Origin of the sequence: Pseudomonas syringae (assembly GCF_000737245.1) — a bacterium.
GTDB lineage: Bacteria > Pseudomonadota > Gammaproteobacteria > Pseudomonadales > Pseudomonadaceae > Aquipseudomonas > Aquipseudomonas syringae_J.
In genome coordinates, this window is record NZ_JPQU01000100.1 from 115344 (window position 1) to 173014 (window position 57671).

General features: G+C 58.7%; 50 protein-coding genes and 2 pseudogenes (2 of these 52 cut by a window edge). 21 read left to right on the forward strand and 31 right to left on the reverse strand.

Annotation, left to right across the window (positions count from 1 at the left end; translation table 11 throughout):
* The 3 genes from IV01_RS01115 to feaR all read right to left on the reverse strand — a co-directional run.
* A protein-coding gene (locus IV01_RS01115; protein WP_080290424.1) for a hypothetical protein crosses the window boundary here: on the reverse strand, positions 1 to 1080 show its 5' portion. The gene continues 252 nt to the left of window position 1, outside the view; the window shows 1080 of its 1332 coding nt (coding positions 1–1080); it begins with the start codon at positions 1078 to 1080; its stop codon lies off the left edge, out of view.
* An 84-nt stretch (positions 1081 to 1164) separates the two neighbouring features.
* Positions 1165 to 1629 (reverse strand): nuclear transport factor 2 family protein, encoded by a 465-nt coding sequence (locus IV01_RS01110; RefSeq protein ID WP_154232290.1) that lies wholly within the window; start codon positions 1627 to 1629, stop codon positions 1165 to 1167.
* Between the two features lie 357 nt (positions 1630 to 1986).
* Complete coding sequence (gene feaR, locus IV01_RS01105; protein ID WP_032631742.1) at positions 1987 to 2886, reverse strand: transcriptional regulator FeaR; 900 nt, start codon at positions 2884 to 2886, stop codon at positions 1987 to 1989.
* Positions 2887 to 3099: 213 nt separating this feature from the next.
* Here feaR and IV01_RS01100 point away from each other — a divergent pair, with 213 nt between their 5' ends.
* From IV01_RS01100 to IV01_RS01090, 4 genes and pseudogenes are all read left to right on the forward strand, one after another.
* Positions 3100 to 3759, forward strand: coding sequence for an NIPSNAP family protein (locus IV01_RS01100; protein ID WP_050508048.1), 660 nt, complete (start codon positions 3100 to 3102; stop codon positions 3757 to 3759).
* Between the two features lie 1378 nt (positions 3760 to 5137).
* Positions 5138 to 5248 (forward strand): annotated as a pseudogene (locus tag IV01_RS27620) (hypothetical protein); the annotation flags it as partial.
* Between the two features lie 201 nt (positions 5249 to 5449).
* Positions 5450 to 6154: a methyl-accepting chemotaxis protein gene (locus IV01_RS27625; RefSeq protein ID WP_418903573.1), complete on the forward strand. Its 705-nt coding sequence runs from the start codon at positions 5450 to 5452 to the stop codon at positions 6152 to 6154.
* 270 nt (positions 6155 to 6424) lie between these two features.
* Positions 6425 to 6985, forward strand: a complete 561-nt coding sequence (locus tag IV01_RS01090) for a hypothetical protein (RefSeq protein WP_032631744.1) — start codon at positions 6425 to 6427, stop codon at positions 6983 to 6985.
* Positions 6986 to 7075: 90 nt separating this feature from the next.
* On the opposite strand, the gene IV01_RS0125650 is transcribed toward IV01_RS01090, so the two are convergent.
* Positions 7076 to 8287, reverse strand: a complete 1212-nt coding sequence (locus IV01_RS0125650; RefSeq protein WP_050508050.1) for an MFS transporter — start codon at positions 8285 to 8287, stop codon at positions 7076 to 7078.
* Positions 8288 to 8339: 52 nt separating this feature from the next.
* A complete protein-coding gene (locus tag IV01_RS01085) occupies positions 8340 to 9647 on the reverse strand; it encodes an NAD(P)/FAD-dependent oxidoreductase (protein ID WP_032631747.1) in 1308 nt (435 codons plus the stop codon).
* Positions 9648 to 9999: 352 nt separating this feature from the next.
* Between IV01_RS01085 and IV01_RS01080 the strand changes: the two genes are divergently transcribed.
* Genes IV01_RS01080 through IV01_RS01070 form a run of 3 tightly spaced genes read left to right on the forward strand, consistent with a single transcriptional unit; the run spans position 10000 to position 12915 of the window.
* The gene (locus tag IV01_RS01080; RefSeq protein WP_032631748.1) at positions 10000 to 11139 is read left to right on the forward strand and encodes a tyramine oxidase subunit B; all 1140 of its coding nucleotides are present in this window, start codon (positions 10000 to 10002) and stop codon (positions 11137 to 11139) included.
* Between the two features lie 29 nt (positions 11140 to 11168).
* Positions 11169 to 11591 carry a Rid family hydrolase gene (locus tag IV01_RS01075; RefSeq protein WP_032631749.1) on the forward strand — a complete coding sequence of 141 codons (423 nt, stop codon included), beginning with the start codon at positions 11169 to 11171 and terminating at the stop codon, positions 11589 to 11591.
* Positions 11592 to 11619: 28 nt separating this feature from the next.
* Positions 11620 to 12915 carry an NAD(P)/FAD-dependent oxidoreductase gene (locus IV01_RS01070; RefSeq protein WP_032631751.1) on the forward strand — a complete coding sequence of 432 codons (1296 nt, stop codon included), beginning with the start codon at positions 11620 to 11622 and terminating at the stop codon, positions 12913 to 12915.
* Here IV01_RS01070 and IV01_RS01065 read toward each other — a convergent pair.
* From IV01_RS01065 to IV01_RS01015, 11 genes are all read right to left on the reverse strand, one after another.
* A complete protein-coding gene (locus IV01_RS01065; protein WP_032631754.1) occupies positions 12891 to 13853 on the reverse strand; it encodes a helix-turn-helix domain-containing protein in 963 nt (320 codons plus the stop codon). The genes IV01_RS01070 and IV01_RS01065 overlap by 25 nt on opposite strands.
* Before the next feature lie 150 nt (positions 13854 to 14003).
* A complete protein-coding gene (locus tag IV01_RS01060; protein ID WP_032631756.1) occupies positions 14004 to 15254 on the reverse strand; it encodes an OprD family outer membrane porin in 1251 nt (416 codons plus the stop codon).
* A gap of 189 nt (positions 15255 to 15443) precedes the next feature.
* Entirely contained in the window at positions 15444 to 15932 is a 489-nt protein-coding gene (locus tag IV01_RS01055) for a flavin reductase (protein WP_032631759.1), read from the reverse strand.
* 18 nt (positions 15933 to 15950) lie between these two features.
* A complete protein-coding gene (locus tag IV01_RS01050; protein ID WP_032631760.1) occupies positions 15951 to 16910 on the reverse strand; it encodes a PDR/VanB family oxidoreductase in 960 nt (319 codons plus the stop codon).
* A 99-nt stretch (positions 16911 to 17009) separates the two neighbouring features.
* Positions 17010 to 17750: an SDR family NAD(P)-dependent oxidoreductase gene (locus IV01_RS01045; protein WP_032631761.1), complete on the reverse strand. Its 741-nt coding sequence runs from the start codon at positions 17748 to 17750 to the stop codon at positions 17010 to 17012.
* Between the two features lie 10 nt (positions 17751 to 17760).
* Positions 17761 to 18237 (reverse strand): aromatic-ring-hydroxylating dioxygenase subunit beta, encoded by a 477-nt coding sequence (locus tag IV01_RS01040; RefSeq protein WP_032631762.1) that lies wholly within the window; start codon positions 18235 to 18237, stop codon positions 17761 to 17763.
* On the reverse strand, positions 18238 to 19521 hold the full coding sequence (locus IV01_RS01035; RefSeq protein ID WP_032631763.1) for an aromatic ring-hydroxylating oxygenase subunit alpha: 1284 nt from the start codon (positions 19519 to 19521) through the stop codon (positions 18238 to 18240).
* A 48-nt stretch (positions 19522 to 19569) separates the two neighbouring features.
* Positions 19570 to 20106 carry a nuclear transport factor 2 family protein gene (locus tag IV01_RS01030; RefSeq protein WP_032631764.1) on the reverse strand — a complete coding sequence of 179 codons (537 nt, stop codon included), beginning with the start codon at positions 20104 to 20106 and terminating at the stop codon, positions 19570 to 19572.
* A 21-nt stretch (positions 20107 to 20127) separates the two neighbouring features.
* A complete protein-coding gene (locus IV01_RS01025) occupies positions 20128 to 20487 on the reverse strand; it encodes a hypothetical protein (protein WP_032631766.1) in 360 nt (119 codons plus the stop codon).
* A 30-nt stretch (positions 20488 to 20517) separates the two neighbouring features.
* Positions 20518 to 21690 (reverse strand): acyl-CoA dehydrogenase family protein, encoded by a 1173-nt coding sequence (locus IV01_RS01020; RefSeq protein ID WP_032631856.1) that lies wholly within the window; start codon positions 21688 to 21690, stop codon positions 20518 to 20520.
* Between the two features lie 25 nt (positions 21691 to 21715).
* A complete protein-coding gene (locus tag IV01_RS01015) occupies positions 21716 to 22828 on the reverse strand; it encodes an amidase (protein ID WP_032631857.1) in 1113 nt (370 codons plus the stop codon).
* A gap of 802 nt (positions 22829 to 23630) precedes the next feature.
* Here IV01_RS01015 and IV01_RS01010 point away from each other — a divergent pair.
* The 9 genes and pseudogenes from IV01_RS01010 to IV01_RS00975 all read left to right on the forward strand — a co-directional run bounded on the left by IV01_RS01010 (position 23631) and on the right by IV01_RS00975 (position 32568).
* Entirely contained in the window at positions 23631 to 24779 is a 1149-nt protein-coding gene (locus IV01_RS01010) for an ABC transporter substrate-binding protein (RefSeq protein ID WP_032631768.1), read from the forward strand.
* Positions 24780 to 24866: 87 nt separating this feature from the next.
* The gene (locus IV01_RS01005; protein WP_032631770.1) at positions 24867 to 25904 is read left to right on the forward strand and encodes a branched-chain amino acid ABC transporter permease; all 1038 of its coding nucleotides are present in this window, start codon (positions 24867 to 24869) and stop codon (positions 25902 to 25904) included.
* The gene (locus IV01_RS01000; RefSeq protein ID WP_050508053.1) at positions 25901 to 27703 is read left to right on the forward strand and encodes an ABC transporter permease subunit; all 1803 of its coding nucleotides are present in this window, start codon (positions 25901 to 25903) and stop codon (positions 27701 to 27703) included. Before IV01_RS01005 ends, IV01_RS01000 begins: the two co-directional genes overlap by 4 nt.
* A complete protein-coding gene (locus IV01_RS00995; RefSeq protein ID WP_032631773.1) occupies positions 27703 to 28494 on the forward strand; it encodes an ABC transporter ATP-binding protein in 792 nt (263 codons plus the stop codon). The genes IV01_RS01000 and IV01_RS00995 overlap by 1 nt, the downstream gene beginning before the upstream one ends.
* Positions 28495 to 28555: 61 nt before the next feature.
* Positions 28556 to 29542 carry a ketopantoate reductase family protein gene (locus IV01_RS00990; protein ID WP_032631774.1) on the forward strand — a complete coding sequence of 329 codons (987 nt, stop codon included), beginning with the start codon at positions 28556 to 28558 and terminating at the stop codon, positions 29540 to 29542.
* A 24-nt stretch (positions 29543 to 29566) separates the two neighbouring features.
* Positions 29567 to 30328: a class II aldolase/adducin family protein gene (locus tag IV01_RS00985; RefSeq protein ID WP_032631776.1), complete on the forward strand. Its 762-nt coding sequence runs from the start codon at positions 29567 to 29569 to the stop codon at positions 30326 to 30328.
* Positions 30329 to 30361: 33 nt separating this feature from the next.
* Positions 30362 to 30712 (forward strand): annotated as a pseudogene (locus tag IV01_RS27630) (PAS domain-containing protein); the annotation flags it as partial.
* 24 nt (positions 30713 to 30736) lie between these two features.
* Positions 30737 to 31912 carry a methyl-accepting chemotaxis protein gene (locus IV01_RS00980; RefSeq protein WP_418903574.1) on the forward strand — a complete coding sequence of 392 codons (1176 nt, stop codon included), beginning with the start codon at positions 30737 to 30739 and terminating at the stop codon, positions 31910 to 31912.
* A 179-nt stretch (positions 31913 to 32091) separates the two neighbouring features.
* Positions 32092 to 32568, forward strand: coding sequence for a MarR family winged helix-turn-helix transcriptional regulator (locus tag IV01_RS00975; RefSeq protein WP_032631777.1), 477 nt, complete (start codon positions 32092 to 32094; stop codon positions 32566 to 32568).
* 294 nt (positions 32569 to 32862) lie between these two features.
* Here the strand turns inward: IV01_RS00975 and IV01_RS00970 are convergent, their stop codons facing one another.
* The 3 genes from IV01_RS00970 to IV01_RS00960 form a co-directional block, all read right to left on the reverse strand.
* The gene (locus tag IV01_RS00970) at positions 32863 to 33846 is read right to left on the reverse strand and encodes a 3-hydroxybutyryl-CoA dehydrogenase (protein WP_032631778.1); all 984 of its coding nucleotides are present in this window, start codon (positions 33844 to 33846) and stop codon (positions 32863 to 32865) included.
* Complete coding sequence (locus IV01_RS00965) at positions 33843 to 34949, reverse strand: NAD/NADP-dependent octopine/nopaline dehydrogenase family protein (protein ID WP_032631779.1); 1107 nt, start codon at positions 34947 to 34949, stop codon at positions 33843 to 33845. Before IV01_RS00965 ends, IV01_RS00970 begins: the two co-directional genes overlap by 4 nt.
* Before the next feature lie 95 nt (positions 34950 to 35044).
* Positions 35045 to 36013, reverse strand: coding sequence for an AraC family transcriptional regulator (locus IV01_RS00960; RefSeq protein ID WP_032631780.1), 969 nt, complete (start codon positions 36011 to 36013; stop codon positions 35045 to 35047).
* A 186-nt stretch (positions 36014 to 36199) separates the two neighbouring features.
* Between IV01_RS00960 and IV01_RS00955 the strand changes: the two genes are divergently transcribed.
* Positions 36200 to 37543 (forward strand): spinster family MFS transporter, encoded by a 1344-nt coding sequence (locus IV01_RS00955; RefSeq protein ID WP_032631781.1) that lies wholly within the window; start codon positions 36200 to 36202, stop codon positions 37541 to 37543.
* A 250-nt stretch (positions 37544 to 37793) separates the two neighbouring features.
* Here IV01_RS00955 and IV01_RS00950 read toward each other — a convergent pair whose 3' ends face one another.
* Both IV01_RS00950 and IV01_RS00945 read right to left on the reverse strand, forming a co-directional pair.
* Positions 37794 to 38303, reverse strand: a complete 510-nt coding sequence (locus IV01_RS00950) for a cupin domain-containing protein (RefSeq protein ID WP_154232291.1) — start codon at positions 38301 to 38303, stop codon at positions 37794 to 37796.
* 100 nt (positions 38304 to 38403) lie between these two features.
* On the reverse strand, positions 38404 to 39735 hold the full coding sequence (locus IV01_RS00945; RefSeq protein WP_032631782.1) for a PLP-dependent aminotransferase family protein: 1332 nt from the start codon (positions 39733 to 39735) through the stop codon (positions 38404 to 38406).
* Between the two features lie 92 nt (positions 39736 to 39827).
* On the opposite strand from IV01_RS00945, the gene IV01_RS00940 reads away from it, so the two are divergent.
* Positions 39828 to 40715 carry a DMT family transporter gene (locus IV01_RS00940; RefSeq protein ID WP_418903568.1) on the forward strand — a complete coding sequence of 296 codons (888 nt, stop codon included), beginning with the start codon at positions 39828 to 39830 and terminating at the stop codon, positions 40713 to 40715.
* A 116-nt stretch (positions 40716 to 40831) separates the two neighbouring features.
* Here IV01_RS00940 and IV01_RS00935 read toward each other — a convergent pair whose 3' ends face one another.
* From IV01_RS00935 to IV01_RS00905, 7 genes are all read right to left on the reverse strand, one after another.
* Positions 40832 to 41638: an IclR family transcriptional regulator gene (locus IV01_RS00935; protein WP_032631784.1), complete on the reverse strand. Its 807-nt coding sequence runs from the start codon at positions 41636 to 41638 to the stop codon at positions 40832 to 40834.
* A 145-nt stretch (positions 41639 to 41783) separates the two neighbouring features.
* Positions 41784 to 43325, reverse strand: coding sequence for an AMP-binding protein (locus IV01_RS00930; protein WP_032631786.1), 1542 nt, complete (start codon positions 43323 to 43325; stop codon positions 41784 to 41786).
* A gap of 2 nt (positions 43326 to 43327) precedes the next feature.
* Positions 43328 to 45031: an ABC transporter permease subunit gene (locus tag IV01_RS00925; protein WP_050508055.1), complete on the reverse strand. Its 1704-nt coding sequence runs from the start codon at positions 45029 to 45031 to the stop codon at positions 43328 to 43330.
* Positions 45028 to 46095 carry an ABC transporter ATP-binding protein gene (locus IV01_RS00920; protein ID WP_032631788.1) on the reverse strand — a complete coding sequence of 356 codons (1068 nt, stop codon included), beginning with the start codon at positions 46093 to 46095 and terminating at the stop codon, positions 45028 to 45030. Before IV01_RS00920 ends, IV01_RS00925 begins: the two co-directional genes overlap by 4 nt.
* A gap of 10 nt (positions 46096 to 46105) precedes the next feature.
* Complete coding sequence (locus IV01_RS00915) at positions 46106 to 47170, reverse strand: ABC transporter substrate-binding protein (RefSeq protein WP_032631789.1); 1065 nt, start codon at positions 47168 to 47170, stop codon at positions 46106 to 46108.
* 157 nt (positions 47171 to 47327) lie between these two features.
* Complete coding sequence (locus IV01_RS00910; protein ID WP_032631790.1) at positions 47328 to 48089, reverse strand: enoyl-CoA hydratase/isomerase family protein; 762 nt, start codon at positions 48087 to 48089, stop codon at positions 47328 to 47330.
* A 1366-nt stretch (positions 48090 to 49455) separates the two neighbouring features.
* A complete protein-coding gene (locus IV01_RS00905) occupies positions 49456 to 49785 on the reverse strand; it encodes a DUF2790 domain-containing protein (protein WP_032631792.1) in 330 nt (109 codons plus the stop codon).
* A 244-nt stretch (positions 49786 to 50029) separates the two neighbouring features.
* Here IV01_RS00905 and IV01_RS00900 point away from each other — a divergent pair, with 244 nt between their 5' ends.
* Positions 50030 to 50245: a hypothetical protein gene (locus IV01_RS00900; RefSeq protein ID WP_032631794.1), complete on the forward strand. Its 216-nt coding sequence runs from the start codon at positions 50030 to 50032 to the stop codon at positions 50243 to 50245.
* Positions 50246 to 50429: 184 nt separating this feature from the next.
* Here IV01_RS00900 and IV01_RS00895 read toward each other — a convergent pair whose 3' ends face one another.
* The 3 genes from IV01_RS00895 to IV01_RS00885 all read right to left on the reverse strand — a co-directional run bounded on the left by IV01_RS00895 (position 50430) and on the right by IV01_RS00885 (position 56183).
* A complete protein-coding gene (locus IV01_RS00895; protein WP_032631796.1) occupies positions 50430 to 53570 on the reverse strand; it encodes a CusA/CzcA family heavy metal efflux RND transporter in 3141 nt (1046 codons plus the stop codon).
* Between the two features lie 24 nt (positions 53571 to 53594).
* A complete protein-coding gene (locus tag IV01_RS00890; protein ID WP_032631798.1) occupies positions 53595 to 54908 on the reverse strand; it encodes an efflux RND transporter periplasmic adaptor subunit in 1314 nt (437 codons plus the stop codon).
* A 63-nt stretch (positions 54909 to 54971) separates the two neighbouring features.
* Positions 54972 to 56183 carry a TolC family protein gene (locus tag IV01_RS00885; RefSeq protein WP_418903569.1) on the reverse strand — a complete coding sequence of 404 codons (1212 nt, stop codon included), beginning with the start codon at positions 56181 to 56183 and terminating at the stop codon, positions 54972 to 54974.
* A 492-nt stretch (positions 56184 to 56675) separates the two neighbouring features.
* Here IV01_RS00885 and IV01_RS00880 point away from each other — a divergent pair, with 492 nt between their 5' ends.
* On the forward strand, positions 56676 to 57350 hold the full coding sequence (locus IV01_RS00880) for a heavy metal response regulator transcription factor (RefSeq protein WP_032631800.1): 675 nt from the start codon (positions 56676 to 56678) through the stop codon (positions 57348 to 57350).
* Positions 57347 to 57671 carry the 5' portion of a heavy metal sensor histidine kinase gene (locus tag IV01_RS0125655; protein WP_050508059.1) on the forward strand. It continues 1112 nt past the right edge of the window, so the window shows 325 of its 1437 coding nt (coding positions 1–325); the start codon lies at positions 57347 to 57349; its stop codon lies off the right edge, out of view. Before IV01_RS00880 ends, IV01_RS0125655 begins: the two co-directional genes overlap by 4 nt.

Sequence of the window (57671 nt, forward strand, 5' to 3'; positions counted from 1 at the left end):
GCGCCAGTAAACCTGGTTGATCGACGTATTGGTGCCAAAAGGCCCCGCGTAGTTGGCGCCCACTTCTCCTTGGAACCAGGTGCCGTAACCACGACTGAACCCGTACAGCAGCGAATCCCAATGAGCGCCGTACTGGCTGTAGCGATAACCCAGTGTTTGATTCCAGGGCAGGTCGGCGAAGGTCCAGGCGGCTTCAACATATCCCGCCTGCGCATCGCCACGACGGGTGTTCTGCCAGGCCAGCTCCGAGGACAGGAACAGCTGCTTGATACCGGCATTGCCGGTGGCGCGGATGCTGTAGACGTCCATCCCATCGCGATCACCCTGGGGGTCCATGGCAAATTTTTTGTCAACGCCCAGGCCATGTAAGTAGGTCGCTCCCAGGGTGCCGATTTCGTTGGTGTATTCCAGTGTGGAGAATGCCATCTCGACCTTGGCCTGGATCGGGTTGTCTGACTTGAACCAGCCGAGCGAACCATGCAGCCCCTGATCGCCGCCGAGCTTGACCCATAGCGTCTGGTCAAATGCGCGACGCGGCGTGATGTAGTAACCGCCACCGCGGTTGTATGCGTTATTGCCCAGCCCACGGCCGGCACTGATGCCGTCGCCTGCGACGATGAAACCATCACCGAGCAATATGGCCTGGCGGCCGGCAGAGATATCGATACCGTCATGGCCCAGAGCCGGGAACAGGTCATTCGAGCGCCACCCGGCAAAGGCCTCTTCCCATTTGTCGGTGCGCTCGCTGCCATTGGTAAACCCTGCAGCGTCGCCATCGCCCCAGGTTCCGGAGGCCACCCGGTTGAGCGTACCGTAAACGGTGCCCAAGCTCTCACGGGTGAGACTGCCACTCAGGCCATACTTGATATAGCCCTCCTGCCAACTGGAATGCCCCGGATCGCGGTTGCCCCACACCTGATAGTTCTTTTGGCTATGGAACGCTCCGACAGCCGACTGCACGTCGAACGACAGCTTGCCATCTGGCTCATCGATCAATTGCAGCGCGGACGCTGCGCAGCACCAGAACCCTCCCAATATGCATGCCGAGCGGCCCAGCGTGGTCCCCAGATAATTTTTCATGGCAAACGTCTCCCTTGGCGGTGCCGTATGGACGGCCCACGTATTGTTTTGTTATTGGCAGATCAATGAAGTGTAAGCAGGGGCTCAGTCGGGAATGGAACCCGAAGCGAACATGTCAGCGACGATGAACCACTCACCTCGCTCTTTCTTCCAGACGAACAGACTTTTCATCTTGAACGGCGCTTCGTTCCCGGTTGGTGTCACATTCCAGGTCACCCAGGTGTATGCGGCGTCGGCGCCCATTTGCTGGATTCGGTCGAGATGGATCACCGTATTTTTGGCACCCTCCATCAGATGGCTGATGAGCCCCGTCAGCTCAGCCTTGCCCCTGTACAACTCGTCTACGCCCTCTCCGGTAATTTCGGTCTGCTCGGTGTAAACCTCGTCAACTACCGCCTTGGCGTCTTTCTTCGGCCAAAGGCTGGCAATGCGCTGGAGCTTGCTGTCGATTTGCTGACGGTCATCGTCGGCGAGGACCTGGGTGCAAATGCTACCTAGACCGACTGCGACGAGCAGTGCGAAGACGGGGAGTTTTTTTATCATCATCATGGCGCCTGTTCTTGGTGAGTAAAACGTCAAACCTTAAACAATCTCCACCGACCGTCGGCTATCTGATATTCACGTGCTCAGCGATTGAATACAGCCGCGCTGACCTGGCCTGCACCTTATTAGCTGCGGTGTGCCGCAGGTTGCCGATGCGTTGGGCCGGTGGGTTTGCTTGAGATTATTCTGACCGAAAGAGCCGCCGCTGGATTGGCCGCGCTTGACAGCTTTTTGCATCTGCTTGCCATTGGCCAGCGCTATGACAAATCGTCCCGATGCAAAAACCTATGGAAGGAGATTAATGAGGAGGGCCGCATAGCGGCCCTCTGATTCCCTTTGATGACGATACCGACTTACGCGGTTCTATTGGACGTGCGTGCGATAACTGCGTGGCGCCACACCCAACTGCTTCTTGAACGTCTTGGAAAAATGCGCTGAATCGGAGAAGCCCCACCGCGTACCGATCTCGGTGATCGAACGATGACTGTACGCAGGGTTGCGCAGATCCTGGGAGGCCTTGATCAGCCGCTCGCGCAGAATGTAGCGACATACGCTATCGCCATCGGCCTCGAACAGCCGATACAACTGGCGGCTGGAAATACCCAGCTCCTCGGCCAAAGCGACAGGTGTCAGACGCGGTGAGTCCAGGCGCTGCTGAATCAGCGACTGAACTTCATACAGGTGCAGGCCAGGCGAGCTTTCTCGCGCTGGGTACTGCATGACCGAGCCGAGCAGTGCCACCAGCGCGGCCTGCAGCCCATCACCGTCTTCGGGACGAGCCCAATGACCGAGCTCCCCCTCGGCCACTTGACGCACCATATTGCCGAGCAGTTGCCCACAGGCACCGGTGAGAGAGAGCTTGCCAAAGCGGCTGGGTTCGAATGTGCTCAGGCTTTCGCGGGGCAGGTGGATGGATACGTGAGAGAAAAGTCCGCGAGGGATCATCTTCATCGCCTGGGCCGAATCGAGCAAAGCCACGTCTCCCTCGCGCAGATCAATGACCCGGTCGCCCAGTTCGATAACCATCTCCCCGTGGTGCTGTAACACAAGGAAACAGTGTGGATCAGTGTCACGTCCTGCCTCTCGCCCTGACCGGGCAATGGCATTGGCGTTGCTACGAATATGGGCGACCGGCGTTTTGCCTAGCAGCGAAGAGCGCAGCTCCCCGATGAAAAGGCTCTGGCAATGCTCATAGCGGGTTTCGAAGCGCCCGCAAACGGCGTGTACATTCTCGTTCCAGACAGACATAGCATGACCATTCATGAATCATCTCCATCGATACACGCGCTTATTTAGTGCACTATTCACGTGATTTTGGGTAACAAAATAGCGGTTATAAGATGCGCCTGCATATAGCGCGCCATCTCGCACGGCTTCTTCGCGAGCACGCGCTGATCACGGCTTGATCGTTTTTTTTGCCCGGGCTTCGTCGTATGAACCAGATCAGTCTTTACTCTTCAAACCAGAGGTATAGCCATGCCCCCTCACCGCCCCACTCTGGCCGAGCCAGGTTCGGATCTCTTTGAACTCATTCGCTTCACTCTGCGGGTGCGCACACCCGCGCAGGCGCTACCGCGTTTACAGGCGGCCCTGCACGATGCCCTCGAGGGCGTTGAACTGATGGGCTGCTGGCTCAGTGAAATCGGTCCGCAAAACACTGTTGCTGTGCTGCGCCGCTTCAGCTGCGCAGAGGTTCAGGCTGCCGAGCGTCAGCGTGTTCTGTTAGCCAGCGATGCCTTCGGGATTGGAGAATTCATCCTTGAGCAGCAGATGGACGACTACCGCCTGTTCCCCTTCCTGAGGCCACTGGAGCCGGGCGCCTACGGCCCTTTCTACGAGCTGCGTGAATACGACTTGGTGACATCAGGCCTCGCGCCTACTCTGGAAGGCTGGCGCAAGGCGGTCACGGCGCGAACAGACTCGACCTATTCGCCCGTGTACGCGGCCTTCTATGCGACCAGCGGGCGGGTACCGCGCTACCTGCATATCTGGCCCTACGCCAGCCTCGAACAGCGACTGGATGTACGCACCCGCGCCGTGCGTGATCATGTGTGGCCTCCAGAGAACTCTGGTCCGCAATTGCAGAAAATGAGTTCAGTCGCCTATTTGCCAGTACCTTTCTCGCCGCTCAGCTAACGTGCCCGTCGATGCGGCTGCGTTCGGGACCGGCGCAGCGGTCGTCAATCATTTCCGCAGGGGCATCGGCACTTTGCTATGCCCCGTCTCCACCCCGCTCGCTCGTAGCGGTGAACCCTGCAACTTCATGTTTCGCCCCGTCTTTTGCGCCCACAGGGTGCCCGCTCTGCAAGGGTTGGCGGACAAATTTGTCCAAGCGTGCCGAAGCTTTGTACGCGGGTGCCAAACCAGCCCAGGTGATGGGGTTTGGGACCTGACACAGGTAGCCTGAGCCAACCGAAAATAGTCTTTGGGAAGGACAACAGAGGGAACTATGGCAATGAGCATTCAGAATAAGATCACGCTGCTGGCCAGCGCATGCCTGGTGGCCGTCGTCGCACTACTCGCAGGGCTATCTCTGGAACAGCGACGCAGCGATTCGCACACAAGCGTCAACACTTCTACTGATTTGCTGCGCAAAGCGGCACAGGACAATCTGCAGGCAGAAGGCCGAGCTCAGGCATTGCAGGTTCAAGAACGCTTCGGCCAAGGCTATGAATTCGTCCGGGGCATGGCACGACAGATTCTGCAACTGCGCGCCCAGGCTGCCTCCGATCCAGTCGCGGCCCGGGATCTACGTGCAGCCATTGCCAAAGTGCTACGCGACGCGATAAGCGAGCGGAGCGAACTGCTAGGCCTGTTCGTCGCATTCGAGCCCAATGCCCTGGACGGGCGTGATGCCGAGTTCGTTGGCCAGCTGGCGCAAGGCAGCAACGATAGTGGCCGCTATACCCTGTACTGGGTGCAACCCAAGGCCGGCCAGCTTCAGGCACTACCCGCCGACGAGGCGTTACTGGCCAATGAAACTCCTGGTCCAACTGGCTTGCCTTTCAACGCCTTCTTTACCTGCTCGCGGCAAAGCGCCAACCCTTGTGTGCTGGAACCCTATCTGGATGATTCCAGCGGCACCCCGCACCTCGTCACCAGCGTAACGGTTCCGTTGATCGTTGATGGGCGTGTGTTGGGTGTACTGGGGATTGATATCGGCCTGGATGCGTTGCAGGACAATGCCAAAGCAGCCAGTGCCTCGCTCTATGACGGACAGGGTGCGCTATCGATCATCAGTGCAACCGGCGTAGTGGCCGCTGACAGCGACGATCCGCAACGGTTGGGCAAACTGGCCACTGAACAAGCGCCTGCAGACGGCTCGCAGCTCAGTGTGCAAGTACCGATCCAGCCGATCGCGGATGCCCGACCATGGAGCATCCAGGTCACGGTGCCCAGGCAAACCCTTGATGCTCCAGTGCTGCGCATGCAGGAAGTAATACAGGTGCAGTTGGTCAAGAGCCTCACCGTAGAAGTGGCTCTCGGCCTGCTTCTGGCACTTGTGGGCATCTTCATGATCCGCTGGGCCGCTCGCAGTGTGACCCGACCTATCCTGCACGTAGCGCAACGGCTCGATGACATCGCCGATGGCGATGGCGACCTGACGGGTCGCCTGGCCTATCCGCGACGGGATGAGCTGGGGCGCCTAAGCGGCGCCTTCGACCGCTTTCTCGACCGTCTGCAACCGGTCATTGCGCAAGTGCAGCAGGCTGTTCACGACACCCACGACACCGCCGACCAGTCGCAGCAAATCGCCAGGCGGATCAGCCAGGGCATGCAGCAACAGGTGGGTGAGATTGAGCAGATGGCCACCGCAGTGCACGAAATGTCCGCCACCGCGCACAACGCAGCGCACAGTGCCGCCCAAGCCGCCGACGCGGCGCGCAATGCGGAAAGGGCCAGCAGCAAAGGCGTGCAGACCATTGAGCAGTCCGCCCAAAACATCCGCGAACTAGCCAGCGGCATGAACGATGCGATGCGTCGGCTGCAGGGCCTGTCGGCCAGCAGCGAGCAGATCGGCTCGGTACTGGATGTCATCCTGGCCATTGCCCGACAGACCAACCTGCTGGCGCTCAATGCGGCGATTGAGGCCGCACGCGCCGGAGATGCTGGCCGCGGCTTTGCGGTAGTGGCCGATGAAGTTCGCGGGCTGGCTCAGCGTACTCAGGCCTCAGTCGAGGAAATCGGCGCGGTCATCAACAATTTGCGCGAAGGCACCCGCGACGTGACCACTGCAATGCAGCAGAGCAACAGCCAGGCGCACCGCAGTGTCGAGCAAACTCAGCAGACGCTCACAGTGCTGGAAGAAATACGGAATGCGGTCGGTATCATCACCGACATGAACGTGCAAATCGCCTGTGCCGCCGAGGAGCAAAGCAGTGTCTCTGAAGAGATCCATCGCAATGTCGAAGCGGTGCGCAGTGTTGTGAACTCATTGTCGGACGAGGCTATACAGTCGACTGCCATCAGCCAGCAACTTAATAGCCTTGCTGTTCGCCAACAGGAGCTGATCCAGCGATTCAAAGCATGAAGCCTGCGGCGATGAACGTCAGCCAGCATTGCCACTCAGACCAGAAAAACCGCGTCAGACCTACTCCGCCACCATCCCCCTCCTGAGAATCCTCCTGCTAACCCACCCATCGGGTGGGTTAAGCAGAGCCAACACATTCTTCACCAGTCGAGCGACTCCAGACGCTGCCCGGCAGGCATATACCGGAAGATGGCAGGCATATACAAAGCCCGGCCCGATGCTTGGGGTTCAATCCAGATGGCAACTCAGCCATCACCGCAAGAGTGCTCCATGTTAAAGATCATCCTGCTTTCTCTTTCCCTGACAAGCATGCCGACTCTGGCCAATGACAATATGAATACGAACACGGATCCCGAACCTTTCAAAGAGACTTTGCAAAAAGAGCTGACCAATCGCGCTACCGCCCGCTACGCCATCGCTGCTATCACCGAACAAAGTCTCGCCCCTGCCCCGAGACTGTTCTGGGACAGCTACGCCAGGCTTGAAATACTGAATCAGGATCGCTATGCCGCAGTCGCAGCCGAGCTGCAACTCGAACCCGGCACGCTATCGGCGTGGCTCAAAGGGCGTTCGGCAGCCATTTATTTTCGCTTCGCCCCGCAACGCATGATCAACACCATGGCTCAAGCGACCCGGACCTACTATCAGCAGCTTGTGACCGCGTCAGACAAAGTCGTCGCACGCCACGCCGTGTTTTATCAATACGTGCTGGATCAGGAAAAAGCTCAGGTCGAGGCCTTCAGCCTGGCCGCGGCAGGCAACTATGGAGACGCTAGTAAACACCTCGACGCTTTCATTCAGGCTCATCAGCCGCAGCCGCAGCCGCAGTGAATGAAAAAAGGCTCGCGGGGACATCCCGGCGAGCCTTTTTCGCGCCTGCACTACATTCACCTATGCGCCACGTTTACGCTTGCCAGACGCTCAAAGCTTCGGCATTACAACCGGCGCGTCGCCAGTGCTGCGCGCACTCACCTGTTGTGACTTTAATACTGCGACACCATAGATAGCGAGAACACTGGCCGAGCATGCACCGGAGAACAGCAGTACCGCCATGTAGCCATAGGTTTCGATCAGTAGCCCTCCGATCGCCGGGCCCACTGCCGCACCAATCGACAGACTCAGTGCGCCCAGAGCGACCAGCTTGCCCGAAAGATCGAACTCAGCCGTCACACCGAAGGTGTAAGCCAGCACGAAGCTGATCGAGAACAGGAAACACATTGCCCCCGCCACATAAGTGGTCAGCGAGGAGAATTGCGCGAGCAGTACAAGACCTGCGACTTCGGCACCGAGGATCAGTGCTACAGGCAGAAAGCGTCCGGCCTTGAGGCCAACAGAGGAGGCAATGAAGCCGCCTGCGGCATTTATGATGAAGCCCACCGCCAGCACAGTGCCGATAGTGTCCGAAGACAAGCCGGTTTTTTTGCCGATTAGCTCAAGGAACGCCCATACCGACATGATTCCGGTCAGAAAAACCGTACTGGCGATCAAACTCAACCAGACAATGGCCCGGCTTTTACGGCAGATGACCGGTGCGGCGCGGCCGAGCGCCTCCACGTGGCGTTGACTGCTGCGAGGCACCCAAGGCAGCGGCACCACGCCCATCAGGATCATGGCGATAACCAGCGTGATCAGCATCCCTTCAAAGCCCCAGACTGGTGCTACCGCAACCGGCAAGGCGATGAGCAGCAAAGCACCAGGCACGGTCTCCATACCCAGCTTGAAGCCAAACGCCCGTTCTGGCTGTGAACTGTCGCCGAAGATGGTCATGGCAAGAGCATATAAAGCCCCCGTGCCGGCCCCGGCCAAGGCCATCAGCGTCAACAGCGTTTCAAAGGAGGGTGTACGCAGCATGTAGGCTACAGCGGCGGCCACCAATACAGACGCCAGGGTAGAGATCACGCGCCAGCTTACTCGGTGAATCCATAGCAGCGACGCCAGACTGGAGACGCCAAAACCGACATTCATGGCCATCGCCAGACTGCCCAATTGCTGCTCGCCGAAACCGAACTGTTCGGCAAGGGCGCCGAACAGCACCGGAAGAACATTAAGCAAGAGCGCCCCGGCGGCCGATACCAGCCCCGCACAGACGTATACGGAAGTCCTGTCAATCGGATTCGATATTGTAGTTTTCATGAAGTGATCCTGGATTGAATAAACGGAGTTACAACATTGCGATCGGCGCTTTTCAGCGGCGACCGACCCGGTAAGCGTTAAGCTGTCGGGTTACCTTTCCAAGGGTGCAGACCAGGGCCCGGAAGCGCTCCTTGCCAGGAATTCGTCGACGCGGGATTGAGCTCATGGCTTGCCAGGCCGGTGAGCCCCCAGTCATGCCGTCGACAATGACCTTGGCAATCACCTGGCTCGGGGTCACCCCAAAACCTGAATAACCCTGGACATAAAACACATTCTCATGCCCTTCCAGCGTCCCGACCTGCGGAAACAGGTTGAGAGAACAGTCCATCGGGCCGCCCCATGCCAGGTCGATGCGGGTATCGGCGAGGTAGGGAAACAACCTCATCATTTTGTTATGGTTCCAAGACTTGAGATCGCGAGGAACATACTCCAGCAACATGCCTGCGGTACCGTACATAAGCCGGTTGTCCGGCGTGATGCGGTAGTAATCGATGATGGGGGTAATGTCGCTGAATGCACCACGAATCGGGCTAATCCGCTGGATCAGTTCGTCAGAAAGCGGTTCAGTGACTGTGTTGAATGCGTAGACATTGACGATAGTACTGTCGAGCGAGCGGTCCAGTTTGTTGAGGAAGGCTCCGCAACTCAGCAGGATTTTGTCAGCCTTGACCGTGCCCTTGGCGGTACGCACCGTGATTTTCGGACCGTAATGGATTTCCAGAGCCGGTGACTGCTCGAAAATCCTGCCGCCATAAAGCTCTGTGAAGGCCTTGGCCTGCCCCAGCAGCAGATTGAGTGAATGGACTTGGCCATTGCCCATGTGCTTGAGGCCGCAGGTATAGATCTCGGCACCCACAATAGTCTGCACCTCCGCGCCTTCCAGGTAAGTGATCTCCTGATCCGGATTCAGGCTCTGGAAGTCCTTCTCCCAGCTCTGCAAAAGTTTGCCTTGACGCTTATTGAAGCCCATGTAGCCATAGCCATGACGGAAGTCCGCCTGGATGTCGTAACGGGCGATGCGTTGCTGGATCAGGCTGGCGCCCAGATCGCTGATCTCGAAGATTGCCTTCAAACCTTCAGGGCCGACATCCTTCTCAATGGTTTCCAGATCATGGCCTATGCCCGCCATCACATGACCGCCATTGCGGCCTGACCCGCCAAAGCCCAGGTAATTGGCTTCAAGCACCACCACGTCTGTGATACCGCGTTCGGCAAGTTCCAGAGCGGTATTGATACCCGAGAAACCTCCCCCAATGATCACGACCTGAGCTTCAATATCACCCTCCAGATCACCGTAGTGCAGATCGTACTTCCGGGTCATCGTGTAGTACGAGGAAGGGTTTTCTAACGACACAGACATGTGGACCCACCTCTATAACCGGGCGACCTGCCCTGGAAATTTGTAGCCGGCTCGCTACCTAAATTTTGTTCGATGCTAACTGCCTTGCGACCGCCACAGTGTGCATCGCACCCAGGTAACCGGCATGTACTCCAATGCCTGACTTTTGGTCATGGTTGCCAATCCTGCAGGTATTCATCCGCGCAAAGATACAACCGGAACGCCCCACCAAATCTCACCGGCACAGCAGCGTAACAGTCTTGTCATTACTGACTGATTTGGGATAGCCATCCGGCTGGCGGCACTCCTAACATCTACACCGTCTGCAGCGACCCAAGCTGCTGCAATGCTTTCCATCACTTCGAGAAAAGCCATGACTAAAACGACAAGAATCGACTTTCTCTACTTGTCCGAGCAGGACATGATTCGAGCCGGCGTGACCGACATGCTGGCCTGCGTGAACACTATGGAGGAGATGTTCGGCCTGCTCTACCAAGGCGATTACCGCATGGCGGGGCCCAACAGTGATTCTCATGGGGCGATGATCACATTCCCCCAGGACTCGCCCTTCCCGAACATGCCCAAGCCAACCGCCGACCGGCGGATGATGGCCATGCCCGCCTACCTAGGTGGCAGCTTCTGCACGGCTGGGGTCAAGTGGTACGGCTCAAATATTGCCAATCGCGACAAAGGCCTGCCCCGTTCGATCCTCATGTTCACCCTCAACGACCCCGACACAGGAGCCCCATTGGCCCACATGTCGGCCAATTTGCTGTCAGCCTACCGGACCGGCGCGATTCCAGGGGTCGGTGCCCGCCATCTGGCGCGGCGCGATTCACGAGTTATCGGGGTGCTTGGTCCGGGTGTTATGGCCAAAACCACAGTGGCTGCGTTCATGGCCGTCTGTGAGCAGGTCGATACTCTCAAGCTTAAAGGCCGCGGGCAGAAGAGCCAGGAAGACTTTATAGGCTGGGTGCGAGCTACCTATCCGCAGATTACCCACATCGAAGTAGTGGACAGTATCGAGGCCGTAGTGCGCGGATCAGACCTGGTGACCTTTTGCACCTCTGGAGCCACCGGAGATCCATCCAGCTACCCGATGGTGGAGCGCGAATGGGTCAAGCCGGGTGCCTTCCTCGCCATGCCCGCCGGTTGCAACATTGACGCCGGGATGGAGCAGGCCGACGTTCGCAAGGTGGTCGACAACACCGGGCTCTACGAAGCCTGGTACGAAGAACTCCCCAAGCCCGCGCATAACCATGTGCCCGTGATTGGCGTGCGCTTTATGGACATGATTGCCGAGGGCTCACTGCTGCCCGAGCAGCTTGAGGACATCGGCAAGATCGTTGCGGGCGACGCACCTGGCCGGCTGAATGCTGAAGAGATCATCATCATGTCGGTGGGCGGAATGCCGGTCGAGGATGTGGCATGGGGCACAGTGGTCTACCGCCAGGCGCTCGAACGCGGCGTCGGGGTTCGACTCAACCTGTGGGAAAGCCCGGCGCTGAGCTGATTCATCCACCCAATCACGAGGGCAACACAATGGTACAGATCACGAAACTCAAGACCGGGTCAAAGTACGAAAACCTGGGCAGCTACTCACGTCTGGTGGCCGTCGATAACTGGATTTACGTCTCCAATACAGCCGGTCGTGACCCATCGACCGGGGAGATCCCGCAGAACCTCGAAGCACAGACCCATCAGGTATTCAGCAATATCGAGGTCGCACTGGCAGCGGTGGATGCGACGCTGGCCGACGTGGTCTGCTCAAGGGTGTTCATCCAGAACCCTGCCGATGTTGCCCGAGTGATGACACTTGTCGGCGAAAAGTTTCGCGGCATCGACCCTGCGAGCACGGTTACCTGCCCCCCGCTGGGTTCGACCGTCTACCAAGTCGAGATTGAGGTGACCGCCTACCGCGGGGCCTCTGCCGCTGCCACCCGCCTGATTGACCTGCAGCGCTAGCGCTAACCGTCCTCGAGGAGAATCGAACATGTCGCCCATCATCACGCCGGTGCACTGTGCAAGCGCACCGCCGTCCTCCACTACGGTCGTTATAATCGGCGCCGGAATCGTGGGCCTGAGCGCTGCGTTGGCACTCGCCGAACGCAACGTACCCGTGGTGGTCCTGGAAAAAGGTCGAGTCGCGGGTGAGCAGTCTTCACGCAATCTGGGTTGGGTGCGCAAGACCAGCCGCCACTTCGAGGATCTGCCGCTGGCACTTGCAGCGGATGGCTTGTGGGCCAGACTGCCAGGCAGAGTAGGCTGCGACGTGGGTTATCGCCAGGCAGGCATCATGTTCGTTGCCCGTGACGCTGCGCAGATGGCCATGCATGAGCGCTGGCTGGAGTCGGTACAGTCGCTGTCATTGGGCTCACGTTTACTGACGCCCGGTGAAATCAACCAGCTCGTACCAGGCGGAAGAGAGCCTTGGGCGGGTGGAATATTGACTCAAAGCGATGGCCGCGCCGAGCCGACCCTGGCAACCAGCGCCATCGCCAGGGCCGCCATGGCCCGGGGTGTGGTGATTGTCGAGAACTGCGCAGTGCGCAGCGTGACGACAGCGGGCGGGTGCGTCGATGGCGTCGTGACCGAACACGGCGAGGTTCGCTGCGAACAGGTATTGCTGGCGGGCGGGCTGTGGTCGCGACGCCTGCTGGGCAACCTGGGCGTCAGGTTGCCAACCTTGCCACTCAACTGCTCGGTTCTGCGCACGGCCCCCATGGAAGGCCCGACGGAAATTGCCGTGGGCGGTCCTGACTTTTCCTTCCGCAAGCATATCGACGGCGGCTTCATCATCACCCAGCGCGGAGCGCTAGACGCCCCGTTGACCCTAGACCATGCCCTGCTGGCGCAGCGATATTTGCCACAGTTCCGAGCTCAGCGAAAATTGCTGCGCGTCTCGTTCGGCCAGCCCTTTTTCAAGGACCTTTCTCTGGCTCGACGCTGGTCAGACAGTGCGGTCAGCCCTTTCGAACGAGTTCGCACTCAGGATCCGGCAGCGAACCCTGCACTGAACCATGAAGCACTGACCAACCTCAGGGCCGCGTGGCCAGCGTTTGCGCAGGCTCGTATCGAGCAGGCCTGGGCTGGCACCATCGATGTGACGCCAGACTCACTGCCGGTGATCGGCCCGGTCCGGCAGCTTCCAGGCCTGACCCTGGCGAGTGGTTTCTCCGGCCACGGCTTCGGCACTGCTCCGGCAGCCGGACAGCTGGCGGCAGACTTGATCGACGGCTCGTCCCCGCTCGTAAACCCGGCGCCCTATCGCCTCGAACGGTTTTCCTGAACCGAAGGGCCAACACGACCAGTGACCGAGGGTGCCTCTCCGAACAGGGCACGATAGGCACCGGCGAAGTGCCCGAGGTGGGTGAAGCCCGTATCGTTGGCCACCCGGGCGACGGTAAACTGCTCCGCGCGGGTGCATTGCAGTCGTTGGCGCGCGGCATTGAGGCGCATCGCGCGCAGGTACTCGACCGGGCGAAGGCCGGTCACACCAAGAAAGCTGCGCTGCAAAGTGCTGCGACTGACATCCAGCTCATCGCAGATCTGCAACACCGATAGCGGCTCGTCCAGCCGGGCCAGTGCCATTTGATGGGTCTGCCTGACGATATAGGCACTGACCGCGATGTTTCCGGAACGCCCCGCTCCCGCCTGGCATACCTGCTCCAGCAGCACCAGTACATGCTCCAGCAACAGGTCTTCAAGCTGCGCTTCTGTCAGCGTCTCACCTCTTAGCACGTTATCAACCAGCGCCTGCAACTGGATGCGTATCGCATCGAGAAACTGCGGACTGACATTCAACCGATTCACTCTGTTCAGCCTGCGCAGCTCGGGCGCGCTGAATTCACGCTCGGCCAACTGTTCGATACGCTCGGCATCGACACTGACAGCCAGCAGGTCCATGCCCTGGGTAGCATGCACAAAGAACTCCTGACCACTGTGAAGAAGTGTTACACCCGCGCCTTCCACGTTACTGCCTTGAAACACACCCGCCCGGCCCAGGCCTGTCGGGATTGCCAGGCAGAACCTTCGGGCAGGGGCAACGCCGTGCTGAACCACTCGTTTGTCCAGGCACTCACGAAAGATCTGGAAACGCTCCGCGGTCAAGTGCGTCAGCTCCGTATGGGCACTACCGGCGCTCATCTGATCATAGGTCTGTTGCCAGCCGAGGATAGCGTTGGCATGAGCGTTGACGTCGTTGAAGCGCTGCCGTTGCGCGTGCATGGGGGGACCCACTTGACGTTAGGTTGCAGGGAGTGATGTTCAAGGCAAGGAGTAGGCCAGGCAAGGCGATACACGGATGACAATCAGCCAGACGGCAGGGCTGCCGCCTGGTTCGGACCTTTCTCTGGGGGAGATCGGCCCTTCGCTGACCTACCAGAAATTCCAGGTATAGGTCGTCGCAAAACGGTACTCGTCATAATCCGAGCCGAACTTCTGTTTGGTCTGGATATTGCGCAGGTCGAAACCCAGGCCTTTGAGGGGACCGCTTTGCAACACATAGCTGACGTTGATGTTGCGCTCCGCTTCTTCGTTGTCGGTCAGCCCGGCACCGCGATTCCAGTCGGTGCCTTTGGTGTAGCGAGTAAAGAGTTTCAGACCCGGAACCCCAAGCGCCGCAAAGTCATAGCCATAGCGCGCCGACCAGGAACGCTCACCCGGGCGGACAAATGCCAAGGATGACCAATGCACCAGATAGGGCTGCGGTATGTAGCCGTTCAGGGTCGGGAATACGCTGTCACCCAACATGCGCTGATAGCTGACCCCGAACATGTGGCCGCCTTTAAGCAAGGTGAATAACGTACCCCATGAGCGGTTATCGATTGTGCCGTTCAGTGCATCGCCATCTTCGTTGTTATTGAAGTAGCGCAGGTCAGTTTTAAACTTATAGCCGTCGCCCAGATCCGCCATGTGCGACAGACCAAAATAATGCTGTTTATAAATGTCGTGAACCACAGCATAGAAGTAACTGGCTTGCAGACTTTTCGTGACCTGATAGGTGCCGCCGCCGAAATCCATGCCGTCACTGTCGAGGTTATCCGTCGAACCCCACTTGTATAACTTCTCGTGGTTTGACGATTCACGGGTCACGTTGGACCAGTAACGCCCGCCGGTGAGCGTCAGCCCGTCAAGCTCTTTGGATTCGACCACTGCACCCTGATAGATAGTGTCCAGTTGGCGACTGGTGTCATCGAATGCAATTGGAAGTTGTGGACGGTGATCACCGATCTTCAATTCTGTTTTCGAATACTTCATTTTGAACGTGGCGCCTGCACGGCTGTAATCCTTCGCCGTTTGCTGGTCGCTGACGCTGTACGGCAATGAACCGTCGTTGCCGGATGAGTCCAGGCGCAGGGCGTATTGCGCGTTCATGTCCAGCCCGAAAGCCAGCGGCGTGTCGGTATAACCCGAGGTGAATTGCAGGTCAAAGCCTTGTGACCAGCTGTGCACTTCGGAAACCGGTGCGGCATCCTGAGTGAAGTTTCGATTCAAATAGAAGTTACGTGCATCGAGTTTCAAATGGCTGTCATCAATTACCGCAGCCTGCCCCAACATCGGAACTGACATAACCCCCATCACGCTGAAGCATTTGATCCCACGACTTAACATCTTTTCCTGAAACATCTGACATCCCCATTTGTAATGTGTGCTGAGCGCACTGATTATCGGAGCAGAACAAACGAAAAAATGAACACTGGCAGTCAACGACTGTGCTTTCTATGTTGAAAACATCAATCACAACGCACGCAACTTCGCCATCACGCAAAATGCACAGCAAGGGAAGTTATCGATTATATAAAGTCTGGCGCTTGATCAGGACGCGTTACTCAAGCGGTGATAGGCACGATTGAAATACACCAGACCTTCTTGTGAGGCGCCCATGCACAGATCAAGAATTTCACAGTAGAAAATCGTGTGGGAGCCCACTTCATGAGCCTGGGCAATCCGGCAATCGAAACTGACCAGTGCCTGGTCCAGCATCGGCGCACCGCTTTCCATGGTATGCCATTGAGCGCTTGCAAAACGTTGTTCGGGGCCCATGTCTCGATTGGCAAACACCCCGGATATATCCTGATGCTCTGCAGTCAGCACGTTGACGCTGAGCACGCCATTGGTCTTGAAATGCACATTGGCCTGCGATGAACGATTCATGCACACCAACAACGTCGGCGGCGAATCAGTGACGCTGCACACCGCCGAAGCCGTAAACCCGAAACGGCCTGCAGGGCCATCCGTGGTAATGATCGAAACAGCGCCTCCGAGCAGCGCCATTGCGTTACGAAATCCAGTCAGATCGACCATGGTATTGCCTCCGTTGGATTAGATATCCAAGACCAGCTTTTTCGATTTTGAACGCGAGCAACACACCAGAATCTGGTCGTTCGCAGCCTTTTCTTCGTCAGTGAGATATACGTCGCGGTGATCGGGCTCGCCCTCCAGCACGTCGCACAGGCACGTGCCGCACACGCCTTGCTCACAGGAGATTTCGATCTTGATCCCGACTGCTGACAAAGCGTCGACAATGCTCTGACCTTCAGCGACCTGTACGGTCTTGCCGCTACGCTCGGCAACCACTTCGAAGCCTGCGCCCGATACGTCGACTTCCACCTGGAAGTACTCGCGGTGCACATGACCATCGGCATAACCAGCCTTCAGGGCCTCGCTGATCACCCAGTCCATGAAGCCTGCCGGGCCACATACATACACATGCACCCCCGCTGCCGGAGTGCCGAGAACGGCGGGCAGATCCAGTTTCTGCGCGGCGTCTTCATCATCGAAATGGGTGAAGACGTGACGGGCAAAATCGGCGTTTTCAAGCTCGTCGAGGAACGCACTGCGGCTACGGGAGCGGCCGCAATAGTGCAGTTCAAAATCGCTTTCCAGCGACTCCAGCGCATAGGCCATGGCGATCATTGGCGTGATGCCGATCCCGCCGCCGATCAGGATTGAACGGGTGGCATCGGCTGCCAGCGGAAACAGATTGCGCGGTGCGCTGATTTCTATTTCCTGACCTTCCAGCAGCAGGTCGTGCACGGCCACCGAACCGCCTCGCGATGCCGGATCCTTGAGCACTCCCAAGCGATAGACGCCCGCATTGGCCGGGTTGCCGCACAGTGAGTACTGGCGCACGAGACCGGCTTTGACGTGGATATCCACGTGAGCTCCGGCTTCGAAGGCCGGCAATGGATTACCGGACGGGTCGCTCAGATCGAGGACCACCACACCGTCGCCCTGCTCTTCACGCTTGCGCACTACGACTTTCAACATTTGATCACTCATATCCGAGCATCCCGCTTTTTGTTTCATTGTTTCGTTGAGACCGGACCACCTTGGCGGGCCGGGTTTACAAGGCAAATGCACTTAGCGCATGAAGAGCCTTCAGCGCATAAACAGCCCGCCATTTACATCCCAGGTCGCGCCAGTAGTGAAATACGCGTCCTCACCCGCCAGTTGCACCACCAGTTTTCCAAGAAAACCGGCATCACCCAGACGCTTGACCGGGATGCCCTCGATGAGCTTTTCCAGACGCTCTGGCGGCACGGCAGCGCGCACGGCCGGGGATTCAATCGGCCCCGGCGCAATGGCGTTGACGGTCACGCCGTTGGCCGCCAGCTCTTTGGCGAAGATCTTCGTCAGGGTCACGATGGCGCCTTTGGACGCCGCGTAATGCGCACCCGTGGCGGTGCCGCCGTTCTGCCCGGCCAGGGAGGCCATGTTGATGATCCGCCCGTAACCCTGGCTCGCCAGATAGGCACCGAACACCTGGCAACCGACAAAGGTGCCACGCTGATTGACGCTGACCACTTGATCGAACTCTTCCGGGCTGATCTCCATTACCGGGGTGGTCATGGTCATGGCGGCGTTATTGACCACCACGTGCAAGACGCCCCAGCGCTGGATGACTGCAGCCAGTGCGGCCTGGAAATCAGCCTTGCTTGAGACGTCCAGCTTCAGCGCCATGACGCGTTCGCCCGTCGGATCCAGTGCTGCTGCAGCGGCCTGGGCCTGCTCAAGCAGGCGATCAGTGATCACCACCGAATAACCGGCCTTGAACAGTTCTGCGGCGATGCTGCTGCCCAACCCCTGTCCTGCGCCGGTCACCAATGCTATGTGGGTCATGATGAAAACCTCAGAGGATGTAGCCCAGACAAGCCAGGGTGTCGTCAGAGTTGATCAGGCGGACTAGCTTGCGCTGGATCCGCAAACGGTCGCCGACACGCTCCAATTCGTAGACGATATCCGCGCTGTAGTGCTTGAAAGAGTCCTTGCGGAACTCGCGCACGTTCTGCGCGCAACGTACCGTTACGTGCTCATCGCTTTCGAACAACACGCGAAAGCGTGACAAGGTGCGCACAGTACGCGGCTGCGGGCTGGTGGAAATCGACTCACCGCCGGTCAGACGCTGGATTCGCAACTGACGCATGTGATGATCGTCATAGGCGTAGTTCAGGGTGTTCTCGTAGTCTTCTTCGTTAGGGTCGATCGGGATGATGTACGTACCCTTCTCGCTCCAAAGACTTAACCAGGTGTCGAACTCGCCGTGGTCGAGCATGTCGCCTTCGGCCCAGATAAAAGCCGTGACTTGATTCAGTAATTGCAGATTCATTTAGTTGCTCTCCGCCGACATCATCTTTTTCCACTGCTGGTAGGCCGCGCGCATGCCGGTCTCGGCACTCACGTCGCTGACTAGGCCGTCTTCGGTCGGCTTCTCGCCCGGCAGGCCACGGTTGAGCATGATCCACAGGTCTTCGCCAGCACTGGCGCCTTTCTGCACGCGCTCCCAGGCTTCGGAATCGTCCGGGGTCCCAAAGCCCATCGGGCCCTGGAAGTGTTCGTGCAGGCGCAGGCGGTAGCGGTTGGCTACGGCCGGGCCGCCGTCCATGGTGATCACCGAGTGGTGGATCTCGGTCTCGGTCACCGAGATCGGTTGCAGCACCCGGAAAAACGCCATGGAGCAAGCGACATTGGGGAACAGGTTGAGGTTGAAACCCGAACCACCTACGGCGCGCACGATACGGCGCACCTGCTGTTCTTCGATGCCCTCATCACGCAACTCGGCGGCCAAGCCTTCAAAACGCTCAGGGATTGGCCTGTCGAGGTCGGCTTCCAGGTCCACCAGATCGGGGATCATCACCATCACGCTGTGGCCATTGCCCAGGTCTTCGACGTAGCCAGGGCCTTCGACGAAATCGAACAGCTTGAGGGTTTCTTCATCCACCGAGGACAGGAACGACTTGTGCACCAGCGGGAAGTGGTAGGCGTCAGTGGTGTTTTCCAGCTGGATTTTCCAGTTACCCGGAAAACGGAAACGGTGTTCGCCCGGGACCTTGATCGGGTAACCGGCGCCCTGCTTCATGAACAGGTCCATCCATTTCTTGGCCGGGCCAAGGAAGTCCACCAGCGGCTCGATGTCGTCCTTGAAGGTAGCGAACAACATGCCCGCATACTCTTCAACACGCAGGCTCACCAGAGGCAGCTCGCCCTTGTCCAGGCAGTCGCCGTAGCTTTCCGGGCTTGGCACACCGCGCAATGAACCATCCAGCGCGTAACTCCAGCCGTGATACGGGCAGACAAAGCTGTTGGTCTTGCCTTTCTTGTGTTCGCAGACCGTGGCACCGCGATGGCGGCAGCGGTTTAGGTGCACATGAACCTGTTTTTTGCGGTCACGCACCACAATCACTGGCTGCTTGCCGATAAAGGTACTTTTGTAGCTGCCCGAATCTGGAATTTCACTGGTGTGGGCGACCCACACCCAGGTGCTGTAGAAAATCTTTTCCAGTTCGACGTCAAACAGCTTGGCGTCGGTGTACAGCGAGGTGTGCACGCGGTCGTGCTTGATCAGGTCAGCGGGGCTGACCTCCAGGTTCACGGCGTTGATCAGATTAGTCACGGTGGCTCCTCGTCGGCATTGCTCGCCGACTCTCAGAAAATGTTGCTGTCACTGGCCAGATTTATCAGGCACCGGCAGGTATGCGTTGCTGTTCCAGGTGTCTACCGGCCGACTGAACAGGTTCTCGGTGACAAAGTGCGCCATGCTCCACACGCCTGTTTCAGGGTCTTGCTGAAACTCGACGCTCAGCCTTGCGCTGTTCAAATGCGAAGCACCGCTGGCAAAGGTCGAGGTCTGCAACATCACCCAACTGCCGCTGGCACGAGCGCCTTCAACACGGATCAGCTCGCTGGTCAGGAAGTGCACGTTGAGGGCAAAGTGCGCTGGCTCGACCATGTACGTTGCGAACATCGCCTTGATCGAATCCCGGCCCCGATAGCCACCGAATGCGTTCTGGTACTTGGCACCTTTGCCTTCCCAGATCGCGTCTTCGCTGAACAACCCGGCCAGCTCATCCAGCGGCGAATCGACGCCCAGGTCGTCACACAGCACCATGTAGCGATTCATGCAGGCGCGAACGGCGTTTTCGCTTTCCAGCTGCGCAAGGCGCTGTTCAAGCTGTTCGAGGCGAAGTTCGTGGTTCATGGCGATGAGCTCTCTAGACGATCAGCGCTGAATGATCAGTTCGCGGCCGGTACGGGCCTCGACCTTGGCGTACTTCCAGAGCTTGTAAGTGCCCTCGCCCACCGGGGTGCTGCGGAACAGGTTGCACGCGGCATTGACGGTTTCGATGTCCGGCACATCAGCCAGCAGGTAGGTGGTCCACGGGTAGCCGGTGGACGGACCGACCATGCTCTGATCGTCGTCCATGTTGCCGAATACCTTCACACCTGGCAGGTCGTGAATGCCGTTCCACATGGCGCTGAACGCCGCCCAGACTTCCAGCTGTTCTTCACGCGGTGCGTCGAAGAAGTTCTGGTTGATGCCCATGCAGAACAGCACGCGCAATGGTTTTTTGTCAGTCATGTGAGTTACCCAATCAGTAGAAAAAATGAATTACAGATAGCCGGGGAGCGGCTTGTTGCCGAAGAAAATCGCCCCGGCGTTCTGGTAGGTCATATCGCCCATGAAGGCATGCTGAGTGATGACCTGGGTGTCGTTGACGAAGCGCGACAATGGGCTGGTGCGATATACACCGCTCATGCCCGAAAGCATCTGCGCGCTGCGCGCCACTTCGGCGGCAACGCGGGTCGCGTGGGTAGAGGACAGACGCAGCATGTTGGTTTGCTCCACCGACACCGGATCACCTGCCAGCACGCTGGCCCAGGCGGCATCGATGGCTTCGTAGAACCAGGCGCGGGCCGCACGCAACGCCGCTTCGGCCTTGGCCATTTCCACTTGTGCCAACGGCCGATCAGCCAGAGCTGGGGCGCCGGTCACGGAAATACGCCCACTGGCCATGCCGCTCAGCTCGTCCAGTGCCGCCCGGGCAACGCCCAACCCGACCACCGAAAGCACCTGGGTGGCGAACGACAGCGATGGGTAGCGGAAGAACGGCTCGTCAAGGTTCGAAGCGCCACCACGGACGAAGGTCCACTCCTCGGGCACCACCACGTCCTTGACCACCACGTCATGGCTGCCAGTACCAATCAAGCCGACCACGTTCCAGGTTTCTTCGATTTGTACCTTGTCACGGGGCATCACAGCCAGACGTGGCAAGCCTACCGATTCACCATTTTTCGGGCTGATGCCGACGCCGATCAGCTCAGCGCCCATACAACCGCTGGAAAACTTCCAACGGCCATTAACATTCAGCCCCCCCTCGACGAAAGTGGCAGGCTGTGGCGGAAAGATGCCCCCGGCAAACACCACATCAGGGGACTTGGCGTACACCTTTTTAATGGTTTCAAGCGGCAGCGCGCAGAGGTAAACCGGGCTCATGCCGAAGCTTGCCACCCAGCCTGCCGAGCCATCGGCACGGGCGATTTCTTCCACCATCTGGCAGAATTCGGCAGGCGAACGCTCATCGCCGCCGAAACGTTTCGGGACCAGCGCGCGATACACACCCAGGCTTTTGAAGCGTTCGATGACATCCGCAGAGATAAATTTCTGCTGGTCGAATTCTTCGCTGCGAGCACGTACACGGATCTCGTCCAGCAAGCTATGAAAAGCAGGATTCTCGGTGATCGGCGCCGAGGGCCGATAAGCCAGTTCGCTTAGTGAAGACACGGTTTTCTCCAATTCAGGCATGACATTAATCTTCCAGTTGACGAACCAGTTGGCGGGCGACTGCGCAGAGCAGTTCGTCCGCACCCTTGGCGGCAATCAGTTGCAGGCCCACCGGTAGCCCAGACTCGCCCATCAACGGGATCGTCAGTGCCGGGTGGCCGGAAAGGTTGAAGGGACGAACGAAAGCGGTCATGCCGATCACGGCGCGGGTATCAGTTGCGTCAACCAACAACAGCGGATAGTCCGGCATGGTCGGCATCGCCAGGATCGGTGTACGGGCCAGGGCTTGATCGACCTCAGCGGTGAACGACAGACGAATTGCTTCTGCGCTCGTCAGTGTTTGCGGGCTGGTGAACTGCGCAGCCATCAGTCGCGAAGCGATGTCTTCACCGACCTTGCCGGACGCCAATAGATGCCCGCATGCAGACCAGGTTTCCGCATTGATCACATCCAGCCCTGCTTCGTAGGCGGCCTGCATACCGGGTAATGGTTGCTCGCTGAGCGCAAAACCGCCGGCCTGCAATGCCGCGTCGACTGCGGCCTGAATCTCCGGCCGGGCCAGCACCGGCACCACGCCAATGGTGATGTCGTCGGTGCCGGGTAGTTCGCCGAAGCCCGGATCAATGGCAGCCATGCCTTTGATCAGCAGATCAATGCTGTCGGCGAACGGCCCGACGCAATCGAGGCTGCTGTGCTCGGGCATTACCCCTTTACGACTGATACGGCCGAAGCTGGGCTTGAGGCCAAATACGCCGCAACAGGCTGCCGGGATGCGCACCGAACCACCGGTGTCGGTGCCAATGGAAAAGTCCGCAAGGCCGGCCGCAACCGCAGCGGCTGAACCACTCGACGAGCCACCAGGAATGCGCGATGGAAACCGCGGATTGATCGCAGTGCCGGTCCAGTTGTTAATCCCGGTGGTGCCAAACGCCAGCTCATGCAGGCTGGTTTTACCGATGATCCGGCAGCCGCTGCTTAACAGGTGCTCAACAACTTCAGCGTGCTGCTCCGCAGCGGGCGCATCGGCCAAGGCACGGCTGGAAGCACAGGTCGGGAAGCCTGCGATATCGATGGTGTCTTTAACCATCACCGACAAGCCTGAAGCTCCCAACTCTAATTCCTGGACGACAATCGTCATGCCCATCACCTGTCTATTCAATTCAATCGAAACACGCTTCGGATTCGCAGGCCGAACAGCAAAGCCCTGCCAAACGCTTAAATCTAAAATCGTAATATTTACGTGAATTGTCAATTGAATTTTGCGAAATAAATAAGTGTGTATTTACGGTGCGCTTTTAAGCCATCGCGCACCGTTGACGTGCATTTTGGTAACAGCCAACAAATTGATTTGCCAGTCATGAAAAGCAAATAAATTCTTTGTATATCAGATAGATAGCCAGTTTATCCGGGGATTTATCACTGTAACCGGCTGACGCGGCAGCAGATCAACCCAGGCAATGACGCGATAAAATCCGGCCTCTGAAAATAAAAAAATCACATGAAATCTACTGTAATTACCGGTCATTTTTTGCGATTTTTTATCGTGTGTTCCCCCCCTGAAAACCTCTGTTTTTCATCGATAGGTTTCTTTCTACAAGCCCCATGCCCACGCAGTTCGCACAGCGTCAGGGTCCCTACGGAACCCGGTGCTGGGCGCGGAAAAATCCCAGGCAAAAATCGGTTATCAGCGGCCCGTCACCACCGGGCACGAAGCGTGTCCCGAAGCGGGGCGTTACTTTTTCTGGCATGCAACCTGCTATCGCTTGATCTGCCCATCGACCAGGGTTCGCTCAAGTCGAGCAGCGCCGCCAAGTCTCGCCCCAAGAGTCTGGCGCTGAGGGATTTCAACAAGAGCGCTCGCGACCGCACCCCGTGGTGATGGAGACGACCTTTTAAAAAATCGCGCCCTTGCTTCGCCTTGCAACGCTACGGAGAGAGTTATGTTCTTCAAGAAAACCGTGTCCACGTTACTGTTGAGTGCAGCCTTCGCATCCTTTGCTCAGGCAGATGTAAAAGTGGGAGTCATCACCTCCTCCACAGGCCCTATCGCATTGGTAGGCCTACCGCAGAAGAACAGCGTGCCGTTGCTCCCAGCTCAAGCGGGCGATCAGAAGATCACTTACATTTCCCTGGATGACGCAAGCGATCCAACCGCGACCGTCAAGGCGCTGAAGAAACTGATTGATGAGGACAACGTCGACGCGATCATCGGGCCGAGCGGCTCACCGAACGCCATGGGTGTGCTGCAATTCGTCGCTGAAGCTGGCGTTCCATTGCTGGCACCGGTGGGCACCGCTGCAGTGGTGCTACCGATGACCGAGCAGAAGAAATGGGTGTTCAAGACCACGCAGAACGATGATCTGATCGCCAAGGCGCTGTTCGAGAACATGAGCAAAAAAGGCATCAAAACCCTGGGCTTTATCGGTACGGCCGACCCATATGGCGAAAACTGGGCCAAGGTAGTGACCGGCCTGGCTGCGGAGAACAACATCAAGATCGTCGGCAGCGAACGCTTCCAGCGCCAGGACACCTCGGTAACCGGGCAGAGCCTGAAGATTCTTTCTGCGCGGCCGGATGCCGTGCTTATCGCCGCACCGGGCAGCTCGTCGGTGATGCCGCAAACCACCCTGTTCGACCAGGGCTATCGCGGCCAGATGTACCAGACACACGGGGCAGCCCTGCAAGACTTCCTGAAACTGGGTGGCAAGAAAGTCGAGGGCACGATCCTTGCCGCCAGCATGATGCTGGTCCTGGACGAAATGCCGGACAGCCCATCCAAAACCATCGCCAGCGACTACATCGCCAAGTACGAAAAGCTCAACGGCAGCAAGCCAGCGACTTTCGGCGCCAACACCTATGACGCCGGGCTGCTGCTCGAACGCGCCATTCCTGTCGCCAGCAAAATCGCTGCGCCCGGCACCCCGGCCTTCCGCAGCGCCCTGCGCGATGCATTGGAAAACACTCACGAGCTGGCCGCCACTCAGGGCGTGTACAACATGACCGCCACTGACCACAGCGGCTTTGACGAACGTGGCCGGGTCATGATTCAGGTCAAGAACGGTAACTGGACACTGCTCAAGGACAAATGACCGATACCTGATGCCGGGCCATCGGAGCGTTCGAATGGCCTGCATCAGCCATCGGCAGGTCATCACCTCGTTGAAAGAGTCATCATTATGAATTTCCAGATAGCTATGCTGCTGGGCCAGGATGGCATCACCAATGGCGCTATCTATGCGCTGCTGGCGCTGTCGATCCTGCTGGTCTTTACCGTGACGCGGATTCTGCTGATCCCCCAGGGCGAGTTCGTTACCTATGGCGCGCTGACCATGGCCACTTTGCAGGAAGGCCACCCGACCGCACTGGTCTGGCTGCTGCTGGGGCTGACCATCATTGATTGCGCCCTGGATCTATACGCTGCGGCGCGTTCCAGTCGCGGCTTCCTGTTCCCCAAACGTATCCTCGCCAAGCTCGGCTATGCCCTGCTGATGGTCGTACTGATCATGAAGCTGCCGCTGGCCGATCTGCCAATGGCTATTCAGGCATTGCTGACCCTGGCGCTGGTTGTGCCGTTGGGCCCGCAGATTTACCGGCTGGTGTTTCAACCGATTGCCTCGGCCAGCTCGCTGGTGTTGCTGATCGTGTCGATTGCGGTGCACGTAAGCATGGTCGGTATCGCCCTGCTGCTGTTCGGTCCGGAAGGCGCCCGAACCCGGCCGTTTTCCGAAGCCGGCCTGGAACTGGGTCCGGTGACCTTCAACAGCCAGACACTTTGGGTGCTGGCGGTGTCTCTGGGATTGATCGTCGGGCTGTTCCTGTTCTTCGAGCGCACCCTTTACGGCAAAGCGTTGCGCGCCACCGCAGTGAATCGCATGGGTGCGCGTTTGATGGGCATCTCGCCAACTCTGGCAGGCAAGGCGACGTTTCTGGTAGCGACGTTCATCGGCGCGCTGTCGGGGATTCTCATCGCACCGATCACCACACTGTATTTCGATTCCGGCTTCATCATCAGCCTCAAGGGGTTCGTCGGTGCCATCATCGGCGGCCTGGTCAGCTACCCGATTGCCGCCATGGGCGCGGTCGCGGTAGGCCTTATCGAAGCCTTCTCTATGTTTTGGGCCAGTAACTACAAAGAGATCATCGTGTTCACCCTGATCATTCCTTTTCTGCTGTGGCGCTCATTCACCAGTCGGCATGTGGAGGAAGACGAATGAACCCTCGTTATCTGTTGTTGGCGCTGGTGGCCGTGCTCGGCATCGCGCCGCTGCTGTTACCGCCCTATTACGTGACGCTGCTCAACTACATCGGCCTCTATACCCTGGTGGTGCTGGGCCTGGTGTTGCTGACGGGCGTAGGCGGCATGACCAGTTTTGGTCAGGCGGCATTCGTCGGCCTGGGTGCCTACACCTCGGCGTACCTGACCACTACTGAACAACTCCCCGCCTGGCTGGCTTGGGCAGGGAGCTCACCCTGGCTGGCTTTACTGATAGGCGTGGTGTTGACCGTCAGCGTAGCGATGATTCTGGGCGCAATGACCCTCAAGCTTTCCGGGCATTACCTGCCACTGGGCACCATTGCCTGGGGACTGTCGCTTTATTACCTGTTCGGTACGGTCGAGTCATTGGGGGGTCATACCGGTGTCAGTGGCTTGCCTTCAATCTCACTGCTGGGTATCGAGCTCGATAAGGGCGAGAAAATTTTCTACCTGATCTGGGTCGTGCTGCTACTGGCGATCGTCATTACCCAGAACCTCCTCAACTCCCGCGAGGGCCGCGCCATTCGAGTGCTAAAGGGCGGTCAGGTGATGGGCGAATCCATGGGCATCAATACCTTCCGCTCGAAGATGGTGATCTTTGTCATCTCAGCGGTATTTGCCGCCATCTCCGGCTGGCTGTATGCCCACACGCAACGCTTCGTCAACCCGACGCCGTTCGGTCTCAACATGGGCATCGACTATCTGTTCATGGCCCTGATCGGCGGCGTTGGCAGCGTCTGGGGCGCGTTGCTCGGCACCGGGATCCTGACCCTGCTCAAGCAATGGCTACAGGACTTGCTCCCGCATTTGCTGGGTAACACCGGCAACTACGAAACCATCGTGTTTGGCGTGTTGATCGTGGTACTGATGCAACGTGCACCGGGCGGTCTGTGGCCTATCTTGGTGGGGCTGGTGCGCAAGCGTTTCACGGTGAAGCGCAGCTTGCCCATGGGCAATGACCAGGTGGCGCAACTGCCGCGTCGCGAGCTGCCTGAGCACGGTCAGCTGATTCTTGAAGCGCGCAATGTGACCAAGCGCTTCGGCGGTCTGGTCGCCAACAACGACATGAACCTGGAAATCCATGCCGGGGAAATCCTCGCGTTGATCGGGCCAAACGGCGCGGGCAAAAGCACCATGTTCAACCAACTCTCGGGGGTCGATACGCCGACCTCCGGTGATGTGCTGTTCATGGGCAAAAGCATCAACGGCATGAGCTCACGACAAGTGGCGCGCATGGGCATGAGTCGCACCTTTCAGCACGTCAAACTGCTGCCCACCATGACCGTACTGGAGAACGTCGCCATCGGTGCGCATCTGCGCGGCAACAAAGGTGTCGTGGCGGCCGCATTGCATCTGGACCGGGACGAGGAAGCCAGCCTGCTCAATGAAGCCAAACGGCAGCTGGAGCGCGTGGGTCTCGGTGACTGTTTATATGAAGAAGCCGGCAGCCTGGCGCTGGGTCAGCAACGCATCCTGGAAATCGCCAGAGCGCTGTGTGCCGACCCTTGCCTGCTGCTGCTCGACGAACCGGCCGCCGGCCTGCGCCTGAAAGAGAAAGAAGCGCTGGGCATTCTGCTCAGCCGCTTGCGCAGCGAAGGCATGGCGATCCTGCTGGTTGAGCACGACATGGACTTCGTCATGGGCCTGGTGGATCGCGTGGTGGTCATGGAGTTTGGCCAACGCATCGCCCAGGGCTTGCCGGAAGACGTACAGAAAGACCCCGCCGTGCTGGAAGCCTACCTTGGAGGAGCCGAGTGATGAACAGCCAACTCAAGCCGCAATCAATCATCACCAACAGCACCGCCAACCCCGTACTGGAAGTCAATGACCTGTGCGTGGCCTACGGCAAGGTCGAAGCCTTGAGCAACGCCAGCCTGCGGGTCGGCCAAGGCCAGATCGTCACGGTCATCGGCCCCAACGGAGCCGGGAAAACCACCCTGCTCTCCGCCATCATGGGTGTGCTCGGTTCTCGTGGAAGAGTGGATTTCGATGGCAGCCTGGAAGCGGTGCCCGAGGTTGAGGTCATGGTCTCCCGTGGCCTGGGCCTGGTCCCGGAAAAACGCGAGCTGTTCACCAGCATGAGCGTGGCTGACAACCTGCAACTCGGCGCCTTCCAGCGTTATCGACGCGGCGACCGCAATCTGGCCCAGACCCAGGCAGAAATTTACGAGCTATTCCCGCGCCTTTGGGAGCGCCGCGACCAGTTGGCCGCCACCCTGTCCGGCGGCGAACGCCAGATGCTCGCGGTCGGCCGGGCACTGATGGCCAAGCCCAAGCTGCTGATGCTCGACGAACCCAGCCTGGGCCTGGCGCCGCTGATCACCCGAGAGATCTTCCGCATCATTACCGCCCTGCGCCAGACAGGGGTTTCGATCCTGTTGGTTGAGCAGAACGCCCGCGCGGCACTGCGCGTCGCCGACTACGCCTACGTACTGGAAACCGGACAGATCGCCATGCAAGGCCCGGCAAAGCAGTTGGCGGACGACCCGCGAGTCATCGAGGCCTACCTGGGGCTGGCCAGCAAGCATCAGGAAATGCTGGCCGGTTGAGCCACCTGTGTACGACGTCGGCCCGCCATAGTGGGCCGACTCACCCCGACCTGGAGCAGTCATGAATCATCCTGTTTTACGCGTCTGCATCGCCGGTGCCGGTGCGATTGGTTGCACCCTCGCCGCCCGTCTGGTGAAAGGCGGCCAGCAGGTTTCAGTTCTCGCCCGCGGCGAAACTCTGGCCACCATTCGCCGGGACGGCATCGTGCTCAACGATCTGGATGGGCGTCATCACGTGCAGGTCCAGGCCAGCGCAGACGCTAGCGAGCTTGGCACGCAAGACGTGATTTTCCTCTGCACCAAGGCACCGGCCCTGGGCGAAATGCTGCGGCAGATCCAACCGATGATCTGCCCGGAGACCATGGTTGTTCCGGTGGTCAACGGTGTGCCCTGGTGGTACTTCCACGGCGAGGGCGGCCGTTTTGCTGATCGCCAGGTGCAGGCGGTCGATCCGGACGGCCAGCTCGACGCAGCACTGGACTGGCATCAGATCATCGGCTGCGTAGTGTTTATTACCGCCAGCACCACCGGCACGGCAGTGGTGGAATCGAACAACCCGCATCTGATGGTCGTCGGCGAACCGGACAACAGCCTCAGCCCGCGCCTGGAACGCCTGCGCCAGATGATCGAGTCCTCCGGCATCGAAGCCCGGGCAACGGACCGCATCCGCGATCAACTGTGGACCAAGATCATCGCCAACATCACCTCCAACCCCCTGTCGGTGGTGACCGGCGCGACCCTCGAACAGATCTATGGCTTGCCCGAGCTGCGCCATCTGGTCAGCGCCGTCCTGCAGGAAACCCTGTTGACGGCAGCGGCGCACGGCGCACGGGTCAGGATCGACCCGCAGACCTTTTTCGAACTGGGGGCAGGTATGGGCGCAGTGCGTACGTCGATGCTTCAGGACTACGACAAAGGTCGCCCGCTGGAACTGGCCGCCATCGGTGACGCCGTCATTGAGCTGGCCGATCAGATGTCGATCCCCATGCCCACCACCCGCAACATCATTGCCCTGGCGCGCTTTCGCGGCCAGCAGGCAAGCCACTGAACACTGAGCGACAAGGACCTCGAAATGAGCACTGAAATGATCAAGCCGGACCACATCAGCGACGAAGAATGGGCGCTGCGCGTAGACCTCGCCCACTGTTATCACCTTGTGGATTTGTTTGGCTGGACCGAAACCATTTTCAACCATATTTCCGCGCGGCTTCCCGGTCCCGCTCACCATTATCTGGTCAATCCGTTTGGCCTGAACTACACCGAAGTCACCCCGGCCAACCTGCTTAAAGTCGACCTCGACGGTAACAAGCTGGAGGATTCACCCTATGACGCCAACCCCGCCGGCTTCGCTCTGCACAGCGCGGTCCACGGCGCCCGTCACGACATCCAGTGTCTGATCCACACCCATACCACGCCGATCTCGGCCATCGTCATGAAGAAAAACGCCTTCGCGCACAATGACTTCTACGGCGCGCAGCTCTACGGCCGCATCGGTTATCACACCTTCGAAGGCATCACCCTGTTCGACGACGAGAAGGCCCGGATGATCGACAGTCTGGGCGACAAACACATACTGGTGCTGCGTAACCATGGCATCGCAGTGGGCGAAAGCAGCATTGCCAAAGCGTTCTTCCTGCTCTGGACCGTGCAACGCGCCGCAGAGATTCAGTGCCAGGCTGGCGCGCTGGGTGGCGAGGACAATCCACTGCCCGTCGATATCAGCCAGAAATGCGCCGACCTGACCACGATGCTGATTCGCGACAGTGGTTTTGCGACCAAATTCTTCAGCGCCATGGTGCGCAAACTGCACGCCGAACGCGGCGCTATCTGGTAATTGACTGGAGTCTCGGCAATGACGCACACCCGCATGGATAAAGCGCAGCCACCGGCGCTGGCTGAATTGCCGATCTCGCGCCTCGATGCACAAGGTTGTCTGGATCAGTGCAACACGGCTTATTTGACAATGTGCGGTTACGACCTGGCGACGCTGCAGGGCAAACCGCACCACATGATCGATCACCCACAAATGCCAGAGGCCGTCATGCAGCGCATGTGGGCCACGCTGCATGCGGGCGTTGCCTGGACTGCTCCTGTCATGGGACAGCATCGCGACGGCAGCACCTTCTGGAACGAGCTTTACATATTGCCATTGCTGGCTGAAGGCAAAATCATCGGCTTTGGCACGGTTTACCACCCCATCAGCGAGGCCCTGCGGCGCCGTGCCGAACTGCTCTACAGTCGTTTGAGCAAAGGCCTTGCGCCACAGAGCATCGGCAAGCGAATCGGTCGTCATTTAGCAACGCATCTGTTCGCCTGGCTGAGCGGACTCGGTCTGCTGGGCCTGTTTGCCAGCGGGCAAGTCGATGGGTTGATCGCCGGGGCGCTGTTGGCATGCGGGGTGCTGGCGCTCGCCCAGCCGGCATTATCCGCCCGTCTCCAGCAACGTCGTGTTTTGGCTGGTCATGCGTCTATCTACAGCGATCCGTTGCTGAGTTCATTACACGGACGAGCCGACGGTCTGACGGCTCGACTGGAAATGAGCTTGCATACGCAACAACTGCGTATGCGCACGGTCATGGCCCGCATCCAGATCAATGGCGAGACCTTGCGCAGAAGAACCGATGAATCAGCGCAACTGGTTGAGGCCCAAACCGACCAACTGGAGCGTCAGTTGCTGGAAGCTGAGCAGTCGGCAGCGGCCGTCAATCAGATGAGCGCGACGATTCTGGAGCTGTCGACCAATCTGCAGCAGTCAGCGCAAGCGTCTCAGGAGGTCAATCGGCTGGCGCACGCTGGCGACCGGCTTTCCGCGCAGAGCAGTGAATCCATGGGTGCCTTGGGCACTTCAGTGCAGAACATCGGCACCGCTGTGGGCAAACTTGCGCAATCCATTGACTCGATCGGCGGTATCGCCCAGGAAATTCGCAGCATCGCAGAGCAGACCAATCTGCTGGCCCTCAACGCGGCTATCGAAGCCGCACGCGCCGGCGAAACCGGACGCGGATTTGCAGTCGTTGCCGACGAGGTGCGCTCGCTCGCCTCACGCACTCGTGAATCAACCGATCAGATCCAGAGCCGTATCGACGAGCTGCGCCAGTCAAGCGCAGAGGCGCTGGCGACGACACAAAGCGGCGAGCAAGCGGCACAACGCAGCCGTGATGATGTGGAAAAAGTGCAGTCTTCGTTGCAACACATCTGCCAGGAAATCGGTCAGGTCAGCTCAACGAGCCTGCAAATGGCCACAGCCATTGATCAGCAGGGGCAGGTGGCGGAAGAGATCAACAAGCAAATCAATCAGATCGCCCTTTTCGCTCAGGACAATACCCGGCAGGCCAAACGCAGTGGTCAAATCGGCAGGGAGCTCAATCAACTGGCAAGCTCACAGCTCGAACTTGCCGGGCGTTTTCTGAACGGCTGACTTGAATCAATACGGGCACAGCTTGATCCGATAACCTCATAAAGGTGATCGGATCACGTGAATATGCAACAATCAGCGCCACTCATGCAGCTGGAATCCCTCGCCTTCCATCACGGCTTCCGGGCAAACGCGGCCACGGCTGTGCCCTCACTCAAGAATTCCAAGACGCGACGCACTCAATGAATACTCCAAAAAAACGCCAGCACCGTTACGACCCTGCCAGCGAACATTTCAAAAAGGAAGACTTCCCCTTCTACTGGCTGGCACGGCTCAATGGCCGTTACAGCATGGCGATGGAAAAAATCCTCAAGAAGATTGACCTGGACATTCCACGCTGGCGAATCCTGCTGACACTGAACGAACAGGGCGAGCTGAGCATTTCGGAAATCTCCGTGCATGCCATCGCCAAGCTCTCAACTGTGACCAAGATCGTCTATCGCATGAAAGCCGATGGCCTGGTGGACACCAATACCTGCAGTAATGACGGCCGCGTGACTCAGGTATCGCTGACCGAAACGGGCCGGCAGACCGTGGAGCAAGCCCAGGCCGCGACCCGTGGCATTTTCAACATGAGCTTCAAAGGCCTGACCGAAGCCCAGATCAGCAAGCTGAACGGCACCCTGGAGACCATCTTCAACAATCTGCCTGAGGATTGAAGGTGTAGTCGACGAGCCGCGCGATGTTGCGATAGCGCTCTGCTTGATGCACCGCCACCGCAACCTCGCATTGCTGGTGCCTTCCTTGGATTTGATCTCAAGATAGCGCGATGCCGTGGGACCGGCTTTAGCCGGGAAGAGGCTGGGGCGGTCGCTGCTACTGGGGCGTCACAGATACCGCTTTCCCGGCTAAAGCCGGTCCCACGTCAGCTTGCAGGCAACCATGGAATCTCCCACAGGAGATGGCCTTTCCACTCAGGTGCCTGTTTCAAGCCGAATCAGCACTGCGTCACCCTATCGAGCGCAGCCGAAGCCAGGCATCAAGCCCATCAACTCGAGGCGGCTGCTCAATTCCCTCAAACGTTGCAGGCGGTAGGCCGGAATATCCACGGCGGCGTAGTCGTAGAAACCCTGACGGTCGCGTAACCCGCTGCGACGCTGGGCCATGTTGTCGCTGATGACCTGAGGAGCCGTGAAGCGAGGATCGATGGCTCCCGCCAGGTAACGGGATGCGTAGAGCAGAATATCGCCTCCGCCCCAGTCGATGAATTCCAGCAGGCCAAGCACGGAAAATCGTAATCCGAAACCCACTCGAATCGCCGTGTCGATGTCCTCGGCGCTAGCGACGCCCTCCTCGACCATTCGCGCAGCTTCGTTCATTGCCAAGGCCTGAATCCGCGGAACGATGTAGCCCGCAGTTGGCCCGCATTTGACCGGAACCTTGCCGATGTCGCGCAACAGTTGCATGAGCCGCGCCAATACGCCGTCATCAGTCTCGGCGCTGCAGCTGACCTCCACCAACGGCATCAATAACGCCGGGTTCAGCCAGTGAGCATTAACGAATCGCTGCGGGCATTCGACCAACTGAGCCAGCTCCGTGACCAGAAAGGTCGAGGTGGTCGAAGCGATGACCGTTTGCCTGGAGCAGTGCTCGCTCAACCAACTGAAGCACTGCGACTTCGCCTCCATGACTTCCGGCACCGCCTCGAATACCCAGTCGCTGCGGCCCAGGTCTGCAAGCGCAGCGTCACGGCCGCAAATCCTCAGGTGTGTCAGGGCCTGCTCCACCTGTTCTGGCGCGATGTTGCCTAGACTGACCAGTATCTGCAGTTCCGCCTGCACATTGGCCCGCGCCTGATCAAAGTAGACCTGCGCTGCGTCCTGCTCCCGAGCTTTGAAGTCGATCAAGGTCACGTCCATTCCGGCAAATATAAACGCCGTAGCCATGCCCTCGCCCATGCGCCCTGCGCCAACGATGCAAACCCGACTGTGGTTCATGCTGGTAATCCCTGTTCGAGCAGCTGAGTCATCTGTTCACGGCTCAATGTGTCCAGACCGAACTGCTCCAGGGTACGACCGCTGCCATACAGATCCTTGCTGGTGATCGCACTGGCAAGGCTCAGTAAACCTTGGGCGACGGGTGTCGGCACCCCCGCCCAGCGGCCCACCGAAACCAGGAATGACAGCCCCAGGCGAGTATCTTCCAGCATGTAGCGATGGCTCAGCAGGTCAATATCTTCACGCCAATCACCGCTGTCGGTGAGCTTGCCGTGAGCCCCGCGACCGTACATCCACTCGTCGCCGGAGGTCGCGTAATGATCGGCCAGCGGGAAATGCGGGGCCTGGTAACCCAATGCTTCGCGTATGGCGATCCGCTCGGCATCCAGCACATCAGTGACCCTACGGATCGACGGCACCGTGCCTTCGTTGTGGATGTCCCAGCGATCAAAATGCTCCAGGGGACCTGCGTTCATCATGATCAATGGCGGATGAATGATGGGGCCAGCGTTCATCAGCGCGCCACTGAGCAGATCTTCGATTGGCTCGACAGCGGGATAAGCTTCACGCAATACCGCAAACGCCGGTTCGCTGAGGCGGGCCGGAAACACTCCGGTGGGCAGACGCGTCGCGTAGCCGCTGATCACGACGTGGCTGGGGCCGTGCTTGCGCGCCAGGTACGGCAAAGTCCCGGTTTCAGCGAAAGCGACCTCGCTGTGATTGCCGGCGTTATGCATGGCCTGGGCAAACAGGTAACCGCCAAAGGTCCCCGGCGGCAGAAACACCACCTGACCATCACGTAGCAGCGGTGCCAACTGTGGCGCCAGGCCCTCGTGAGAAGTTGAGGGCAAAGGCACCACCAGTAACTGCGCATGAGCAACCGCAACAGCCAGGTCATCAGTCAGTTGCAGGTTATCCCCGGTCTTACCGAGACTGACCCGTCGCCTGCCGCGATAGTCTTCTACGGTCAGCTCAGCCAGTTCCTGCAGCTGTAGCAAGGCTTCGCTATCGCGTCGCCAGAGCACCACCGAGTGGCCTTTTTCTGCGAATTCAATCGCGGCTGCATAGCAACCGTGTCCACCACCAATAACGCTGATATCCATGAGTTTGCTCCTGTGACAAGAGCGTTCATGCTAGCGAGAGCCGCCACACCGGGATGGCCGAAACACGCAACCGGCATCCGCCACACGCAACCATTTCAGCTGCGCTGACGCAACGTGGCCGAAGGCAGGCAACCAAACTGCTTGCGATACTGCATGGCGAAGTGACCAAAACTGCTCACGCCATGATTGAGAAGAACATCGGTAACACTGACATCGCGCCCCGCGTTTTGCAGCGCCTCATGGACACGCGCCAGGCGGCGCGAGCGCACGTAATCGGAAGGTGTCTGGGACAGAAACCGGGTGAAGCCATTTTGCAGCGTGCGGATCGAGACCTCGCAGGCCTGAGCCACCGTCGACAGAGCGATAGGCTCCGCCAGATGCTCTTCAATATAGTCCCGGGCCCGTTTGATGTGGCGCGGCAATAGCTGACGAAAATCCTCCAGCAGCGCATCGGAGTAGTTATGCGGCAAATGGGTCAGCAGTACCGATATCACATAATCCGACAACCCGGGACCCAATGCCGCATTGAGCGCCTGCTGATGCAACTGGCAGATATAGGTCAGCGTCGCGCTCACGGCACCCAGGCCCGGATGATCGGCAGGCACTTGGATATCAAACAGCAGCGGGTGTTTCAGTGTGCGACCCAACAGATTTTGCAGTTGCGTTTCCAGGGCCCGGCGCTCCACCCGCAGGATCAGGTTGCGGCAGTCACTGTCGATCTGGATCACGCTGCGTTGTGACGGCGATGATACCGTCACCGCGCCCTTGTGCAGCTTCGCGGTCTGCTTGCCAAGCGTGACCAGGCCCGCACCTTGCAAGGTCACTCGCACCAGATAGTAGTCACTGATATCCCCGGCATCGATGTTGACCGACGCGCCGTAGTGCAAATCGAGTAGCGCAGTATTACCAAAAAACACACCGTACAACTGGGAGTGCAGTGCGCCGCCGTTACACATTTTCATGTTATGCGGCCATAGGTACTGGCTGACCCGGTCCTTGATGTCGCCATAACCTGACGAATCAATCAAACAATGGCGATGCAGCGCAGAGACATCCGTGAGCATGGCGATCCCACCTTGATACCGTTAAAAATTACGGGAAAAGGAAAGCAATTTTCACACCAGCCACCTGCTTTGTGCACAACCGGAACAAAGGTTGCGCGCTGCGAATGGAGGACCCGATAGCAAGCGCCTAAAAAGGATGGCGGCTTAAGCAGCGGCAGACTCCCACCCCTTTTCCGGTATCTCGACATGACCCTTCAGAACACTGTCCGGCAGACGCAAAAAAGCTACCTCTACGAGTGGTACGTCGTGGGGATCTGCATGTTGGCTTACATATTCTCGTTCATTGACCGGCAGATCCTGACGCTAATGATCGAGCCCATCAAGCACGACATGCAGCTCAGCGACACCCAGTTCAGTTTGCTCCACGGTCTGGCATTTTCACTGTTCTATGCCTTCATGGGCATGCCGATCGCGGTGCTTGCAGATCGCTTTTCCCGCCCGCGGATCATCGTTATCGGCATCACATTCTGGAGCCTGGCCACCGCAGCCTGCGGCATGGCGGGTAACTTTCTACACATGTTCCTGGCGCGGATCGGCGTGGGCATCGGCGAGGCTGCTTTGTCGCCCGCTGCCTATTCAATGATGAGTGATATGTTCGAACGTCATAAGTTGGGGCGCGCGGTGGCGGTCTACTCCCTCGGCTCGTTCATCGGCGGCGGAATTGCCTTCCTGCTCGGCGGTTATGTGATCGATCTGGTCAAGAATATGGAGATGATCGACTTGCCGCTGCTCGGCGAGACCCGACCCTGGCAAGTGACTTTTTTCCTGGTGGGCCTGCCAGGCGTGCTGGTGGCACTGGCCATTGCGCTAACGGTGCGAGACCCGGCGCGAAAGGCACTGAAAATGGGCGCGGATGGCAAGATTCAGACCGCGAGCCTGCGCGACACCTTCAGGTTTCTGAATCAGCATCGCAAAACCTTTATCTGTCATTACGTCGGCTTTTCTTTCTATGCCATGACCCTCTTCTGCCTGCTCGGGTGGGCACCGGCCTTTTACATGCGTCAGTACGGCCTGGACCCGGCCCACACCGGTTACGTGCTGGGCATTCTGATTCTGCTGGCCAACACCAGCGGCGTCCTGTTCGGCGGCGCGCTGATCGATTGGCTGACTCGCAAAGGCTATACCGACGCGCCGATGCGCGCAGGGGTGATTGGCGCACTCTGTATGTTGCTGCCAGCGGTGATGTTCACTCGGGTGCACTCGTTGAATCTGTCCCTGGCCATCCTGGCCGTGGCCATGTTCTTTGCTTCGTTCCCGATGCCCGCCTCCACTGCGGTAATGCAGATCCTGCCGCCCAACCAGATGCGGGCTCAGGTCAGCGCCCTGTTTCTGCTGGTGTCGAACCTGATCGGTCTCGGCCTGGGGACCACTGCCGTGGCATTGCTGACTGATCGGCTGTTTCAGGACCCGCTGCAAGTCGGATCATCCATATCGCTGCTCAATGCCGGGGCAAGCCTGCTGGCTGTGGCGCTGCTCATGATCGGCTGCAAGGCCTACCGCAGCAGCCTGGTTAGCGAAGGCCGGGCGTGAATATCAGCGCCTGCGATGAACGATGACGCGGTGCGCCTGCTGGACCGCGTCGCCCAGATCGCGGGCAGGCAGCGCACAGGAGTGATTTCAATATTGGTGCGACGACGTGGTACCGGCTTTAGCCGGGAAGAGGCCCATACATCCACCCAATCTTTATCGTCCGAAACACTGCCTTCCCGGCTGAAGCCGGTCCCACGTCGTCAAATCCGCCTGCGAGCCATGGAATCTCCCACAGCTTCTGTAATCGTCTCTAGGACTGAGCTTGGCCCGGGCCGCCCATCACCGGATCCGTGTCAGGGGCCTTGAGTTGGGCGATCTGTTCGATCTGCCTTAGAGTGGCCGGGTCACGATTGATATCGCCCTCCTGCCCTGGCGGATAGGCACCGACCACCATGAAGTCGTCACTGGAGCCGAGGTTGCAATGCCCCGTCCCCGCAGGCAACAACAGTACATCCCCGGCCTTGACCTCAACCACACGGCCGTTCGGACCACCCAGCATCAATCGCGCCTTGCCGGCGTAGACACCCAATACCTCGTGACCACGGGTGTGGTAATGGTGATAGGTGAACACCCCATATCGCCACTGGGGCAGCCAGCCGTTGGCCTTGAAAGTGCGTTCGAACAATGAGGCCGGATCGTTTCCGGTCACCTCCAGCGCGCTCGGATAAATCAGCACCGGCAGCGTCGGATTGTTGGGGATACCCCCGTTGGCCTTGAACATCAATGCCTGGACGATAGGTGCCGCTAAGGCCTGTTTCATGATCAGTACTCCAGTGCCGAGCAAGCTCAGCAAGGTGAATGTATTGCACTGACGTCGGTCTGGGGTTTGCTCCCCTTCCAGAGCGGCCGCCCGACTCTTCTCAGGTGTACGCACCGATGACCCAGCGCACACGACTGAGAGCCTGTTCCAGCGCAGGTAGTTCAACAGATCCCAGCGCCAGGCGTAGCGCATGCGGTATGTGAACAGAGGTACAGAATGGCTCTGCGGTCGAGACTGAAATCCCCTCGCGCAGCAAGGCAGCGGCAATCTGATCGGCCCGCGCGTCCTCGGAAAGGGGTACCCAGAGAAAGTAGGATGATGGATGACCGACCTGACCCAGCGCTCCCAAGGCCTGTGCAGCAACAAGCTGTCGGGCTTGAGCGTCGCGCCGCTTTTCGGCCTCCAGTCGCGCCACTGTCCCGTCATCAAGCCATGACGTGACAAGCGCGGTGAGAATGCCCGGCGTATTCCAGGTCGTTGCTCTGATGGTGCGCTCCAGATTGGCCACGATCTGCGGCGGCGCCGCGACGAATCCGACCCGCAGACCGGTGGCGACGCTTTTGGAAATCCCGGAAATGTAGACCGTACGCTCGGGAGCAAGCATCGCCACGGGTGCGGGAGCGTCCTCGACCAGGTAGGCGTAGGCGGCATCCTCAATGATGTGCAGGTCATGTTTCCTGGCCACCGCCACGAGTCGCTCACGCGCGTCCAGTGGCGTGACCCAACCCAGCGGGTTATGCAACGTGGGCATGGTGTAAATCCCACGAACCGGCCGGGTCCGGCAAAGCCGCTCCAGCGCGTCCAGGTCCGGGCCACCTTGCCCCATGGGAATCGCCAACACTTCAAGGTGCAGCGCCTGGGCAAGCACTTTGAAGCCAGAGTACGTGAGGGCATCTGCGGCAATCACATCGCCGGGACTGAGCAGCGCCATCAGCGTTATAGCCAGTCCGTGCTGAGCGCCGCTCACCAACAGCACTTGAGACGCCTCTACTGAAACACCGCGTCCGGCCAGGTGGCGCGCTACCGAGGCTCGCTCATGCATCCGCCCGGCATGGGGCTGATAGCGCAGCAAGGATTCCAGGTCACCAGACGAAGCGAGTTGCCGGAGGGCCGTTCGCAGCAACTCTGCCTGTCCCGGAAGCGAGGGGTAATTGAAGTTGAGATCGATGATTCCCGTCGCCACAGCCTGCTGATCAACACCCAGGCCGGGAGGCAGCGAAGTTTCCCGGACAAAGGTACCCCGCCCCATTTCACCGCTGACCAGCCCCATCCGCTCCAGTTCGGCATAGACCCGGCTCGCCGTCACCAAGGCAATACCTTCGCGCCTGGAAAGCTCTCGATGCGTCGGCAAGCGAGTCCCTGGCAGCAATTTTGCGCAACGAATATCCGCAGCCAGGGAGTCGACGATGGATTTGTAACGAGAGCGCGCCATTGAAAGTGTATCCATGACAATTTTTTGATTGTCACAATCTAGCCGAATACGCTTCGTCGATGTAAATAACCAGGTACAGCCTCGTGGAACGTATGACTTCGCTCCCAATCCGAGCCAGCGATAAAACCACTGCCGGGTGGATCAACGGATTTATCGGCGTGCTCATTTTCAGCGGATCGCTACCGGCCACGCGTGTCGCAGTCCTTGAGTTTGAGCCTGTTTTTCTGACCGTGGCGCGGGCGGTGATCGCCGGCTTGCTGGGTCTGGCTTTACTGACATTTTTCAGGGAAAAGCGACCGAGCAGAGACCAGATGATGCCTCTGCTGGTCGTCGCGCTGGGTGTCGTGGTGGGGTTTCCTCTGCTGAGCGCTCTGGCGCTGCAGTACGTCAGCTCTGCGCACTCCATTCCCTTCCTGGGTTTGCTCCCACTGGCAACTGCAGTGTTCGGCGTTTTGCGCGGCGGTGAGCGTCCGCACCCTGTTTTCTGGGTTTTCTCCGTGCTGGGGAGCCTATTGGTGGTGGGATATGCCATCTCGCAGGGGCTGACAGCCTCGCCAAAGGGCGACCTGTTGATGCTTCTCGCGGTTGTGGTGTGCGGCCTGGGGTATGCCGAAGGCGCGAAGTTGTCCAGGGAGTTAGGCGGCTGGCAAGTGATCTGCTGGGCGTTGGTCATCTCGCTCCCCGCCATGATCATTTTGACCTGGTATCAAATGCCTTCGTCTTTCTCCGGCATTTCCACGCCCGCCTGGCTCAGCCTCGGGTACGTGTCACTGTTCAGCATGCTGATCGGTTTTGTGTTCTGGTACAAAGGCCTCGCTCAGGGTGGCATTGCTGCGGTCGGTCAACTCCAGTTGCTGCAACCGTTTTTTGGTCTCGGGCTCGCCGCGTCGCTGCTGCATGAGCACGTGAGTATGGGCATGTTGGGGGTGACGGTGGCGGTGATTCTATGCGTGATCGGTGCGCGAAAATTCGCCCGATGAGTCCTTCTCGGGATGTCTGCGGGTCGACGTCATGAGTCCGTGAAATGTCGAGCGCTGTCTCCGTCACAGGTATGAGGCACGCAATAAAGAGCCTCATACCCTTCGAGAACAGCACCTTAGTTGTGACGCTTGCCTGAGATTGAAGAGGCCGTTGAGATCACAAGATCCGCATAGCGCCGCATGTCGCGCTTTTCATCCCATCGGGAACGGGAAACCGCAATATTGACCGCGCCAATCCCCCGACCGTTGTTGTCGACGATCGCAGCAGCCGTGGAGATATCACCATAGAAGTATTGGTCCTCGACATGAGCAAAGCGCTCTTCGCGGATGCGGTGTATGTGCTCGCGAATCTGCCCGATATCGGTGACCGTGGCCGGGGTGTACTGCATGAACTGGCTGCGCTCGAAGATATCGTCCACTTCGTCGTCAGGGTAAGTCGCTAATAAAGCTAAGCCCGGCGCTGTGCACCAGGCAGGCAGTCGAGTGCCGACGATTACATTGGCATTGAACACATGACGACTGACGATACGCAGCACGAAAACGATGTCCGTATCGTTCATGACCGTCAGGTTGGTGGCTTCTTCGGTCTCACTGCTCAGTTGTTGAAGATACGGCGCTGCCCGATTGACCAGATCGCTGGAGGCCAGGTACTGGAATGTGAAATCCAGTAACTTGGGAGACAGCTCGTACTTTTTGCCCTGATCTTTATTGAGGTAACCCAGGGTCGACAGGGTATGTGTGAAGCGCTGGGTGGCGCTGAGATCCATGCCGGTAAGGCTGGCAATGTCCGATAGGGATAATTGCCGCTGGCTGCCATTGAAAGCCATCAACACCTTCATGGCTTTTTCCACCGATTGAACGTAAAGCGAGGACGCTTTCGGGTCGCTCGCGGCAGATTTTCGTGGAGCTTTGGGATTAGCCATAAATACGCAGCATCAGTTTGAAAAGCCGATTATCCGTATACCGGGCGACATATTCTATTGCTATTCACTAAATACTTCAGGAATGGGCTGCGGACTGACAAGAGAAGTGATCGCAGACCGAGCACTTCCCCTGACAGATGAGTCATTACCCCCGTCGATCCCAGACTCCGTCCAGACTGCGATCCAGCAAGTGTTTCTTGATTCGTTCGCTGGGGGTCAACTCGAAATGGTCGATAGCTTTGTAATAACGGGGTTGCTGGTAGGTGGCCAGACGCTCATCAACCCACGCGGCCAGACTCGCCATGTCCGGCGTTGCGCCCTCCTCCAGCTGCACATAGAGCAGGATCTCCTGCTCCCCAACCGCCGAATTCACGCCAACGGCCGCGCAGGCCCTGATGGCCGGGTGGGCACTGAACACGCGCTCCACTTCCCAGGCGGATACGTTTTCGCCCCGTACCCGCATGCTGTCGGTGCGACGCCCGACGAAAAACAGGTCGCCATCCGCATCGAAGCGGGCCATGTCGCCGGTATACAAGCGTCCATCACGCAGCGCGTTCGCGGTGGCTTGCGGGTTATCCAGATAGCCAGGAAGAAATACTCCCTCGACCGGGCTCGACAAGACCATCTCGCCCAAGGTTCCGACGGGCACCGGCTGACCCTCTGCATCCAGCAATTCAACGCTCAACCACGGCAGCGCCTTGCCCACAGAGCCCGGCTTGTTGGTTGCATTGAGCGTGGCGAAACTCGAGCACTCGGTCATCCCGTAGCACTCGCGCAGCGGGCAGCCGAAGCGCTCGGCAATGGCCGCCCAGTTTCCCTGGCTGATGCCAGCGCCCCATAAGGTTCGCAGGCTGTGTGTGGCGGGCCACAGGCTGGCGTCCTGTTGCATGAGGATGTCGAGGATGCCCCCCAGATAATGCAGCTGCGTCGCCTGGGCCTCGATGCATTGCGCCCAGAAACGGCTGGCGGAAAAGCGCTGCACGACACTGAGCCGGACGTCGGCCAGAAACGGCAGGAGCAGCATCTGCGCGCCGCCGATATGGCATAACGGCTCCCAGAGCAGCAGGCGATCACCGTCCTGCACATCGGCCACTTTCAACACCGCTTCGCTGGCAATGCGCATCATCCGGTGGGTGAACACCACGCCTTTGGGCGCTCCGGTGGTGCCCGAGGTGTAAATCAGGCACAGCGGTGCATCGGTTGCACTGGGCACCAGAGTCAGCGGTGCAACGGGCCAGGATTGCGCAGCTTCATGCAGGGCGTTGATCGAGCGATAAGGCAGCGCGCTGGCGGCGCCTTTGCTCAGCAAGGGTTCAAATTCTGCATCACCCACGACCAGGTCCGGCCGGGCATGCTCGAAGGGATAGTCCAGACCAGGCCCGCGCAGTTTGGTGTTGATCGGGATCCAGACCAGCCCCGACAGAATCAGGGCATAAATCAGCACGATTTGCTCGTCGCTGTTGATCAGCATGACCGCGACCCGCTGACCGGGCTTGAGTCCCATCTCTGCCAGCACTGCCTGCAAGGACGCAACCCGTTGGCGCAACGAGCCTGTGGTCAGTGAGCGACCCTCGAAAGACAAACGCACGCCTGTATCGTCCGCCAGCAGACCGGCATGAATCAAAGGGGCGGTATCCAGTTGGTCACCGGGTATTCGATGGGGGAAGAAATCGGCATATGGATGCATCGTCAAAGCCCTTTGCGTTTCGAGATGGAGCGTCGCGACACCCATTGGGCGACCACGGCGAAAAATACGATAAACACCAGCAAGGTCGTCGATGCGGCCGCCAGCGTAGGCGTCAGCGCCAACTGAATGCTGTCCCACATCTGTTTAGGCAAGGTGGTGTTGATCCCGCCGCTGACGAAGATGGCCACGGTCAGGTCGTCAAACGAGGTGATGAACGCCAACAGGAACGCCGACACCAGACTGGCCGACATCAATGGCAAGGTCACGGTTCGCAGCCGGGTGAAGGTGCCGGCACCCAGCACACGAGCGGCGTCGTCCAGACGCCAGTCGTACTGCTTGAAGGCCGCGGACAGCGTCACGACCACATACGGCAACGCCAGAACCGTATGCCCCAGCACCAGGCCCAGATCCTTGCCCGCCAGACCCATGCGTGAAAACAGGTACAGCAGGCCCAGGGCGATGACGATGCGCGGCACGATCAGGGGCGCGATAAACAGCACGAACAACCCTTTGCGCCAACCTGCCGACAAACGTGTCAGCGCCATGGTTGCACCGAAACCCAACACCAGAGCGAGCAGCGCAGTGGCAATGCCGACCCCGAAGGATCTCAGTAACGCCGCCTGCCAGACGGGAGAAGTGAAGAACTCGATAAACCACTTGAAGCTGTACATCTTGGGCGGAAAAGCAATGAACGGGCTGCTGGTGAATGCCAACGGCACCACGATCAGCACAGGCAGAATCAGCAGCATGACCAGCAAGATGCTGTAACCGGTCAGTAATTTGCTGTCGCCGCCACGGGCACGTTCGTTACCGAAGCGGGCGCTGAAATGCCCGAGCCAGATCAACAGTTGCAGACCACGCCCCGAACGCTTGCCCTCCGGCGCTTCGCCGCCGAGTGAGGACAGACCGGCGACCCGATCGTAGATCAGGAATACCACCAGGGATGACGCCAGCAAGACCACCGAAAGCGCGCCGGCAAAACGCATGTCAAACAGGTCCAGCACCGAGGAGATAACCAGCTGCGCGACCATCATTTCCCGGGGTGAGCCCAACAAGGCCGGCACGATGAAGAAGCCAAGGCTGGTAATGAACACCAGCAACGCAGCGGCAGCGATACCCGGTGCCGACAAAGGCAGGAATATGCTGAAGAAACTCATTGCGCGGCTGGCGCCGAGGGTCTGCGCGGCGGGGGTCAAACGCTGATCAATGCTGCGCATGATCGGCAGCAAGGTGATCACCGCCAGTGGCAGCATGGAATGCACCATGCCGATCAATACCCCGGAGAGCGCGGGTACCAGCCCCGAAGGATTGTCCATGACCGAGGCCGCCAGAGTCGTCACCAGACCTTTGCGGGACAACAACAGCATCCAGGCGTAGGTCTTGACCAGGTAGCTGGTCCAGAACGGCAGCATGATCCACAGCATCCAGCGCTCGCGCCCATAAGGCGAAAGACGCGTCAGCAGGTACGCAATGGGATACGCCATCAGCACCGCAAGCAGCGCTGTCAGTGCGGAGATCCAGAACGTAATGCCCAACACCCGGCCGTACACGGGCGTGGACGCAATGCGCTCGAAATTACCCAGACTGAAACTGCCATTGGCGTCCTGGAAGCTGCCCATCAGCATTTCGCCCACGGGCAGCAGGAAGAAAAGGCTCAGGAATATAAGGGCTGGAATTGCCGGCAACAAGCCGCGTCGCAGGTTCATGGCCGTGCCTCGCCAGCCAGCAACGTCGCCCGCTGCGCGTCCCAGGTGATGCCCACCTGGTCTCCCACACGCGGGGTCAGCTGCCGCTCACATCGCACGCTGAATCGCGCGCCAGAGGGCAACCGGATCAGCGCACGTGTATCGCTGCCGAGAAACACGCACTCATCGATATGGCCCACCAGCAAACCCTGGGCAGGCTCGGTGAGGCGCGCGGCCTCAGGCCGGACCAGCACGAACGCCTCCTCGGCAACGCCTTGGGCAACCTCTCCCCCCACACAGCCACCCAAATCAACCAGACTGCCTTCGATAGCGAACTGCTGGCTGTTTTCGCGACGCACGCTCAGCACGTTGGAATGGCCGATGAACTCGGCAGCGAAACGGGTGGCCGGCCGATCATAAAGCTCCTGAGGCGTCGCCAGTTGTTCAATGCGCGCGCGGTTCATCAGACAGATTCGATCCGACAGGGTCAGCGCCTCTTCCTGATCGTGGGTTACGTAAATGAAGGTTGCGCCCAGCTCTTTATGCATGTGACGGATTTCAAGCTGCATGTGTTCGCGCAGGTTCTTGTCGAGTGCGCCTAAGGGCTCATCGAGCAGAATCACTGACGGTCGATAGGCGAAACAGCGGGCCAGGGCGATCCGCTGCTGTTGCCCGCCCGACAGTTCATTGGGGTATCGATGGGCGAAATCCTGCATGCGCACCATGGCCAATGCGTCGTCCACTGCGGTTTTGATCTCGGCCTTGCCCAGGCGGCGCATGCGTAATCCATAGGCGACGTTGTCCCAGACGCTCATGTGCGGGAACAGCGCATAACTCTGGAACACCAGCCCCATGCCACGCTTGCCGGGCGCAGTATGGGTCGCGTCCTGGCCGTCGATCAGCAACTGGCCGCTGCTGGGCAGTACCAGCCCGGAAATCATTTGCAGCAAGGTGGTCTTGCCGGAACCCGAAGGCCCCAGCAAAGTCAGGAACTCCCCTTCTTTGACCTGGATATCAGTCGGCTGCAATGCAACGAACTGGCCGTAAGTCTTGCCCAGACCGCGGGCTTCTAGTTTGACGGTCATGCAGCCACTCCTACGACAAGATCCAGGCGTTGAAACGTTCAGTCACCTGCGTGCGATTCTCTGCCCACCAGCTCGGGCTAGGCAGGCGCATGTTCTTCAGGTTTTGCGGGGCCGTTGGCAGCAATCTGGCGCGCTCGGCCGGGATTGAATCGAAGGCTTTGCGGTTGGTGGGGCCGTAGGCCAGCGTGTCGGTGAAGTCAGCCTGGCGCTTGGCGTCGGCACAGAAGCGCACGAACTCTTTGGCCATTTCCGCCCGAGGGGTGCCTTTGGGAATCGCCCAGCCTTCAATGGAAAACAGGCCCTGATTCCAGACAACTTTAACGGGTGCACCGTTTTCAATTGCGGCCTGTGCGCGACCGTTCCAGGTGGAAATCATGTCCACTTCGCCACTCTGGATGGCTTGCATCGCTTGAGCACCGGAGGTCCACCACAGGTCAATGTGTGGCTTGATCTTGTCCAGACTTTTGAACGCACGATCCACATCCAGCGGATACAACTCGTCCAGCCCGACACCGTCGGCCATCAGCGCCTGCTCCAGAGTGTCCAATGGACTGCGGCGCAAGCAGCGGCGGCCGGGGAATTTCTCAACGTTCCAGAAATCAGCCCAGGATTGCGGCCGCTTGCCCTCGGCCAGGCTGTCAGTGCGATAGGCCAGGACAGTGGAGTAAACGTCCAGCCCGAGGAAATTCGGAGTGATGGCCTCAGGAATAATGTCGGGGTAGTCCTTGGCGTCCAGCCCGATAGGCTCAAGGAAACCTTCGGCTTCCAGGTACGGAATGTCTGCCGAAATGGTCAGGATGGTGGCGTCCCACACATAGTTGCGGGTTTTGACCATGGCCGCGAACTGCGCGACAGGCTGTGACTCCCGGGCAACGCTGATGACCTTGATGCCGGTGGCTTTTTCGAACGGATTGTAAAACGCCTTGCGATACGCGATGGTGTACGGGCCGCCGGGATCGGAAACCACAATCTGTTTGTCTTGGGCGCGAACCACGCTCGGCAGGCCCAAGGCCAACGCGAGGGTGGCACCGGCTTTGAGAACCTGGCGACGACTAGGGGTAACTGGACTGCTCATGACTGACTCCTACGGCACGAATGGATCGTTTGTGTAGATGGACGTCGGCAGGGGGCAAGATCAAGCAGCTGGCTAAAGAGGTACATTGCCCCTGTCGTCCGTGGTGCGATGAAGCCCGGAGCCAACCCTATCGGCTTGGCTACCGGTCAAGCGATTGTCAGTTCTTGGCACGCTTGCGGAAGAACTCTTCCATCATCCGTGCTGGTTCACCGGAGTCGTAGGCTTCTTTCTGAAGGCGTCGGCCTGCTTCGATGCAGCTCTTGAAACCTTCTTCGCTCATTTCCCGGAAACGCTGCTTGTCCAGACGCATCGCAACGGGTGGCTTGCCCGCCAGCTCCTGGGCGATTTCCATCGCTTTGGCGAACACTTGATCGGCGGGAACCAGATGATGAATCAGACCGATGCGGTGACACTCTTCAGCGTCCATCAAGCGCCCGGTTAATACCAGTTCGATGGTGCGGGACATACCCAGCATGCTGTTCATGATCCACGGACCGGTGGTACTCGGTATCCCCGAGTTGATTTCCGGCTGGCCCATGCGCACGGCCGGATGCCCGACACGGATGTCGCCGAGCAGCGCCACCTGAAACGCCGAACCCGCTGCGGTGCCGTTGAGCGCAATCACCAGCGGCTTCGAAAGCCCGCGCAGCGTCGCGTAGTAATACTCCCACTCGCCGACCCACTCCACCGCACGGTCACCGGTGAAGTCATGGGCTTCAGACAGATCCTGACCGGCCGAAAACGCACGGTCCCCTGCCCCGGTCATGATGAACGCCTTGATCGCAGGGTCGGCTTCGTACTGCTTCAATGCCGCGATGATTTCGTTGCGCATAGGCGTGGTCCACGCGTTGAGCACGGCGGGCCGGTTCAATGTGATGACGGCAACAGCACCTTGGATCTCAAGCAAAATATCCGACATAGTTATCTCAATGCGATAGTTGGTGTTTCATTACGATAGTTAACTATTGAAAATTGCGCAACGGTCGAAATTGCCTTAATCGATTCAGGTGTGAGGATGGGGTGGTCAGAGCGATGGGAATGGGTGTCTACACATCTTCCAGAGACGGGCTCTGCGTTCATATTCACTAGCCAGGTAAGCGCTACTCAGGGTTGCGCCCTTACGTTCAGCGTGGTTTTCCGGTACCGAGTTGATCCTGTAGAAGCGCGCTTGCTCGCGAAGAACGATAACTTGGTATGCCTGACACACCGCAGCGTCTGATTCGCGGGCAAGCGCGCTCCTACGGGATCAGTGATCTTCTGTAGGAGCGCGCTTGCCCGCGAGGAACGATGACGCGGTATGCCTGCCAAACCGGGGTGCCTGATCCGCAGGCAAGCACCGCTCCCACAGGTTCGGTGATCGCCAGTAGGAGCAAGCTTGCCCGCGAGGAACGATGACGCGGTATGCCTGCCAAACCGGGGTGCCTGATCCGCAGGCAAGCCTCGCTCCAACAGGTTCGGTGATCGCCAGTAGGAGCGCGCTTGCTCGCGATGAACGATGACGCAGTGTGCCTGCCAAACCGGGGTGCCTGATTCGCGGGCAAGCCTCGCTCCCACAGACACCGCGCCTCCCGTTGGAGCGAGGCTTGCCCGCGAAGAACGATAACGCGGTATGCCTGCCGTACCGGGACGCCTGATTCGCGGGCAAGCCTCGCTCCAACAGACACCGCGCCTCCCGTTGGAGCGCGCTTGCCCGCGATGATCGATGACGCGGTATGCCTGCCGTACCGGGGCGCCTGATTCGCGGGCAAGCACCGCTCCAACAGGTTCGGTGATCGCCAGTAGGAGCGCGCTTGCTCGCGATGAACGATGACGCAGTGTGCCTGCCAAACCGCGTCGCCTGATTCGCGGGCAAGCACCGCTCCAACAGGTTCGGTGATCGCCAGTAGGAGCGCGCTTGCCCGCGAGGAACGATGACGCAGTGTGCCTGCCGTACCGGGGCGCCTGATTCGCGGGCAAGCACCGCTCCCACAGGTTCGGTGATCGCCAGTAGGAGCGCGCTTGCCCGCGATGATCGATGACGCGGTATGCCTGCAAAACCGGGGTGCCTGATTCGCGGGCAAGCACCGCTCCCACAGACACCGCGCCTCCCGTTGGAGCGAGGCTTGCCCGCAAAGAACGATAACGCGGTATGCCTGCCAGACCGCGTCGCCCTTATCGCGGGCAAGCACCGCTCCCACAGGTTCAGTGATCGCCTGTAGGAGTAAGCTTGCTCGCGATAACCACAAGACGACCATAGAGGCCGTCTCGAGGCGTCAGGGTAAAGCGATGTAGCGAGTCAGCGGTCCTCAGTTTTTACCCCTGCAATCACTGAGCATCTGGTATTTCAAGGTCATTAGTTCGCCGATGGAGTTCTCATAAGTCATCAACTGCGGCACAACTTTACAGGCTCGATGATCCGGAGAAAGAACAATAATCCGCGCGATATCCAGTTCCATTCCGTAGCGGTACTCGATAATACCGGGCACTGTTTTTTTATGGTTTGTCGCATAGTTTTCTACTTTTCGCTGATGGTCCTGAACCACCCTGTCCCGCGCTGATTTATCCACCGCTTCGGCATATGACGAGACTGGCAACAGCAGTGCAAGAGTGACCATCAACGGTCTGATAACGCTCATTTTTTCGTCTCCAGTTAAGTGATGACTCAACCTATCAGCCAGCCGCTTACCTGGAGATTGCGCGGACATTACCATTTGGCCATTTCATCTATCTCGCGGCACGACGCTCCTATGACTTTCTAACAACATTGTCATCTTTCACTCACTCTCTCGTTAAGCGCCGGACCTTATGATCACGCTTAATTCCTGAGGTGCTATTGAACGCAGCTCAGGTTTCTGCCATTGCATTAATACGGTAATCCACATGAGTCTGATCAAATCACTAATTCTCACGGCCGCCGCACTTTCTTCAACTGCCGTACTTGCCGAAGACGGCAGTGAACGCGCAAGCCAGGCCGCGCAAAAAATGCGTGTCGCTCAAGAAGCGCGTTTCATTGATCAAAACAGCGGCGAAGCTTCGCGGTTTTTGAGCGCTGACGAGCAATCTCGCACTAAGCAATTGAAAAAGTCAGAAGGTTGAGTTTTCCCACTCCATAATTCGCCTTTAGCAGCCTCACGGCTCCTTTGGTCAAGGTGAATCTTTAAGCGTCCTGCGGGGCGCTTTTTTTTGTCTTGCGTAATGCGTTAAAACAACTGGGTGCATCACTAATAAAACGCCCGCGGCTGTTTCCAGCCGCGGGCGTTGAGTCAAGCAGCAGAACCCATCACACCTCTTCTTCTCGACGATGGGCCCATTGATACAGCGCGGGCAACACCAGCAATGTCAGCGCCGTCGAGGAAAGGATGCCGCCAATCACCACGGTCGCCAGCGGCCGCTGGACTTCAGCTCCCGTACCCGTCGCCAACGCCATCGGGATAAAGCCCAGCGATGCCACCAGCGCCGTCATCAATACCGGGCGTAAACGCGTCAGCGCCCCCTCGTTGATCGCATCAGCCAAAGAACGGCCCTCCTGGCGCAGATTGCGAATGAACGAGATCATCACCAGACCGTTGAGCACGGCAACCCCGGACAAAGCGATAAACCCTACCCCCGCTGAAATCGACAGCGGAATATCCCGCAGCCACAGCGCCAAGACCCCGCCCGTCAAGGCGAACGGAATACCGGTGAAGACCAGCAAGCCGTCCTTCAGGTTGTTGAACATCATGAACAACAAGGCCAGTACCATCAGCAACGCGACTGGAACCACGATTTGCAGGCGCTTGGCGGCAGACTGAAGTTGCTCGAATTGCCCACCCCAACTGGTCCAGTACCCCACCGGGATCTGCACACTGCTGTTGATCGTCTCCCCCGCTTCCTGGACAAATGACCCGAGGTCGCGGCCCCGCACGTTGGCGCTGACGATGACCAGCCGTTTGCCGTTCTCCCGGCTGATCTGGTTTGGGCCCAGCACCAGGTCCAGGCTCGCCACCTGGGACAGAGCGATGAAGCTGATCTGTTGATTGGCGCTGTTGGCAGTGGCCGGCACTGGGATAAGCAGGCTGGAAAGCCCGTTCACATCAGTTCTCAGGGTCTCCGACAAGCGCACCACCATGTCGAAGCGTCGGTCACCTTCGTACAGCGTACCGGCCTGACGCCCGCCGACGGCAATCGCAATGGCGTCTTGAACATCGCCCACGTTCAGGCCGTAACGTGCGGCCTTGTCACGATCAATGTTGATCGTCAGCACCGGCAAGCCGGTGGTTTGTTCGACCTTGACCTCGGAGGAGCCAGGGACTTTCTGCAACGTAGCGGCGATTTTCGCTGCGGTCTGGTTCAGCACGTTCATGTCATCACCGAATACCTTTACGGCCACGTCGCTGCGCACGCCTGAAACCAGCTCGTTGAAGCGCAGCTGGATGGGCTGCGACAGCTCGTAATTGCTGCCGGGCACGGTCGCGGCGGCTTGCTGCAACTCGGCAATCAGCGTCTCCCGAGACTTGCTCGGGTCAGGCCATTCACTCTGCGGCCTGAGCATCACATAGCTGTCCGAGATATTCGGCGGCATCGGGTCGGCGGCAATTTCCGCTGTACCGGTGCGGGCGAACATTCGTTCTACTTCCGGCATTTTCTCCATGACGGCTTTTTCAAGGCGCTGCTGCATGTCCACCGACTGGCTCAGGCTGGTCCCCGGCACCCGCAGCGCCTGCAGGGCAAAATCACCTTCACTCAGGCTTGGGATGAACTCGCTGCCCATGCGGCTCGCCGTGAAACCGGAGAGCACAATCAGCACAAAGGCCAGGGCGAACGCGATTGAACGGTGGCTCAGGACCCATTTCAGCACCGGTGCGTAACGCAGACGCGCGGTACGCATCACCACGCCCTCTTCTTCCTTGACCTTGCCTGTGACGAACATGGCGATGGCCGCCGGCACAAAAGTCACCGACAGAATCATCGCACCCAGTAGCGCAATCACCACGGTAAACGCCATGGGGTGGAACATTTTGCCCTCGACCCCCGTCAGGGCGAAGATCGGCAGGTACACCACCATGATGATCAACTGACCAAAAATCAGCGGACGACGCGCTTCTTTAGCGGCTGCAAACACCTCATGAAAGCGCTCAGAACGAGTCAAAATCCGCCCATATTTCTGCTGCGCATGGGCCAGCCTGCGGATTGCGTTCTCGACGATGACCACCGCGCCGTCGACGATGATGCCAAAGTCCAGCGCACCAAGACTCATCAGGTTGGCGCTGACTTTATTGGTGAACATACCCGTGAAGGTGAACAACATCGCCAGTGGAATCACCATCGCGGTAATCAATGCCGCGCGGATGTTGCCAAGGAAAAGAAACAGGATCGCGATGACCAGAATGGCCCCTTCGATCAGATTCTTCTTCACTGTGGCGATAGCTTTCTCAACCAGGTTGGTACGGTCGTAAACCGTGACTGCTTCAACCCCCTTGGGCAGTGAGCGATTGATCTCTGCCAGTTTGGCGGCCACCGCCTGGGAGACCGTGCGGCTGTTTTCGCCGATCAGCATGAAGACAGTGCCGAGAACCACCTCACGGCCATTTTCCGTTGCCGCCCCGGAGCGCAACTCTTGACCAATACCGACATCTGCCACGCTGCTCACCCGGATCGGCGTGCCCTGTACGTTGGCAATCACGATATTGGCGATGTCCTGAACGGTACCGAGTTGTCCCGGCGCACGAATCAATAGCTGCTCACCGCCACGCTCAATGTAGCCGGCGCCGATGTTTGCGTTGTTGCGTTCGAGTGCCGCTACCAGATCGTTCAAGGTCAGCTTGTAGGCTGCAAGTTTCTTGGGGTCTGGAGCGATCTGATATTGCTTGGCGAAACCGCCGATGGTGTTGATCTCGGCCACGCCAGGCACATTGCGCAGTTGCGGCTTGATGATCCAGTCCTGAATCACCCGCAGATCGGTCGGCGTATAAGGCGTCCCGTCCTCTTTCAACGCTCCCTCTTGCGCCTCAACGGTCCACAGGAAAATCTCGCCGAGCCCGGTGGAGATTGGCCCCATGACCGCGTCTACGCCCTCGGGCAATTGATCCTTGGCGATTTGCAGGCGCTCGCCCACCAACTGGCGGGCGAAGAACAGGTCGGTGCCGTCTTCGAAAATCACCGTGACCTGAGACAGACCAGAGCGCGACAACGATCGGGTCTGCTGCAGTCCCGGCAGGCCCGCCATACTCGTTTCAATCGAGAACGTAACTCGCTGCTCAGTTTCCAGCGGCGAAAAACCGGGCGCTGAGGTGTTGATCTGGACCTGCACGTTGGTGATGTCAGGTACAGCATCGATAGGCAGTTTCTGGTAGCTGGCGATACCCAGCCCAGCCATGAGAAGAACAGCGAGCATCACAACGATGCGCTGTTCTATCGCGAATTGAATCAACCGTTCAAACATGACGTTGTACTCGTGCAAGGCAGATCAATGGGAATGCTCGGCAGAGCCTTTACCCAGCTCGGATTTGAGGATGAAGCTGCCCGCAGCGGCCACTTTGGTGCCGGCCGCCAAGCCTTGAACGATTTCCACGTAACCCGCGTCGCGCCTGCCGACCGTCACCGGACGCAGCTCAAAGCCTTCGGCATTGCGAACAAACACCGAGGTCTTGTCTTCTACCGACTGGATCGCTGACTCAGGCAGGCTGACCGCCGCGTTGGCCTGGTCTGCCGTCACATCAACTGAAACAAACAACCCCGGACGCCATGCGCCCTCAGGGTTGGCCAGCACCACGCGCACCGCAGCGGCTCGGGTCTGCTCCCCCAGCAGGCTGCCCACGTAACTGATGCGGCCCTCGACATGAGCATTCAGATCCGGTGCACTGACCGTGACAGAGCGCCCCACCACCACTTTATTCAGGTCCTTGGGCGCCACGCCAAAGGTCGCCCACACCCTGGACAAATCCGAGAGCGTGAACGCCGTGCTGGCTTCATTGACTACTTCGCCAATGGCCAAGTGTTTTTCAATGACCACTGAGTCAAACGGGGCAATCAGCTCGTAACGATTGCCTGCGGACGGCTTCAGGCTGGCGCCGATGGCACTCAATTTCTGCCGCCCGTTGGCGAAGTTGATGTCTGCTTCCTGATAGGCCTGACGCGCCAGCAGATAATCCTGCTCGGCGGAAATCTTGTCTTCCCAGAGTTTTTTCTCGCGCTGCAGGGTCAGGCGTGCCAGCTCCAGACGACGCTGGGCGGCGTTCAATTCACTGCGCTGATCGGAGATTTGCTGGCTGGCAATAACCGCCAGTACCTGGCCCTTTTTCACTGACTGGCCCAGGTTCACCTTGACCTCTTCAACGATGCCGCTGACCCGGGGCACGACATGAGTGGTGCGGTCTTCGTCGAAGCGGATCTCACCTGGAAAGGTGACCGACGTACTCATCGGGCGTGGTGCCGAGACAACCAGTTCTATACCGGCTGCGCTGATCTGTTCCGCGCTGAGCGCAAGTTGCCCTTCTTCGTCATGGGACTCACCTGACGCCTCCCCACCATGGCCCTTTTCACCATGCGGCTCATCGCCGTGGTCGTCTTTATCAGCGTGTTCCTTTTCGTCGCCATGCCCGCCCTCAGCCGCATGCCCTTCTTCCTCCGAGTGCTCGGGCTCTAACTTTTTATCCTGTTCTTTGCTGGTCAGCGTCGGCTCAGCGGCAGAAGGAAAACCTTGATTACCCAGTGTCAAACTGCCCAGGCCAATGATTGCGACCACAGCCAGGGCCGTGGTCATACTCCGTTTGTTTTCCATGGATGCTCCCGGCGATCAAGTACTGGCGTACACAACGACCGCCCGATAAGTGCGAGAAATGAGTTAAGGGTTAGTCGTGAACAGGTTCAGATCGCCGTAGATACGCTCAACCATCACTCTGGCGTCAGTCGCCATGGCGAGGGATTCGAGGTATTGGCCACGGGCCGCAATCAGTGTGCGTTGTGCATCAAGGACTTCCAGAAAACCAAATTTGCCCATCTCGAAACCACGAGTGGCGGCGTCGACGGCACTTTTCGCTGAAGGCAGGATGACTTGATCGAATGAATCCACATCCTCCATGGCGGTTGCCCATTGATCGAGAGCCGACTGAGTCTGAGTGCGTAATCTGAGTTCTACAGCGTTGCGCAAATCCCGGGCCTGATCGGCCCGTCGCGATGCCGCCAGCACGTTCCCCTGGTTCCGGTTGAACAACGGAATAGGCATCGACATGCCCACTACATTGACCCGCTCCCGGTCTTCCCGGCTGTACTGACTGCCGATGCTGACCGTGAGGTCCGGGATACGCTGCGCTCGCTCCGATCCCAGCGCCGCCTCACGCAGCTCAATCTGGGCGTGAGCCAGACGCAATTCGGCGGACTGATTGATCGCGGTGAGGATCCTGGTTGCTGGCGGCGATTTGCCGGGTGACAGGTGGCGATATTCCAAGCGGTCAAAGGATGACGTCGACGAGCCAGTGGTCCGGGCCAGATCACGGTAGCTGTTGGTCTTCAGCGTTTCAGCGCGCCGCACCAGCAGGTCGGTCTCCGCCAGTTGCACGTGAGCACGGGTCACTTCGACTGGTGAAGACTTGCCGGCGCGAACCCGGCCTTCGGCGACTTCGACACCACGCTGGGCAAGTGCCTGCGACTGTCGCGCCAGCTCCAGCCCGGTGTCTGCCCGAACCGCAGTGAAGAAGGCCTGAACCACTTCGGCACGAAGTTCGTTGCCCCGGCGCTCAAGCTCCAATTGCGCTGCATCCTGACCGCGGCTCGCAACATCGATACGCGCCCCGCGCTTGCCGCCCAATTCCAGCGCCTGGCTAAGCATGACCGTCGTGGTGCTGGTGTTACGCCGCGTGTCCTCCACCTCCCAGGACAACTCCGGGTTCGGCATCAGGCCGGCCTGTTGCCTGTCGCCCTCGGCCACGCCGATCTCTTGGCGAGCCGCCGCAAGATCGGGATTCTCCGCAAACGCGGCGGCAATAGCCTGCGGCAAACTCAAGCTCTGGGCAGCCGCCACTCCGGGGGCGGTGAACGACAACAGCAAGGCGGACAAAACACTTGCTTTCACAACGGGACGCACAGGGAAAAATCGATACCTAAGCACGTTCACACTTCTCCAGCCGCATATATCACCCACCCAAAAATCAACATGACCCCGCCCCCGATGGGCTGGAGTTTGATGGGGGGACTTTATGCAGGAGGAGTTATCAGGCCGATTGCTGCAACATTACAATTCTGTAACCCAGGACCGGGCGTAGATTAATCACCATACAATGCAGCGCCTTTATATTTGCAGGTATATTTGCAGGACGCCGGAAATAAAACGCAATAACTTTTCTCTTGATTTAGCCAGGACCATTAATACTACGGAACTCGCCGAGCTTTATATAAAGTTATTTTTTTAAAATCAGTCGTTGACCCTGAAGCTGCTACAGGCTCCAGAATCTTCCAGAATTCAGGCGCCTGTGAGGCTTTGCCGAGCTGTGCAACATAAAGCACTCAGTTTTTTTAAATCATTTCCCTTCGATAGAAACAGGACATACCTATGCGAATCCTTGTAGTAGAGGACGAGCCAAAAACTGCCGAGTATATGCACCAGGGTCTGACAGAGAGTGGCTATGTTGTGGATGTAGCCGTAACTGGACTTGATGGTCTTTACCTGGCGCAGCATCAGACTTACGACATCGTGATCCTTGATGTAAACCTGCCGGAAATGGATGGCTGGGAAGTATTGGCCCGACTGAGAAAAACCGACAATACCCGAGTCATGATGGTCACCGCGCGCGGCCGTCTGGAAGAGAAAGTCAGGGGCCTGGAAATGGGCGCTGACGACTACCTGGTTAAACCCTTCGAGTTTCCAGAGTTGCTCGCCAGAGTGAGAACCCTCATGCGGCGCAGCGAGCAAAGTGGTTTGCTGGACGTGTTGCGCGTGGGTGATCTTGAGCTGGATCAGGGCCGACACAGAGCGTTCAGAGGCAGCCAGCGTGTCGACCTGACCACCAAGGAATTTGCCCTGCTGCATCTGTTGATGCGCCACAGTGGAGAAGTCATGTCCCGCACCCAGATCATTTCGCTGGTATGGGACATGAATTTCGATTGCGACACCAACGTGGTTGAAGTCTCAATCCGCCGCTTGCGGGCGAAAATCGATGATCCGTTCGACAGTAAATTGATCCACACCCTGCGTGGCGTGGGGTATGTACTGGAAGTCCGGGAATGAAACCAACACGCCTGTCCATGAGGCTAGGCCTCACGGTAACCGCGATGAGCGCCGTACTGGTTGTAGTGATGGCGACATTCGCCTACGCAACCATTTCCCATCAGTTGGATGTACGGGCCCAGGATGGTCTGAGTGAAAAGCTGGGGCAGATCGAGCACAGCCTGGCGGAGAGCTTGTCCTCCACAGCCGATATCGTGCTTCACCCTCACAACCTGCGTGACCAGATCATCGGCCATGATAATTTCACCCTCACCATTCTCGACTCGAGCTTCCCGCGAAAACGCTTGATGAACCTTGGTAGCAACGAGGCGTTGGAATTAC

Excerpts from the sequence above, each read along its gene's own strand:
- IV01_RS00940 (WP_418903568.1), top strand. The coding sequence starts at position 39,828 with ATGACTTCGCTCCCAATCCGAGCCAGCGATAAAACCACTGCCGGGTGG.
- IV01_RS01000 (WP_050508053.1), top strand. The coding sequence starts at position 25,901 with ATGAACCCTCGTTATCTGTTGTTGGCGCTGGTGGCCGTGCTCGGCATC.
- IV01_RS01010 (WP_032631768.1), top strand. The coding sequence starts at position 23,631 with ATGTTCTTCAAGAAAACCGTGTCCACGTTACTGTTGAGTGCAGCCTTC.
- IV01_RS00895 (WP_032631796.1), bottom strand. The coding sequence starts at position 53,570 with ATGTTTGAACGGTTGATTCAATTCGCGATAGAACAGCGCATCGTTGTG.
- IV01_RS01085 (WP_032631747.1), bottom strand. The coding sequence starts at position 9,647 with ATGTCTGTGTCGTTAGAAAACCCTTCCTCGTACTACACGATGACCCGG.
- IV01_RS01100 (WP_050508048.1), top strand. The coding sequence starts at position 3,100 with ATGCCCCCTCACCGCCCCACTCTGGCCGAGCCAGGTTCGGATCTCTTT.
- IV01_RS0125650 (WP_050508050.1), bottom strand. The coding sequence starts at position 8,287 with ATGAAAACTACAATATCGAATCCGATTGACAGGACTTCCGTATACGTC.
- IV01_RS00995 (WP_032631773.1), top strand. The coding sequence starts at position 27,703 with ATGAACAGCCAACTCAAGCCGCAATCAATCATCACCAACAGCACCGCC.
- IV01_RS01075 (WP_032631749.1), top strand. The coding sequence starts at position 11,169 with ATGGTACAGATCACGAAACTCAAGACCGGGTCAAAGTACGAAAACCTG.
- IV01_RS01025 (WP_032631766.1), bottom strand. The coding sequence starts at position 20,487 with ATGACTGACAAAAAACCATTGCGCGTGCTGTTCTGCATGGGCATCAAC.
- IV01_RS00905 (WP_032631792.1), bottom strand. The coding sequence starts at position 49,785 with ATGAGCGTTATCAGACCGTTGATGGTCACTCTTGCACTGCTGTTGCCA.
- IV01_RS00935 (WP_032631784.1), bottom strand. The coding sequence starts at position 41,638 with ATGGCTAATCCCAAAGCTCCACGAAAATCTGCCGCGAGCGACCCGAAA.
- IV01_RS01070 (WP_032631751.1), top strand. The coding sequence starts at position 11,620 with ATGTCGCCCATCATCACGCCGGTGCACTGTGCAAGCGCACCGCCGTCC.
- IV01_RS00950 (WP_154232291.1), bottom strand. The coding sequence starts at position 38,303 with ATGAAACAGGCCTTAGCGGCACCTATCGTCCAGGCATTGATGTTCAAG.
- IV01_RS01045 (WP_032631761.1), bottom strand. The coding sequence starts at position 17,750 with ATGACCCACATAGCATTGGTGACCGGCGCAGGACAGGGGTTGGGCAGC.
- IV01_RS00965 (WP_032631779.1), bottom strand. The coding sequence starts at position 34,949 with ATGGATATCAGCGTTATTGGTGGTGGACACGGTTGCTATGCAGCCGCG.
- IV01_RS01065 (WP_032631754.1), bottom strand. The coding sequence starts at position 13,853 with ATGCACGCGCAACGGCAGCGCTTCAACGACGTCAACGCTCATGCCAAC.
- IV01_RS01015 (WP_032631857.1), bottom strand. The coding sequence starts at position 22,828 with ATGACGATTGTCGTCCAGGAATTAGAGTTGGGAGCTTCAGGCTTGTCG.
- IV01_RS00970 (WP_032631778.1), bottom strand. The coding sequence starts at position 33,846 with ATGAACCACAGTCGGGTTTGCATCGTTGGCGCAGGGCGCATGGGCGAG.
- IV01_RS01055 (WP_032631759.1), bottom strand. The coding sequence starts at position 15,932 with ATGGTCGATCTGACTGGATTTCGTAACGCAATGGCGCTGCTCGGAGGC.
- IV01_RS00920 (WP_032631788.1), bottom strand. The coding sequence starts at position 46,095 with ATGACCGTCAAACTAGAAGCCCGCGGTCTGGGCAAGACTTACGGCCAG.
- IV01_RS00880 (WP_032631800.1), top strand. The coding sequence starts at position 56,676 with ATGCGAATCCTTGTAGTAGAGGACGAGCCAAAAACTGCCGAGTATATG.
- IV01_RS00910 (WP_032631790.1), bottom strand. The coding sequence starts at position 48,089 with ATGTCGGATATTTTGCTTGAGATCCAAGGTGCTGTTGCCGTCATCACA.
- feaR (WP_032631742.1), bottom strand. The coding sequence starts at position 2,886 with ATGAATGGTCATGCTATGTCTGTCTGGAACGAGAATGTACACGCCGTT.
- IV01_RS00900 (WP_032631794.1), top strand. The coding sequence starts at position 50,030 with ATGAGTCTGATCAAATCACTAATTCTCACGGCCGCCGCACTTTCTTCA.
- IV01_RS00955 (WP_032631781.1), top strand. The coding sequence starts at position 36,200 with ATGACCCTTCAGAACACTGTCCGGCAGACGCAAAAAAGCTACCTCTAC.
- IV01_RS00985 (WP_032631776.1), top strand. The coding sequence starts at position 29,567 with ATGAGCACTGAAATGATCAAGCCGGACCACATCAGCGACGAAGAATGG.
- IV01_RS01080 (WP_032631748.1), top strand. The coding sequence starts at position 10,000 with ATGACTAAAACGACAAGAATCGACTTTCTCTACTTGTCCGAGCAGGAC.
- IV01_RS00930 (WP_032631786.1), bottom strand. The coding sequence starts at position 43,325 with ATGCATCCATATGCCGATTTCTTCCCCCATCGAATACCCGGTGACCAA.
- IV01_RS01005 (WP_032631770.1), top strand. The coding sequence starts at position 24,867 with ATGAATTTCCAGATAGCTATGCTGCTGGGCCAGGATGGCATCACCAAT.
- IV01_RS00945 (WP_032631782.1), bottom strand. The coding sequence starts at position 39,735 with ATGGCGCGCTCTCGTTACAAATCCATCGTCGACTCCCTGGCTGCGGAT.
- IV01_RS01050 (WP_032631760.1), bottom strand. The coding sequence starts at position 16,910 with ATGAGTGATCAAATGTTGAAAGTCGTAGTGCGCAAGCGTGAAGAGCAG.
- IV01_RS01060 (WP_032631756.1), bottom strand. The coding sequence starts at position 15,254 with ATGTTTCAGGAAAAGATGTTAAGTCGTGGGATCAAATGCTTCAGCGTG.
- IV01_RS00990 (WP_032631774.1), top strand. The coding sequence starts at position 28,556 with ATGAATCATCCTGTTTTACGCGTCTGCATCGCCGGTGCCGGTGCGATT.
- IV01_RS01040 (WP_032631762.1), bottom strand. The coding sequence starts at position 18,237 with ATGAATCTGCAATTACTGAATCAAGTCACGGCTTTTATCTGGGCCGAA.
- IV01_RS01030 (WP_032631764.1), bottom strand. The coding sequence starts at position 20,106 with ATGAACCACGAACTTCGCCTCGAACAGCTTGAACAGCGCCTTGCGCAG.
- IV01_RS00890 (WP_032631798.1), bottom strand. The coding sequence starts at position 54,908 with ATGGAAAACAAACGGAGTATGACCACGGCCCTGGCTGTGGTCGCAATC.
- IV01_RS00975 (WP_032631777.1), top strand. The coding sequence starts at position 32,092 with ATGAATACTCCAAAAAAACGCCAGCACCGTTACGACCCTGCCAGCGAA.
- IV01_RS00915 (WP_032631789.1), bottom strand. The coding sequence starts at position 47,170 with ATGAGCAGTCCAGTTACCCCTAGTCGTCGCCAGGTTCTCAAAGCCGGT.
- IV01_RS00925 (WP_050508055.1), bottom strand. The coding sequence starts at position 45,031 with ATGAACCTGCGACGCGGCTTGTTGCCGGCAATTCCAGCCCTTATATTC.
- IV01_RS01110 (WP_154232290.1), bottom strand. The coding sequence starts at position 1,629 with ATGATGATGATAAAAAAACTCCCCGTCTTCGCACTGCTCGTCGCAGTC.
- IV01_RS27625 (WP_418903573.1), top strand. The coding sequence starts at position 5,450 with ATGTCCGCCACCGCGCACAACGCAGCGCACAGTGCCGCCCAAGCCGCC.
- IV01_RS00960 (WP_032631780.1), bottom strand. The coding sequence starts at position 36,013 with ATGCTCACGGATGTCTCTGCGCTGCATCGCCATTGTTTGATTGATTCG.
- IV01_RS01090 (WP_032631744.1), top strand. The coding sequence starts at position 6,425 with ATGTTAAAGATCATCCTGCTTTCTCTTTCCCTGACAAGCATGCCGACT.